Source organism: Henriciella litoralis (assembly GCF_002088935.1).
Taxonomy (GTDB): domain Bacteria; phylum Pseudomonadota; class Alphaproteobacteria; order Caulobacterales; family Hyphomonadaceae; genus Henriciella; species Henriciella litoralis.
In genome coordinates, this window is the sequence record NZ_NCSS01000006.1 from 278,464 (window position 1) to 334,532 (window position 56,069).

Annotated in this window: 55 protein-coding genes and 5 tRNA genes (2 of these 60 only partly in view); 46 read left to right on the forward strand and 14 right to left on the reverse strand. The window is 56.8% G+C overall.

Going from position 1 to position 56,069, the window contains the following annotated elements; translation table 11 throughout:
• The 3 genes in view from lpxK to B8783_RS05030 are tightly spaced (at most 43 nt apart) and all read right to left on the reverse strand, a layout consistent with a single transcriptional unit that may run on beyond the window.
• Positions 1-640 carry the 5' portion of a tetraacyldisaccharide 4'-kinase gene (gene lpxK / locus B8783_RS05020; RefSeq protein ID WP_084418706.1) on the reverse strand. 365 nt of this gene lie to the left of the window's left edge, so 640 of the gene's 1,005 nt are visible here — the first part of the coding sequence; its start codon is at positions 638-640; its stop codon lies off the left edge, out of view.
• Entirely contained in the window at positions 637-1,908 is a 1,272-nt protein-coding gene (locus tag B8783_RS05025; protein WP_084418708.1) for a 3-deoxy-D-manno-octulosonic acid transferase, read from the reverse strand. The genes lpxK and B8783_RS05025 overlap by 4 nt, the downstream gene beginning before the upstream one ends.
• Positions 1,909-1,951: 43 nt before the next feature.
• A complete protein-coding gene (locus tag B8783_RS05030) occupies positions 1,952-2,659 on the reverse strand; it encodes a lysophospholipid acyltransferase family protein (protein ID WP_084418711.1) in 708 nt (235 codons plus the stop codon).
• Positions 2,660-2,894: 235 nt separating this feature from the next.
• Here B8783_RS05030 and B8783_RS05035 point away from each other — a divergent pair, with 235 nt between their 5' ends.
• The 3 genes from B8783_RS05035 to B8783_RS05045 all read left to right on the forward strand — a co-directional run bounded on the left by B8783_RS05035 (position 2,895) and on the right by B8783_RS05045 (position 6,846).
• Positions 2,895-5,231 (forward strand): serine/threonine-protein kinase, encoded by a 2,337-nt coding sequence (locus B8783_RS05035; protein ID WP_084418713.1) that lies wholly within the window; start codon positions 2,895-2,897, stop codon positions 5,229-5,231.
• Between the two features lie 131 nt (positions 5,232-5,362).
• Positions 5,363-5,920 carry a hypothetical protein gene (locus tag B8783_RS05040; protein ID WP_084418715.1) on the forward strand — a complete coding sequence of 186 codons (558 nt, stop codon included), beginning with the start codon at positions 5,363-5,365 and terminating at the stop codon, positions 5,918-5,920.
• Positions 5,917-6,846 (forward strand): FAD-dependent oxidoreductase, encoded by a 930-nt coding sequence (locus tag B8783_RS05045; protein ID WP_139792251.1) that lies wholly within the window; start codon positions 5,917-5,919, stop codon positions 6,844-6,846. The genes B8783_RS05040 and B8783_RS05045 overlap by 4 nt, the downstream gene beginning before the upstream one ends.
• Positions 6,847-6,882: 36 nt before the next feature.
• On the opposite strand, the gene B8783_RS05050 is transcribed toward B8783_RS05045, so the two are convergent.
• The 3 genes from B8783_RS05050 to B8783_RS05060 all read right to left on the reverse strand — a co-directional run bounded on the left by B8783_RS05050 (position 6,883) and on the right by B8783_RS05060 (position 8,715).
• Positions 6,883-7,869: a hypothetical protein gene (locus B8783_RS05050; protein WP_084418719.1), complete on the reverse strand. Its 987-nt coding sequence runs from the start codon at positions 7,867-7,869 to the stop codon at positions 6,883-6,885.
• A 31-nt stretch (positions 7,870-7,900) separates the two neighbouring features.
• Positions 7,901-8,338 carry a hypothetical protein gene (locus B8783_RS05055; RefSeq protein WP_084418720.1) on the reverse strand — a complete coding sequence of 146 codons (438 nt, stop codon included), beginning with the start codon at positions 8,336-8,338 and terminating at the stop codon, positions 7,901-7,903.
• Between the two features lie 302 nt (positions 8,339-8,640).
• Positions 8,641-8,715, reverse strand: a tRNA-Val gene (locus B8783_RS05060).
• Between the two features lie 502 nt (positions 8,716-9,217).
• Between B8783_RS05060 and B8783_RS05065 the strand changes: the two genes are divergently transcribed.
• Positions 9,218-9,466 (forward strand): hypothetical protein, encoded by a 249-nt coding sequence (locus B8783_RS05065; RefSeq protein WP_084418722.1) that lies wholly within the window; start codon positions 9,218-9,220, stop codon positions 9,464-9,466.
• Here the strand turns inward: B8783_RS05065 and B8783_RS05070 are convergent.
• Positions 9,438-10,139: an HAD hydrolase-like protein gene (locus tag B8783_RS05070; RefSeq protein WP_084418724.1), complete on the reverse strand. Its 702-nt coding sequence runs from the start codon at positions 10,137-10,139 to the stop codon at positions 9,438-9,440. The two genes, B8783_RS05065 and B8783_RS05070, sit on opposite strands and share 29 nt — an antisense overlap.
• A gap of 76 nt (positions 10,140-10,215) precedes the next feature.
• Here B8783_RS05070 and glmU point away from each other — a divergent pair, with 76 nt between their 5' ends.
• The 5 genes from glmU to B8783_RS05095 all read left to right on the forward strand — a co-directional run bounded on the left by glmU (position 10,216) and on the right by B8783_RS05095 (position 16,627).
• On the forward strand, positions 10,216-11,568 hold the full coding sequence (gene glmU / locus B8783_RS05075; RefSeq protein ID WP_084421904.1) for a bifunctional UDP-N-acetylglucosamine diphosphorylase/glucosamine-1-phosphate N-acetyltransferase GlmU: 1,353 nt from the start codon (positions 10,216-10,218) through the stop codon (positions 11,566-11,568).
• 13 nt (positions 11,569-11,581) lie between these two features.
• Positions 11,582-12,280, forward strand: coding sequence for a ribose-5-phosphate isomerase RpiA (gene rpiA, locus B8783_RS05080; protein WP_084418727.1), 699 nt, complete (start codon positions 11,582-11,584; stop codon positions 12,278-12,280).
• A gap of 53 nt (positions 12,281-12,333) precedes the next feature.
• Positions 12,334-13,734 carry a glutathione-disulfide reductase gene (gene gor, locus B8783_RS05085; RefSeq protein WP_084418729.1) on the forward strand — a complete coding sequence of 467 codons (1,401 nt, stop codon included), beginning with the start codon at positions 12,334-12,336 and terminating at the stop codon, positions 13,732-13,734.
• 116 nt (positions 13,735-13,850) lie between these two features.
• Positions 13,851-15,230: a class II 3-deoxy-7-phosphoheptulonate synthase gene (locus B8783_RS05090; RefSeq protein WP_084421906.1), complete on the forward strand. Its 1,380-nt coding sequence runs from the start codon at positions 13,851-13,853 to the stop codon at positions 15,228-15,230.
• Between the two features lie 14 nt (positions 15,231-15,244).
• Positions 15,245-16,627, forward strand: coding sequence for an MATE family efflux transporter (locus B8783_RS05095; RefSeq protein WP_084418731.1), 1,383 nt, complete (start codon positions 15,245-15,247; stop codon positions 16,625-16,627).
• 16 nt (positions 16,628-16,643) lie between these two features.
• Here the strand turns inward: B8783_RS05095 and B8783_RS05100 are convergent, their stop codons facing one another.
• The 3 genes from B8783_RS05100 to B8783_RS05110 form a co-directional block, all read right to left on the reverse strand.
• Complete coding sequence (locus tag B8783_RS05100) at positions 16,644-16,910, reverse strand: HU family DNA-binding protein (protein ID WP_084418733.1); 267 nt, start codon at positions 16,908-16,910, stop codon at positions 16,644-16,646.
• Positions 16,911-17,005: 95 nt separating this feature from the next.
• Positions 17,006-17,914 carry a hypothetical protein gene (locus B8783_RS05105; RefSeq protein ID WP_084418735.1) on the reverse strand — a complete coding sequence of 303 codons (909 nt, stop codon included), beginning with the start codon at positions 17,912-17,914 and terminating at the stop codon, positions 17,006-17,008.
• 28 nt (positions 17,915-17,942) lie between these two features.
• A complete protein-coding gene (locus B8783_RS05110) occupies positions 17,943-18,965 on the reverse strand; it encodes an NADP-dependent oxidoreductase (RefSeq protein WP_084418736.1) in 1,023 nt (340 codons plus the stop codon).
• A 167-nt stretch (positions 18,966-19,132) separates the two neighbouring features.
• Here B8783_RS05110 and B8783_RS05115 point away from each other — a divergent pair, with 167 nt between their 5' ends.
• Genes B8783_RS05115 through gltX form a run of 4 tightly spaced genes read left to right on the forward strand, consistent with a single transcriptional unit; the run spans position 19,133 to position 24,241 of the window.
• The gene (locus B8783_RS05115; protein WP_084418738.1) at positions 19,133-20,053 is read left to right on the forward strand and encodes a Gfo/Idh/MocA family protein; all 921 of its coding nucleotides are present in this window, start codon (positions 19,133-19,135) and stop codon (positions 20,051-20,053) included.
• A 3-nt stretch (positions 20,054-20,056) separates the two neighbouring features.
• The gene (locus B8783_RS05120; protein WP_084418740.1) at positions 20,057-21,217 is read left to right on the forward strand and encodes a DegT/DnrJ/EryC1/StrS family aminotransferase; all 1,161 of its coding nucleotides are present in this window, start codon (positions 20,057-20,059) and stop codon (positions 21,215-21,217) included.
• A 22-nt stretch (positions 21,218-21,239) separates the two neighbouring features.
• Positions 21,240-22,898, forward strand: coding sequence for an NAD+ synthase (locus B8783_RS05125; RefSeq protein WP_084418742.1), 1,659 nt, complete (start codon positions 21,240-21,242; stop codon positions 22,896-22,898).
• The gene (gltX, locus tag B8783_RS05130) at positions 22,898-24,241 is read left to right on the forward strand and encodes a glutamate--tRNA ligase (RefSeq protein WP_084418744.1); all 1,344 of its coding nucleotides are present in this window, start codon (positions 22,898-22,900) and stop codon (positions 24,239-24,241) included. Before B8783_RS05125 ends, gltX begins: the two co-directional genes overlap by 1 nt.
• Here gltX and B8783_RS05135 read toward each other — a convergent pair whose 3' ends face one another.
• Positions 24,242-24,805 (reverse strand): LOG family protein, encoded by a 564-nt coding sequence (locus B8783_RS05135; RefSeq protein ID WP_084418745.1) that lies wholly within the window; start codon positions 24,803-24,805, stop codon positions 24,242-24,244.
• A gap of 115 nt (positions 24,806-24,920) precedes the next feature.
• Between B8783_RS05135 and B8783_RS05140 the strand changes: the two genes are divergently transcribed.
• Together B8783_RS05140 and B8783_RS05145 are read left to right on the forward strand one after the other, a co-directional pair.
• Positions 24,921-26,747, forward strand: coding sequence for an ABCB family ABC transporter ATP-binding protein/permease (locus B8783_RS05140; RefSeq protein WP_233355675.1), 1,827 nt, complete (start codon positions 24,921-24,923; stop codon positions 26,745-26,747).
• Between the two features lie 11 nt (positions 26,748-26,758).
• Positions 26,759-27,742 carry a phosphatidylserine decarboxylase gene (locus tag B8783_RS05145; protein ID WP_084418749.1) on the forward strand — a complete coding sequence of 328 codons (984 nt, stop codon included), beginning with the start codon at positions 26,759-26,761 and terminating at the stop codon, positions 27,740-27,742.
• On the opposite strand, the gene B8783_RS05150 is transcribed toward B8783_RS05145, so the two are convergent.
• Positions 27,743-27,946, reverse strand: a complete 204-nt coding sequence (locus B8783_RS05150; RefSeq protein ID WP_084418751.1) for a DUF2842 domain-containing protein — start codon at positions 27,944-27,946, stop codon at positions 27,743-27,745.
• A gap of 93 nt (positions 27,947-28,039) precedes the next feature.
• On the opposite strand from B8783_RS05150, the gene B8783_RS05155 reads away from it, so the two are divergent.
• On the forward strand, positions 28,040-29,080 hold the full coding sequence (locus B8783_RS05155) for a COX15/CtaA family protein (protein WP_084418753.1): 1,041 nt from the start codon (positions 28,040-28,042) through the stop codon (positions 29,078-29,080).
• Here B8783_RS05155 and B8783_RS05160 read toward each other — a convergent pair.
• Entirely contained in the window at positions 29,040-30,062 is a 1,023-nt protein-coding gene (locus tag B8783_RS05160; RefSeq protein WP_084418755.1) for a hypothetical protein, read from the reverse strand. The genes B8783_RS05155 and B8783_RS05160 overlap by 41 nt on opposite strands.
• Before the next feature lie 36 nt (positions 30,063-30,098).
• Between B8783_RS05160 and rplM the strand changes: the two genes are divergently transcribed.
• The 3 genes from rplM (at position 30,099) to argC (ending at position 32,183) form a co-directional block, all read left to right on the forward strand.
• Positions 30,099-30,563 carry a 50S ribosomal protein L13 gene (gene rplM / locus B8783_RS05165; protein ID WP_084418756.1) on the forward strand — a complete coding sequence of 155 codons (465 nt, stop codon included), beginning with the start codon at positions 30,099-30,101 and terminating at the stop codon, positions 30,561-30,563.
• 5 nt (positions 30,564-30,568) lie between these two features.
• Complete coding sequence (gene rpsI / locus B8783_RS05170; RefSeq protein ID WP_084418758.1) at positions 30,569-31,054, forward strand: 30S ribosomal protein S9; 486 nt, start codon at positions 30,569-30,571, stop codon at positions 31,052-31,054.
• Between the two features lie 85 nt (positions 31,055-31,139).
• A complete protein-coding gene (gene argC / locus B8783_RS05175; RefSeq protein ID WP_084418760.1) occupies positions 31,140-32,183 on the forward strand; it encodes an N-acetyl-gamma-glutamyl-phosphate reductase in 1,044 nt (347 codons plus the stop codon).
• Here the strand turns inward: argC and B8783_RS05180 are convergent.
• A complete protein-coding gene (locus B8783_RS05180; protein ID WP_233355676.1) occupies positions 32,141-33,943 on the reverse strand; it encodes a PHA/PHB synthase family protein in 1,803 nt (600 codons plus the stop codon). The two genes, argC and B8783_RS05180, sit on opposite strands and share 43 nt — an antisense overlap.
• Before the next feature lie 344 nt (positions 33,944-34,287).
• Between B8783_RS05180 and B8783_RS05185 the strand changes: the two genes are divergently transcribed.
• From B8783_RS05185 to nuoL, 27 genes are all read left to right on the forward strand, one after another.
• Positions 34,288-34,629 (forward strand): hypothetical protein, encoded by a 342-nt coding sequence (locus tag B8783_RS05185; RefSeq protein WP_139792252.1) that lies wholly within the window; start codon positions 34,288-34,290, stop codon positions 34,627-34,629.
• 49 nt (positions 34,630-34,678) lie between these two features.
• Positions 34,679-35,899 (forward strand): LL-diaminopimelate aminotransferase, encoded by a 1,221-nt coding sequence (locus B8783_RS05190; RefSeq protein ID WP_084418765.1) that lies wholly within the window; start codon positions 34,679-34,681, stop codon positions 35,897-35,899.
• Between the two features lie 5 nt (positions 35,900-35,904).
• A complete protein-coding gene (locus B8783_RS05195; RefSeq protein WP_084418767.1) occupies positions 35,905-37,191 on the forward strand; it encodes a homoserine dehydrogenase in 1,287 nt (428 codons plus the stop codon).
• A gap of 48 nt (positions 37,192-37,239) precedes the next feature.
• Positions 37,240-38,196, forward strand: a complete 957-nt coding sequence (gene glpX, locus B8783_RS05200; RefSeq protein WP_084418769.1) for a class II fructose-bisphosphatase — start codon at positions 37,240-37,242, stop codon at positions 38,194-38,196.
• 115 nt (positions 38,197-38,311) lie between these two features.
• Positions 38,312-39,988, forward strand: coding sequence for a single-stranded-DNA-specific exonuclease RecJ (gene recJ, locus B8783_RS05205; RefSeq protein ID WP_233355677.1), 1,677 nt, complete (start codon positions 38,312-38,314; stop codon positions 39,986-39,988).
• A 77-nt stretch (positions 39,989-40,065) separates the two neighbouring features.
• A tRNA-Glu gene (locus B8783_RS05210) sits at positions 40,066-40,140 on the forward strand.
• Between the two features lie 101 nt (positions 40,141-40,241).
• Entirely contained in the window at positions 40,242-40,760 is a 519-nt protein-coding gene (locus B8783_RS05215; protein WP_084418773.1) for a cold-shock protein, read from the forward strand.
• A 62-nt stretch (positions 40,761-40,822) separates the two neighbouring features.
• Complete coding sequence (locus B8783_RS05220; protein ID WP_084418775.1) at positions 40,823-41,287, forward strand: DUF192 domain-containing protein; 465 nt, start codon at positions 40,823-40,825, stop codon at positions 41,285-41,287.
• A complete protein-coding gene (locus tag B8783_RS05225; protein WP_084418777.1) occupies positions 41,277-41,708 on the forward strand; it encodes a PaaI family thioesterase in 432 nt (143 codons plus the stop codon). Before B8783_RS05220 ends, B8783_RS05225 begins: the two co-directional genes overlap by 11 nt.
• Positions 41,709-41,752: 44 nt before the next feature.
• Positions 41,753-41,829 (forward strand) — tRNA-Pro (locus B8783_RS05230).
• Between the two features lie 20 nt (positions 41,830-41,849).
• Positions 41,850-42,155 (forward strand): ETC complex I subunit, encoded by a 306-nt coding sequence (locus B8783_RS05235; RefSeq protein WP_084418779.1) that lies wholly within the window; start codon positions 41,850-41,852, stop codon positions 42,153-42,155.
• Positions 42,156-42,165: 10 nt separating this feature from the next.
• A tRNA-Arg gene (locus B8783_RS05240) sits at positions 42,166-42,242 on the forward strand.
• Positions 42,243-42,270: 28 nt separating this feature from the next.
• Entirely contained in the window at positions 42,271-43,524 is a 1,254-nt protein-coding gene (locus B8783_RS05245) for a pyridoxal phosphate-dependent decarboxylase family protein (RefSeq protein ID WP_233355678.1), read from the forward strand.
• An 87-nt stretch (positions 43,525-43,611) separates the two neighbouring features.
• Positions 43,612-43,686: transfer RNA gene (locus tag B8783_RS05250), tRNA-Phe, on the forward strand.
• A 190-nt stretch (positions 43,687-43,876) separates the two neighbouring features.
• Positions 43,877-44,251 (forward strand): NADH-quinone oxidoreductase subunit A, encoded by a 375-nt coding sequence (locus B8783_RS05255; RefSeq protein WP_139792253.1) that lies wholly within the window; start codon positions 43,877-43,879, stop codon positions 44,249-44,251.
• Entirely contained in the window at positions 44,221-44,820 is a 600-nt protein-coding gene (locus B8783_RS05260) for a NuoB/complex I 20 kDa subunit family protein (RefSeq protein ID WP_139792254.1), read from the forward strand. Before B8783_RS05255 ends, B8783_RS05260 begins: the two co-directional genes overlap by 31 nt.
• A gap of 18 nt (positions 44,821-44,838) precedes the next feature.
• Complete coding sequence (locus tag B8783_RS05265) at positions 44,839-45,456, forward strand: NADH-quinone oxidoreductase subunit C (protein WP_084418782.1); 618 nt, start codon at positions 44,839-44,841, stop codon at positions 45,454-45,456.
• A complete protein-coding gene (locus B8783_RS05270; RefSeq protein WP_084418784.1) occupies positions 45,449-46,648 on the forward strand; it encodes an NADH-quinone oxidoreductase subunit D in 1,200 nt (399 codons plus the stop codon). The genes B8783_RS05265 and B8783_RS05270 overlap by 8 nt, the downstream gene beginning before the upstream one ends.
• On the forward strand, positions 46,648-47,691 hold the full coding sequence (gene nuoE / locus B8783_RS05275) for an NADH-quinone oxidoreductase subunit NuoE (RefSeq protein WP_084418786.1): 1,044 nt from the start codon (positions 46,648-46,650) through the stop codon (positions 47,689-47,691). The genes B8783_RS05270 and nuoE overlap by 1 nt, the downstream gene beginning before the upstream one ends.
• A complete protein-coding gene (gene nuoF, locus B8783_RS05280) occupies positions 47,691-48,995 on the forward strand; it encodes an NADH-quinone oxidoreductase subunit NuoF (protein WP_084418788.1) in 1,305 nt (434 codons plus the stop codon). The genes nuoE and nuoF overlap by 1 nt, the downstream gene beginning before the upstream one ends.
• 13 nt (positions 48,996-49,008) lie before the next feature.
• Entirely contained in the window at positions 49,009-49,389 is a 381-nt protein-coding gene (locus B8783_RS05285) for a hypothetical protein (protein WP_084418789.1), read from the forward strand.
• A gap of 3 nt (positions 49,390-49,392) precedes the next feature.
• A complete protein-coding gene (gene nuoG / locus B8783_RS05290; protein ID WP_084418792.1) occupies positions 49,393-51,492 on the forward strand; it encodes an NADH-quinone oxidoreductase subunit NuoG in 2,100 nt (699 codons plus the stop codon).
• A 9-nt stretch (positions 51,493-51,501) separates the two neighbouring features.
• Complete coding sequence (gene nuoH, locus B8783_RS05295; protein ID WP_084418793.1) at positions 51,502-52,578, forward strand: NADH-quinone oxidoreductase subunit NuoH; 1,077 nt, start codon at positions 51,502-51,504, stop codon at positions 52,576-52,578.
• Positions 52,575-53,060: an NADH-quinone oxidoreductase subunit NuoI gene (gene nuoI / locus B8783_RS05300; protein WP_084418794.1), complete on the forward strand. Its 486-nt coding sequence runs from the start codon at positions 52,575-52,577 to the stop codon at positions 53,058-53,060. Before nuoH ends, nuoI begins: the two co-directional genes overlap by 4 nt.
• Before the next feature lie 61 nt (positions 53,061-53,121).
• A complete protein-coding gene (locus B8783_RS05305) occupies positions 53,122-53,712 on the forward strand; it encodes an NADH-quinone oxidoreductase subunit J (RefSeq protein WP_084418796.1) in 591 nt (196 codons plus the stop codon).
• Between the two features lie 3 nt (positions 53,713-53,715).
• Positions 53,716-54,024 (forward strand): NADH-quinone oxidoreductase subunit NuoK, encoded by a 309-nt coding sequence (nuoK, locus tag B8783_RS05310; protein ID WP_084418798.1) that lies wholly within the window; start codon positions 53,716-53,718, stop codon positions 54,022-54,024.
• A gap of 8 nt (positions 54,025-54,032) precedes the next feature.
• A protein-coding gene (gene nuoL / locus B8783_RS05315) for an NADH-quinone oxidoreductase subunit L (RefSeq protein WP_084421912.1) crosses the window boundary here: on the forward strand, positions 54,033-56,069 show its 5' portion. 99 nt of this gene lie beyond the right edge of the window; 2,037 of the gene's 2,136 nt are visible here — the first part of the coding sequence; the start codon lies at positions 54,033-54,035; its stop codon lies beyond the right edge, outside the window.

Here is a 56,069-nt window from a genome sequence, read left to right on the forward strand (position 1 = left end):
AATTACCAAGTTCCGAAGGTGGTTCGGACGTGCCCATGACGATGACGGCATCTGCCCGCGCCAGACCCGCTTCGACGGGTTCGCGCAAAGGGCCTTTGGGAATCACATAGCCATTGCCGAAACCGGCAACACTGTCGACCACCACGAATGATAGATCTTTTGCAAGGCCGGGATTCTGGTGACCATCGTCCATAATTATGAGGTCGACGCCGTCATCCTGCATAGCTTGACCGGCCAACGCACGATCCGGACCGATCCATGCTTCGCCGCCGCGTGAGAGCATGATGGCTTCGTCGCCCACATCGGCTGCGACATGGCGATCCAGGTCAACTTTGAGCGGGCCTTTCAGCTTTCCGCCATACCCACGCGAGAGGGTGGCGATACGTATTCCCGGGTAGAGGTCCGAGAGTCTCGAGCGCAAGGCCGCGGCGACGGGGCTCTTACCTGTGCCGCCTGCCGATATGTTCCCGACGCAGATAACCGGGATGCGAAGTCTCAGCGGTTCGGCTTTGCGTATGCGATTGGCTGTGACACCGGCATAGATGGCGGCGAGCGGGGTTAGCATGAGCCTTGTGAGGGGGGCGCCCTCACGAGACTTTGGATCGACATCACGATCCCAGAAGCGCGGGGACCTTATCATCGTGAGATGGCCGGAAGGAGAGGGGCGAGCGCTTCGAGGGTTATGTTCATAGGCGTTTGGGCCTTTTCCTCCAGCATTATACGCGTGGCTTCCTTGGGCGGTGTGGCAGGAAAGCTGCGGGCGATATCCTGTGCGCCTGAGACAAACTGAAAGCCGGTCTGCTTCGCAAGGTCTGCCATGAGGTCCTCAAAGTTGAAGACGTCGGGGCCGGACAAAATCGGGCGCCCCAGTCTCAATATCTCCAGAGGGTTATGACCACCGACACCTGGCGTGTGACCTCCGCCAAGATAGACAGTGTCGGCTGCCGACGCAAACAGACCGACTTCACCTAGCGTGTCTGCGAGCAAGACATCGTCCTCAGGTGTCGGCGTCTCTCCTTTGGACCGGGTGGAGAAAGTCATCTGCTTCGCGTGAAGTGCATTGGCGATATCATTCGCCCGTTCGGGATGACGCGGAACGATGATCAGCGCCGGTCTCGGCGACATCTGGCTGATCGCCTCGATGACGAGTTCTTCTTCCCCTTCATGCGTTGAGACCGCGGTTAGGCAGCCGCGCGATCCGATAAACTGGTCACGCAAGAGGTTGAGTTGCTCACCGTTTACTGCCGGAGGCGGAAGCGCGGATTTCAGATTGCCTACAGAAGAGACCTGTCGGTGGGCGAGTGAGGTTAGCCCGTCAGCTGTTCTTGCATCAGCGGCCAATATCAAATCGAAGCAGGAAAAGACGCGCTTGGCAAAGTCAGGCCACTTTCCCCATCCAGTTATGCTGGAGCGGGTCATACGGGCATTGATCAGCGCCAGTTTAACGCCGCGGGCATGAGCTTCAGAAATGAGATTTGGCCAGATATCGCCTTCGGCAAAAATAGCGGTCGCTGGTTGCCATGTATCGATGAAACGGGCCGCCACGGCAGGCGTGTCTATCGGGGCAAATTGATGCGTGCTGCGGTCTTGAAGCTCTGGCGACGCTGAGATGGCGTCGGCGATTAGCTGAGCCGATGTTGTTGTCTGGCTGGTGAAGAGGAAATGAAGGTCAGCCCGCTCACCGCCAATCTGTTTGGCGAGTTCGAGCAGCAGGGCTGTTTCACCAATACTGGCGCCGTGTAGCCAGATCAGATTGGCGGGTGTGGCGTCGGGGACGTTTCGTGCGAACCGCTCTTCGGTCCGGCCAGCAATTTCCTTGCCCTTCGATAGTCGCTGTTTGACCAGCAGACCTAAAAAAGGTTCGGCTGCACGTGTTGCTGTGCGGTAGAGGCGTTGTCCGAGACTCATTGAAAAGAGATAGTGCGTGTTGGCGCTATGCTGCAATCACGTATCAGTTTCGCTGCGTCAGCATTTTGGCAGCCAGGCCATATGCTTCCTGAATTTCCGCATTCAGTCGGGCCGTACATTCAGCTGTGTCCTGACCCTTTCTAAACTCGAGAGGCTGACCCAGCACGATCGTGCCTTTTGCAAACGGGATCGGGACCATGAAGCGATCCCAGGTCTTGAGGCGGAATGCGGGTTTGCAGTCCAGTGCGTAAGGTATGATCAAAGCATTCGAGCGCTGGGCCAGGATGACAGGTCCGGCTTGGGCCTGCTCCGCGGGGCCGCGAGGGCCGTCCGGTGTCAAACATACGACGCTGCCAGCTCTCAAGCGCTTGGTTGTCTCCATGATGGCCGCCGAGCCACCTTTGTCTTTCTTTTTTTTCTTATGCGTGGATGAGCCCCTCACCACGTCGATACCGAGGTGTGAGACCGCCTGGGCAACGAACTCTCCATCTCGTGATAATGAGATCATCATCGCGGTCGGGTGCGCCTTTGCGGGCATCTTCCTGACAAAGCGAGTCCAGATTGATGGAAGCAGGAGGATGCGTGAGTGCCAGGCGGCAACGATCAGGCCCCGGTCACCGCTCCAGGCTTCGCGGAACTGTTCTTCACCTTCGGTCGACCAGCGCATGGTGCGCGCGCACAGCACCATATAGGCCCATATCAGGTACCCCAGCGCAGATGAAAAAATCGGATTGCGAAAAAGCCATTTCATATGCTGCGTCGGTTTAATGCGCGCCGTTTCAAATCGCAAAGACCAAATGAAGTACGCTCAGTAACATCAAACTTGCGAACTTGTCTGCCTCGGCAGATGCGGCCCAAGCGGGCGTCTTGGCGCCAGCTATTCACCGCGAGGTGATCGAAGCGCTTATCATAAAGACTTAAACCTAACTTGCTTTTGCTTTCGAAGACTTGGAATATTGCGTGCTTATTTCGGGGCAGGGGGCTGCATGAGAAACGGGAACTGGAGAAAGATCACTGATCTCTACCTGCAACTTCTGGAGGTGCCAGAATCAGATCGCGCAGCCCACCTCGACCGCCTGGCTCTTGCCGAAGAAGAGAAGACAGCGCTGAGCCGCCTGCTTGTCGCAAATACGCAGGATGCAGATTTTTTCGCCACCGGCGGGGCCATCGAACATCACCTTCAATTTCTCAATGCAGGCGAGACGCTCGGCAGCTGGCGCATTCTAGAGATGATCGGTGCCGGTGGAATGGGCGAGGTGTACCGTGTTGAGCGGGCCGACGGGCATTACAATCAGATCGCTGCACTCAAGCGCATCACTCTCTCGGATGAGGCCGCCTTCGCGCGCTTTGAACGTGAGCGCCAGATCCTCGCCCGGCTGGAGCATCCGAATATCGGCCGTCTGATCGATGGCGGGGTAGATGACAAGGGCGCTCCCTATTTTGTGATGGAGCTCATCGAAGGTCAGACCCTGCTTGACTATGCGAAGGGCCGCAGGCTGAACCGGGAGCAGATTCTTCAACTCTTTCTGAAAGTCTGTAGCGCACTTTCCCATGCTCATGGGCGCTTTGTGCTGCACCGGGACCTGAAGCCCACCAACATCATGGTCAACACCAGCGGAGAGGTGAAGGTCATCGATTTTGGCGTTGCCGGTCTGGTCGAGCAAGGCGATCAGGACCTTCGTGCGCCGATGACCCTTCAATATGCCGCCCCTGAACAGCTTGATGGTCGCGAGTCTTCTGTTCAGACGGATATTTTCAGCCTCGGCCTGACCCTCGCGGAGTTATTGACGGCCGATGCGCCAGCCGCCCTTGATCCCGGCAACCGAGTCAGGCTGGACGGGCTGCCCGCAGATCTCGCGGCCATCCTGAAAAAGGCGACCGACCCGGATGTGTCCGAACGCTATGAGAGTGTCGATGCGCTGGCATCCGATATTCGGAACTTCCGTACACATCGTCCCGTCATGGCCAGACACCCGAACACGCTTTACAAAGGCGTCCTGTTCATGCGCCGCAACGTGATGGCGGTCGGCTTGGTTTGCGTATTGTGTGCAGGCTTTGTCGGCGTCAGCTGGCAATATGTGAAGGCTGAGCGCGAGCGGGATGTTGCCCTACACGAACGCGAACGGCTGAGGACAATGCAGGCTGCGACCTTCCTCATGTTCTCCGAGGCAGGGAATGGCGGTGGCGAGAAGACGGCCGGGTCCCTGATCCTGAAGGCGGCCGAGCAGGCCAAAGCCGACTTTGAATCGGACCCTGAAAAGGCGGCCCCTGTGCTTCAGATGTTCGGGGAAATGCTCTTTCTGATCAATGATTACACCTCGGCTGAGCCATTGCTTCGGTTGGTTTCGGACCTCCCGGTCAAATCCGGCAATGAAGACATGATCGCTCGGGCCTCGCATGATCTCGCGAATGTCTACTTGCGGTCCGGCAAGGTGGAGCAGGCAGGAGGGGCGCTTGAGCGCGCGCTGGAGATCTGGAAATCCGATCCGGCACAGTATCATGATCAGATTCTGGGGGCCGCGCTGATCGAGTCGCAGCTGATGGCCGAAACTGGGGATCTTGAACAGGCCGAAGCCCTTTTGTCCGAAAGCCTTCCCCGACGTATCGCCTTTTCGGGCGAAACATCGCTGGAGACGGCCATACTCCTCACAAATATCGGTGTTGCCCGGATGCGGCTCGGCAATATTGAGGGGGCGCTCAGAAGTTCTGAGCGGGCCCGTGATGTTTTTAACGCGATCGAGCGCCTCGATACTCCTGATGGCCTTAATGCGATGAACAATCTCGCAACTCTCTATCATATCAGTGGCCGACTGGAGGAGGCTGAAGCGGCCTATCTGGCGACGCTGGATATCCGCCAGAAGCTCTACGGCCCGTCCACGGCGCTCGCTGTGCTTATGTCCAACTATGGAAAGCTGAAACTGCAGCAGGAAAAAACTGCTGAAGCTGCTCTCCTGCTGTCCAACGCCGTCGAAATGGCGGACGAGTTCAGCGGAGCGTCTAGCCCGGCGGCTCTTGCGGCACGTTTCGGCCTGATCGAAGCACTCGCCAATTCCGAGCAGATCGAAGAGGCGGAGGCCGTACTGACCGATGTCAGCATCAGCCTCAATGATGCCGGCATAACCAGCGGCGCTTATATGGGCCTTTTTTATGTGGCCAGCGCACAGGTTGCAGCTGCGAAGGGCGACCCTTCGGCAGCGCTTGCGTCACTCGATGCTGCGGATCAGTTTTTTGCGGAGATGGGAGCGCCTGCAGCGCGGTATGCCGCCAAGGCACAACAGGTGCGCGACAGTCTCAATCAGGATGTGGCTGGTACACCCCTCTGAGCGGGGCCGGAGGGCAGGTGTCCGCTTTTCCCCTGATCTCGCGTGGTCAGTGATGGGAACGGGACGTGACTGACCGGTTTTAGCGACACTCGCTCCCGTCGTTACATCCAACTCTGAAGGTTACACACATCATGAAAAAACACATCCGTAAGAGCCTTGTTGTCGGCAGTGCCATGATGGCTCTCGGTGCCGCGCACGCGCACGCGCAGGTACAGGTCGAACAGATCGGCACAGTGTCGATTAGTCTGTGCGATGCAGGGGTCCTCACGAAACTCAGCGGAGATGACCTTCGTGCCGCACTGATCAAAAATCTCCGGATCAAGCCCGGCAGGGGCGTTGAGGAAGGCCGACTTTACATGGCCAGGATCGAGGACGGTAAGGTCAGGGATATTTTTGTTTCCGAGACTTTTTCGGCCGCTCCCAAAAAAGGTAGCGAGGCCGGTTTCTTCCCCGGCGACATGTACTTTCCGGGCGATATGTATTTCCCTGGCGATATGTATTTTCCCGGGGACGTCTACTTTCCGGGCGACATGTATTATCCGGAAAAAGAGCGTAAAAGCGCTGTTAAAAAGGCAGCGGAGGCATCCTTCGTTCGAGCGTCCCAAAAAGATGGCTGGTTCTTTATCGTCATCGCGGAGAAGGGGATGGCGCAAGCCTCCGGTATGACCGTGGCTTCAAAGGGAAAGTGACCCTGCACGCTGTTATCATGGGCGCGGGGCTTGCCGGACTTTCGGTGGCCCTGCGCCTAAGGCAGATCGGTCTTGACCTGACAGTGCTGGACCGGCGTGAGCGGACCACATCGCCGGTCTCTCACTCTTTCGCGCATCGCCTCTCACGCGATACGTTGCGGGGCATCCTCTCCGACCCTCTCGTTGATCTGGCCATTCCGGTCTTTCCGCATCGCCTGTCCGTCCTCTTGCTGGAGAAGCTGGCAGCTGAGGGGATCTCGCCGCAGTATCAGGCCCCGGTCCAACATGTCGACTGGTCCCGCAGAGCGCTCATGGTTGGCGGCGAGGAACAGACATTTGATCTTCTCATCGACGCCACGGGGGCCGCCCGCGCCGGTCTGCGCCGTCTTCCCGGCGATACAGAAGTGACAATCGAAGCGATCGATCAGGCGTCGATCACTTATGCCATCGAGCTGCAACGCTCTGGCAATCTGCATCCGAAATCAGGCCTGTCCCGCGTCGGCGATGTGGGCCTGGCATGCCTCTTCGATGAGAGCGACGCCTGCCTGACGGCCGGCATGAGAGGGCGTACGGCACGGACGCCCGAGGCGCTTTGCCAGATTGCAGATATGGTGTTCGGGGCGCGCCTTGTGCCAGTAAGCCCTGAAACCGTCAGGACATATGCGTTTCGTGAAATGACTCGGCTCATTCTCGATGGCCCTGACGATCTGTCTTTCGTCTCCATAGGCGATGCGCTTCTGCAGACCGATCCGGTCTTCGGCATGGGTCTGCAATCCCTGGCGATGCAGCTTGATGTTATCGAAGCCTATTTCTCAGGAGCCGATACGCCGTGCGAGTCCTGGCAAGTGCTCCGCGAGGAGATGGAGTCCGCTGTTCTACCCATCTGGCAGGGCCAAGTTTTTGCCGGAGCGCTCCAGGCCGGGTGAGCCAGCCATGAGCGCTCCGGCGCCGGTTTACGGTGTTCAGACCGTTTGTGGTGTTTGAGCCTCTGGCGCGGGTTTCTTTCCTGCCCAGCTGGCTGCTTTCTGCTGAAGTTTCGAGAACTTGCCCGACAGGTTCTCCAGCCGTGCCTGCCATTCAGGGTCCGGTGTCTGACCTTCGATAGCCTTGAAGTAGACCTGCATCATGCATGTAATCGCCAGCGGCTCTATCAGGGCGGCCTTGATGGCCCAGGCAAATATGAACGCAAAGATCACGCCGCCAGCAGACCATGCGCCGGGCAGGAACCATACAAGGGCTGCTGCAGGCGCAAGCAGCAGAAGAAAGATCAGGAATGACAGGACGTAGACGAAGAACGCCAGCCAGGCCGCGTTCTTGAGCATCAGCTTGTGATTCTGACCATAATAGACGAGGGCTTCCTTTGCCGAGCCCCATGGATTGTCGCTTTGCGTACGGATGGCAAAAGCAAGAATGATTTCATCTGCAAAGCCGACGGCGATCTTCAGAAAGGCCCGGATGACACCAACAACATTCCGGATGCCGGGAATGGGCAGGAAGGATGCAATGCCTTCGATCAATCCGGTAATCGCGGACAGCACGCCCTTGACCAGCTGGTCGATGCCAAAAAGGACCGACGACTGCACGAACCGCTCCTTCACGATGCTCGCCCCATAGGTGATCTGGTTCTTGCCGGTCGGGATCTCCTCTCCGTCCATCAGCTTGATAAGAACGGCAATATGCGCGGCCTTGACCTGGTAGAGGATAAACTCACGGGCAAGATAGATTGCCCCGCCGGTTAAGCCGAGACCGATCAGCGAGCCCCACATGGCGCCCGCGGGGCGGCCATCCGGACCGGAAAATCCACCAATGCCCCATCCAACTCCGCCGGATATCCCGGTGATCAGAACAGTTGCAACGGCGATTCCGCCATAGATAGCGGCGCGAAGTAAAAGGTATGGTGCGGTTCGAGCCATAAGGCCGAAAGCACCGGAAAGACTGAAATTCCACACGGGCAGCTCCTGTATTTCGGGATTTGGAAGGTCAGGGTTTCCAGCCGGTGACGGTGCGGAAAGGGGTGCTTATGTCGCCGGACTGGCCGCGCAAATCGAGCGCATAATTCATCATCTTGCGCACATCCGTGCCCGATACGCATGAGTAGGTGAGGGCATCTCCTTCCCCCAGCGGGTAGTAGGTGCGGTCAAGCGATTCCACCTTCGTCTTGAAGGCTGCTGCCATCTCTTCATTCGTGCGAGGCTCAGTCATCTCGATGAGCTCGGAAAGATAATTCACCCTGTCGCTTGTCATCTGGCAGACGAAAAAGACGCTCTGCCCACGCGTTTTCTTCGTGGCCGGTTTCGACGTTTCTGCCGTGGACGCGGCCGGTGCATCTTGCGCCGCCTGGCTGCCGGTTTCTTCGTCCTTGCATCCGGCGAATGCCAGAATGGCGAGGGATAGGGGGAGTAGAAGAAACTTGTTCATGAGCTTGTCCTTTTTCCGTTGGGTTCTGTTCCTTCCACGCAGAAGCGGGCAAAAGCCGGACAAGCCAATCAAGCTTTTTTGAATTTTTTCATTCTGCTTGGGGTAGATTGCTCTGCGCAGACGGGAGGCAGGACGTGACGAAACACTGCTCAAGTGGCCTCGCGTCAATCTGGCCGCGACTGGAGAAATGAGTCGCAGGCGGAGGAGGCCGTGCAAGAGGTTGCTTAATTCTCTTGGAGTTTGCTCGCCTATATCCCCCGTCAGTGTGACGGAGGAGGGGGCTACTATTCAATTTGCATGAATGGTGGGCGATACTGGGATTGAACCAGTGACCCCTGCCGTGTGAAGGCAGTGCTCTACCGCTGAGCTAATCGCCCGAGATTCGGGAAAACGGGTCTTACTTAGCCTATCGATTGGGGTCAATCACCGACTGCACTGTCAAATATCTGGCGGCTGATCCATGATTTATCAGTATGGGAGCCATGTCTTTTTGCGGGCACTATTTCTTTTGCAAATTTTGGTGCGACACATCGAAACACGGCGATGGTTTCTATTGCAACTAAATCAAATCACCGGTGGGCACTCAAATAGTGCATTAAAAACAACGCATATTGTGGCATTTTCATGCTTTTTGGCAGTTGCTTATGCTAAAAACAGCGAATGATGAACAACCATTCATCCTGAACATCTGTTCATATTCAAACCTTACTCGAATTTCACATGGGAAAAGGGTTGTGAAGGCGGTCGAGAGGCGTCATTTAAGCGTCACGAACGGAGCACGGACCCACAGTGTCTGCCCGTTACAAAAAGAAGCAAACGAAGGACAGGCAGGCTGGAGGACAACCTCCATGCATTGCTATTTAGCCTGGAGAGATTGAAATGAAAGACTGGTGTAACACAGAAGGCGCACGTCGCCTTCGCGAGAAAATTCGTGAGTATTGGGCCGAACGTGGCTTCGAAGTTGACGTCGACCTGGTCGACGCAGGCTTCGTCCCTGCCATGCGCAGCGCACGTACCGATCTGCGTAGCAACATGGTGAACGGCATGCCCCGCCGCCGCATTGCAAAAACGCAAGAAGAAGTGCGTACGTCCTACCGTCCTAACGACGCGATGGTTGAGGCGGCCTAAGCGCCAACTCCCGGATCAGGGCCGGAAGCTCGGCAAATGACGCAGCAGTTTTATCTGCTGACATTTCCGGGGCGGGCCCATATCCAAAACTGACAAATATGAAGGGCAGTCCGGCATTCCGGGCTGCCCTTTCGTCTGTCTGGCTGTCGCCAATCATGATGCTCTTTTCGAGATGACCGCCTGCGGCATCGAGCGTCTCGAGGATATGCCCGCCGTCGGGTTTTTTCTGTGCGACGGCATCGGCGCCACGAACCGCTTCAAACCACCGACTTAGTTCAAGGCCATCCAGGACCCTGATGGCCAGATCCTGCGTCTTGTTCGTGCAGACAGCGAATTGGGCGCCGCGTTCCGACAAGTTCTGCAGTGCTTTTTCGACGCCATCATATGGCCGGCTGAGGTCGCAGATATGCTGTCTGTAAAAGTCTAGAAACGAGCTCCAGACAGGCTCGATTTCGGCCTCATCCAGCGTAATGCCTTGTGATGCGAGCCCTTCAACAATCATCGCTTTGGCCCCGTGCCCGATGAGGGAATCAATCACATCAAACGGGACTTCTGCGTAGCCGGCCTTAACAAGGCAGTGGTTGAGGGCCCGGTGTAAATCCGGAGCGGTGTCGACCAGGGTTCCGTCGAGATCAAAGATGATCGTCCAGCCTTTCAGGTCACTGTCTGTCATTTCGCATCCTCTACCATCTCGCTTCGACTCGTCTGATGGTTTACGTCAGATGTCAAAGCAGAATGAGACCGAACGCATGAAAGAACGGGCAGCAATCATCCTGGCGGCCGGGCAGGGCACGCGCATGAAATCGGCGCTTCCAAAGGTGCTCCACAAGATCGGTGGCCGTCCCATGCTCGACTGGTCAATTGCGCTCGCGCGGAAAGTTGGCTGCACGCGTATCGTCACCGTGGTGAGTAAGGATTCGGATGCACTGTCTGCGCACGTCCTCAAAGCACTCGGGGATGGATCGGTTGCTGTACAAGATCCTCCGATGGGCACCGGACATGCGGTGCAGGCGGCGCATTCCAATATTCAAGGCTTCGATGGCCATGTGATCGTGCTCTACGGCGATACACCGCTAATCTCTCCCGCTTCGGTCGAGGCTCTCTTCGAAAGCCTTGATGCGGGCGCGAAGGTTGGTGTGCTTGGTTTTGAGGCGGCTACGCCTGGCGCGTACGGCCGGCTTGTGACCAATGACGAGGGTGACCTTGAAAAGATTGTGGAGGCCAAGGAAGCCACGCCGGAAGAGCTGGCCATTCAGCTCTGCAATTCCGGCGTGATGGCTGTCAGGTCCGGCGACCTCTTCCAGCTATTGGACGACGTCACAAATGATAATGCGAAAGGCGAGTATTATCTAACTGACATTGTTGGTCTGGCGCGCAAGAGCGGGGGAAGGTGTGCGGTTGTCAGGTGCCCCGAGAATGAAGTGATGGGGGTGAACTCCAAAGCTGAGCTGGCGCGCGCAGAGGCCGTGTTTCAGGCAGGCCGCCGGCAGGACATGCTGGACGCCGGCGTCACGCTAACGGGGCCGGAGACCGTGTTCTTCAGCTTCGATACCGAGATCGAGCCAGACGTTATTGTCGAGCCGAACGTGGTCTTTGCGCCAAATGTACACGTCATGAAAGGCGCAACGATCCGGGCGTTCTCACATCTTGAGGGCGCGATCGTTCGCGAAGATGCTGAGGTCGGGCCTTATGCGCGGCTTCGACCCGGCGCAGACATCGGGCGGGGCGCGAGGATTGGAAATTTTGTTGAAGTCAAAAAAACGCGGGTGGGTGATGGTGCAAAAGCCAATCACCTAGCCTATCTCGGCGATGGTTTCATTGGTGCGAACGCGAATATTGGTGCAGGTACCATCTTCTGTAATTATGATGGTTTTCTGAAGTACGAAACACGCATTGGAGAAGGCGCCTTTGTAGGCTCGAACAGCGCTCTGGTTGCGCCAGTTTCGGTAGGTGATGGCGCAATTGTGGGGTCCGGCTCCGTGATTACGGACGATGTCACGGCAGGCGCTCTTGCCGTCGGCAGGGGGCGTCAGATCGAGAAACAGGGTTGGGCCGAAGCATTCCGTTCGCGCAAGCGTGCAGAGAAAAAAGCCAAAGGCTAAAGGAGGCGCGAGAATGGCGTTCGAACGAGAAAAAGAAAATGCCGCAGTCGCGGCGCTCGAATTTGTCGAAGACGGCATGACGATCGGGCTTGGCACAGGCTCCACAGCAAAATTCTTTGTGGAAGCGCTGGCCGAAGAGGTCGCTGATGGCCTGATGGTCAAAGGTGTACCGACCAGCGAGGAAACACGGCGTCTGGCCGAGTCGCTGGGCATAACGCTGCTTCCGGTTGAGCAGGTCGATAGAATTCACGTCACGGTCGATGGCGCGGACGAAGTCGATGGAGATGCGCAGCTGATCAAAGGCGGTGGGGCGGCGTTGCTGCGCGAGAAGATTATCGCAAATGCCAGCGACCTGATGATTGTCATCGCAGATCCGTCAAAGCAGGTTGAAGTGCTTGGTGCCTTTCCGCTGCCTGTGGAAGTGACCCCATTTGGTTTCACGATCACAGCGAAGAAAGTTTACGACGCGCTTCAGGCGGCAGGCGTCAATCGCCCGAGGATTGAAGTGCGGACAGGTGGTGGCAACAAACCTGTGATCACCGATGGCGGAAATTTCATCCTGGATTGTCGCTGCTCTGTTATTCCGGATGTGCCCAAAGCGGCAGCGTTGCTGTCGACGATACCGGGTGTCGTAGAACATGGGCTTTTCATCGGACTGGCAAGAACAGTGATCATCGGCAGCGATGATGGGGCATCGATATTTGAATACTGAGCCCCGTAGGGCCATATGGCCGACCTCAAACAAGATTATAGAGGTAAGCCTGCATGTCCGACACAAGCTATGACTACGACCTATTTGTTATCGGTGCTGGATCGGGTGGTGTAAGGGCCGCACGTATCGCGGCGCAGGCCGGCGCCAGGGTCGCGGTCGCAGAAGAGTACCGGATCGGCGGAACCTGCGTCATTCGCGGATGTGTGCCCAAGAAGTTCATGGTCTATGCAAGCGACTATGGCACCAAGATCGATGAAGCCAAAAAGTATGGCTGGAAGGTCGAGAAGGGTGGTTTTGATTTTCCGGAATTCATGTCGAACATGAATGCTGAGGTCGATCGCCTTTCCGGCATTTATCTCCGCAATCTTGCGAATGCCGGCGTCGACGTTTTTGAAGAGCGCGCTGAGTTTGAGGACGCAAATACGATTGTGTTGTCCAATAGCGGCAAGCGCTTCAAAGCGGAAAAAATCCTTATCGCGACCGGCGGAACGCCTTGGCGGCCGTCCCCCGACGAACTTCCGGGGGTTGAGCACACCATTACATCGAATGAGATCTTCCAACTCGAAACCTTGCCCAAGCACATTGTGATTGCTGGCGGAGGCTACATCGCCTGTGAGTTTGCGCACATCTTCGCGGGGCTGGGCGTTGAAACATGCCTCGTCTACCGCGGAGACACCGTGCTGAATGGATTTGACTGGGACGTTCGCACAGCAGTGCATGAAGGCCTGAAAGACGCAGGCGTACGCGTCATCACATCTACCGTTTTTGAAGAGATCAAAGAAGTTGATGGAGAGGCATGTCCCTATTGCATCACCTTGTCGAACGGCATGGAGTTGAATGCCGACGTGATCATGATGGCGACGGGGCGCCGGGCTGCGACCGATGGTCTTGGTTGCGATAAGGCAGGCGTGAGCCTCGATAGCCGAGGTGGCGTGATTGTTGACGAAGCATCTCGCTCGAGCGTTCCGAACATCTTTGCTGTTGGCGACGTGACCAATCGAATCGAACTGACGCCGGTTGCCATTCGTGAAGGACACGCATTCGCCGACACGATGTTCGGCGGCAAGGATTGGTCATTCGATCATGACAATGTTGCGTCTGCCGTTTTCACGCAGCCTGAAGTCGGAACTGTCGGCATGACAGAGGCTGAAGCGCGCAAGGCATTCGACGAGGTTGATATCTACAAGACGCGCTTCAAGCCAATGAAGACGGCGCTTCACGGCGGAAGTGAACGTGTTCTCATCAAGCTGGTCGTCAACGCGGCTGACCAGAAAGTCGTTGGCGTTCACATCGTCAGCCCCGATGCCGGCGAGATGATCCAGATGATTGGTGTAGCCATCAAGATGGGCGCCACGAAGGAAGACTTTGACAGGACGTGTGCTGTGCATCCGACGATCGCTGAGGAGATCGTGACGTTGCGCCAGAAATGGGTGCCGGAAACCAGTCCCGCCTAGCCGTTCGAGCACTCAATTTTTGCACTGCTGGAAACCCGCAATGTAAGTGCAGGCCATGCTAGAACTTGTCTGCCATCCGCCATTGTGTTTAAGACGCGCGGTTCAGGAGACCGATGATGACGTGGAAACCAGATAGCTGGAGAACCAAACCAGCCAAACATATTCCGGAAGACTATCCGGACGTTGCCGCTCTGGCAGATGTCGAGAAGCGCCTGAAAGCGTTTCCTCCGCTTGTGTTTGCAGGTGAAGTGCGCCGTCTGAAGCAGAGCCTTGCAAACGTTTCGGCTGGCGAAGCTTTCCTTTTGCAGGGCGGCGACTGCGCTGAGAGCTTCAAGGAGTTCAGCGCGGACAATATCCGCGACACGCTGCGCGTGATGTTGCAGATGGCTGTGGTTCTGACGTTCGCGGCCTCCAAGCCAGTTGTGAAAGTTGGTCGACTTGCGGGTCAGTTCGGCAAGCCTCGCTCCTCACCCGTTGAAACCATTGATGGTGTCACGCTGCCATCTTATCGCGGCGATAATATCAACGGGATGGATTTCACGCCGGAGTCGCGTACGCCGGATCCGGATCGACTGATTACAAGCTATTCCCAATCGGCATCGACGCTGAACCTGGTTCGCGCCTTCTCACAAGGCGGCTATGCGGACCTCGCGAACGTGCACCGCTGGATGCTCGGCTTCGTGGATCGCTCGCCTCAGGGGGAGCGCTACAGCGCCCTGGCAGACCGCATCAGCGACGCCCTTTCATTCATGAATGCCTGCGGTGTGAACTCACAAAGCGTTCCGCAAATGGCGCAAGTGGATGTCTATACGTCCCATGAGGCCCTTTTGCTGGGCTTTGAAGAGGCCATGACGCGTGTCGATTCGACCTCCGGCGACTGGTACGACACCTCGGCTCACATGCTGTGGATTGGTCACCGGACGCGCCAGATTGATCATGCGCATGTCGAGTTCTGCAAAGGCGTCCGCAATCCGCTTGGCATTAAATGTGGCCCAGGCCTCGAAACCGATGAACTGCTGCGTCTGATCGATACGCTGAACCCGAATGATGAAGCTGGACGAATTACGCTGATTTCGCGCTTTGGGTCTGATGGCGTTGCTGAAGGGATGCCGCCACTTGTCCGGGCGATCAAGAAGAGCGGGCGCAATGTTGTCTGGTCATGTGACCCGATGCACGGAAACGTTCTAAAAACGGCAAGTGGCTTCAAAACCCGGCCAGTTGACCGGATCCTGTCCGAAGTCAGCCAGTTTATCGATATCGTGTCGGCCGAAGGATGTTATCCGGGCGGCGTGCATTTCGAGATGACGGGGCAGGATGTCACCGAGTGTATTGGCGGCGCCCAGGCCATCTCAGAAGCTGACTTGTCATCGCGATACCACACGCATTGCGATCCGCGTCTCAATGGCGAGCAAGCGCTTGAACTGGCCTTCCTGATCGCTGAGAAGCTGCAGCACATGAAAGAAGCCGTTAGCGCAGAAGCCCGCGCAACAGGCTGATAGGAGACACTGCCATGCACCGGAGGCGGGTCTGGCCCGCCTGGGCAAGGCCAAGTGACATCACAGATCTGTTGCGGCTCTCAGGGCCGATCGCTGTCTCACGCGCGGCGATGATGCTTATGGGCCTGACGGACGTTATTGTCCTGGGCCAGAATGCGCCGTCAGAGCTTCCTTTTGTTCTGAACTCGTGGCTGCCCATTGGCGTCTCGCTCGGGCTAACCATGGGATTGCTGCTCGGCGTGTCCGTGCTGACGGCGGAGCTTTCTGGCATCGGGAGAGGGGCCGAGACTGGACGCATTTTCAGGCGCGGCATGAAGTTCTCACTATGGTTTGGCGCGCTATTGACTGTAGGCGTCGTGCTGCTGGTTGGGCCGATGTTCACGCTGCTCGGCTTCGAGGCCGATATCGCTTCTGGAACGACAGCTGTTTCGCGCATTCTCGCCTATGGTCTGATCGGCCATATGATTACGCATGTGGCGGGCTCGTATCTCGAAGCGCTCCGTAGGCCGCTTGTTGTGACCGCGATGATGTATTTCGGCGTTGTCGTGAACCTCATCATCGATCTTGCCGTTGTCGCAGGCTGGTGGGGCATGCCGAAAATGGGGGCAGAGGGGGTTGCCATTGCGACGACCGGGACGCGCTGGTTCCTGGTTATTCTGTTCCTGATTGCGGTCTGGAAGTTCACGCCCGCTTTCAGGTCATCGCCGGATGGGCCGCCGGGTGAAGCACGCCGCCAGTTCTCCGTTGGCTACGGCATGGCCGTGTCGAATGTGGCGGAGTGGGGCGGCTTCAATTTTACTTTCGTCGTTGCGACATGGATCAGTACCGCAGCCACGACCGTTTACGGCATGGCTGTGCACGTGATCGGTTTCTGCTTCATGGCATTTCTTGGCCTTGGCACAGCGACAAGCGTGCGTGTCGCGGAGGCTTATGGGCGAAAGAACAGCGAGCAAGTCCGCGAGGCTTCGCGGCTGGGCGTTGTTGCGACCGTCCTGATAGGGCTAGTGCTGGGACTCGTCGTATGGGTTTTCCGGGCGCCGATCGCTGGCGTGCTGGTGAAGTCGGATGCCGTCGTGGACGGCGTCACGATCCGGCCAGAACTCTTACCTATTATCGGGTTCACGGCGTTTGTTCTTGTCTTTGATGGCCTGCAGAACGTCGCTTCGATGGCGCTCAGAGCCCAAAACGTTATCTGGCCGCCGACGACCGTCCACCTCATGTCTTATTTTCTGATCATGATCCCGGCGACATATTATTTCGGTCTCGTTCGGGGCGGTGGCGCAATTGGGATGATGCAGGGCGTGCTGCTAGCTTCGGTTATTGCTGGCGCGCTGCAATTAGTTCTGCTCGAACGCAAAGCGGCGCGCCGGTTAAAACCAACGCGCCGCCCGGCATAGATATTCAAAGAATGATCTAGATGTCTTTCAGAGCCGAAGCTGGCTTGAAAGCACCTGAGGTCTTCTCGGCAATCTGGATCGTTTCGCCCGTTGCCGGGTTGCGTCCTTCGCGTGCGCCGCGCGTTTTCGCGTGGAACGTGCCGAAGCCTGCAATTGCCACCTGCTTACGGCTTTTGACCGCGCCGGAGATGGTGTCGAAAACTGCGTCTACCGCCTTGCCGGCGTCTGCTTGAGACATGCCAGCAGATTCTGCGACGGCTTTTGTAAGTTCACCCTTGTTCATCGGGGCCTCCTTTTAGCTAACGGCGATACGGTGCCGCCTATGTTTTCTACATGATTCGAAAGGGGTAGATATCCTGAAAACCCAATAACGACGGGCTATTTCAGCAGAATCCAACCTTCTTCAGCGATTATCTGGGGAATTTCTGTTTCTTCGAGGCCTTCTGGAGGCCCAAAAAGTGCGCCCAGACGGCCTTTCTCGTCTAGACTGCAATAGTGACGGGCAAGAGCTTCGACCTGAGCGCGGTCGGTCACCTGGCCGTCTACGGGCTTCACATCGACAAGCGATGGGTAGACTTCGGCGAACACGATGTCGGTTTCAGCCAACGTCTCATCGTCGAATGTCGCGAACCCGGTTTCAAATGGCCAGATCTTTGATTTCGGCAGCGCCTTGCGAAGTTTCTGTACGGCGGGAATGCCGAGTAGAGACTGGCTGCCAACAGAGCCAGCGCCATAGAGCTGCCATCCAGATTTTGGCTTGGACTTGTAGTTTTTTCGCACCCAGTGTTCGGCCACCCGAAATTCATCCACGACACTGTCGCTGAAGTCGCCCTTGGTTGCGCTCAAGGTCGATATCCGGTCGCGGGGCGGGGCGCCCCAGAATGGGTGTGGCCCCTTGGTCATGGCGTAGTTAAGCCCGGCAGCGATTGCGAAACGCGTGTTCGAGTTGTCGGACTTCTCTTTTACCTTGGCGGCGAGGTGATCATGCATGGCCTGCCAGGCTGGCTTGTCTTGCGGAAGCCCTGCAGCTTTTGCCGTGCCAGCCGGATAGCCAAGACTGAAATCAACGCCGATCAGAACCTTGTCACCGCGTGAGGTAAAACGTTCTGCGAGTTCCTGGATCATCTCTGTCGCTGCCATGCGCGTAGATGGATTGGCGGCGCTGAATTGAAACTTCAGCCGGGCATCGCGGGCCAGGGCGCCAATCCAAACCGAATTGGCGCCCTGCGCAGGTTTGCTCGCAGCGCTCCAGTCAACGATGATGTATGCGTCGAACAGGCGCGCCATGGAGTTCTCCTTTTAGAATGCCTGACAATCAGGCCAGCTTCACAAGCATTTTGCCTCTGTTACGGCCCTGGAAGAGACCAAGAAAGGCCTCGGGTGCAGACTCGATGCCCTCCATGACAGTTTCCTCGAACTGCATCTGGCCAGATTTGATCCACTTCGCCATATCGGCCATGAAATCGGGCTGCATGTCAGCATGCGTTGAAACAATGAAGCCGCGGATCGAAAGCTGTTTGCCGACGATCTGGATCATATTGCGAGGGCCGGGCACCGGCTCGGTTGCATTATATTGGCTGATCATCCCGCAGACTGCGAAGCGCGCCATAGGCCGGGCACACTCAATTGCCGCTTCCAGATGATCACCGCCCACATTGTCGAAATAGACGTCGATGCCTTTTGGGGCGGCCTTCTGCAGGGCGCCCAATAGCGATTCATAGGTGTCGTGGGCCTTGTAATCGATCACTTCATCGACGCCGAGTTCTTTCAGAAGATCGCATTTTTCCTTACCGCCTGCCGAGCCGATGACTTTGCAGTTCTTGATCTTGGCGATTTGCGCGACGGTTGAGCCGACAGCGCCGGCAGCACCTGATACGAAGACGGTATCGCCTTCTTTCAACGCAGCGACACGAAGCAGACCTGCATAGGCCGTGAGGCCCGGCATACCGGCAACGCCGAGCAGGGCCGAATCAGGAAGCTCTGTGGATGGCATCTTTGTCGCGCCAACCGCTTCAGGCTTGGCTGTCCAGGCTTCCCGCCAACCGGCCATGGAGGTCACAAGATCACCTTCCGAGAAGTCAGGATGGGCTGAGGCGGTGACCCGTCCAACAGCGCCGCCCTGGAGCAGTTCGCCGATCTGGAAAGGGGGCACATAGCTCTCGCGATCATACATCCGTCCACGCATGTAAGGGTCGACAGACATCCAGCTATTCTGAACCTGAATTTCGCCGTTTGCAGGCGCAGCGGCCTCACCGTCAATCATCTGAAAATCGTCGCTCTTGGGCATGCCGACGGGACGTTTGGCCAGAGCCCAACCCTTTGAATTCAATGCTGTCATGATATCCTCCTTTGGTATTTTCTTAGCGCAGAGATGGCGCTTCTGAGAGAGACTGTGAAGGTGCTGCGGTAAGAATTAGCAAGACTCTTTGACCAGCAGGTCTGAAGCTTGATGTTGCGTGTCTGCCCAAACGGGTGCGAAGGGAAGGCGCAATTGTGGAGCAGATAATGCCATTACTGAAAACAGGTCTGGTAGGCGCTGGCGTCTTTGGCGGCTATCATGCCGGGAAAATCGCCGCCTCAAACCGCACTGAATTCATGGGGGTTTTTGACCCTGATATGGCGCGTTGCAAGACATTGGCGGACAAGCATGACGTTCCTGCGTTCAAGTCGCTGGGTGATCTTCTCAAAGCCTGCGACGCTGTCCTTGTTGCATGCCCTGCCGTCTATCACGGCGAGACGGTCGCCGCGGCATTAGAGGCCGGCGTACATGTGCTTGTTGAGAAGCCTCTGGCGCTGAATGCGCAAGCTGCCGACAGCCTGGCCGCCTTAGCCGAAGACAAGAACCTTGTTCTGCAGGTCGGACATCAGGAGCGACTGGTGCTTGATGAAATGGGCTTCTTCTCGATTGATGAACCTGTGCTGGCGATAGAAGCTGTACGCGAGGGTCCACCAGCGCCGGACGGCCGGGCCGGTGACGTATCGGTGATCTGGGATCTGATGATCCATGATCTTGATATGGTCGCGAAGCTGATGGGACGAGCCGTGTCTGCCACCGGAGAAGGCTCAATCAGGCATTCTGACCATATCGACGAGGCCCGCGCAGAACTCTCCTTTGATGGTGGTCGCAGCGCTGTCGTAAGCGCAAGCCGAGCCGCAGCTGAGCGTAACCGCCGCATGAAAGTCGTGTACGCATCGGGCGAGATCGAAATTGATTTTCTGACGCGTGCCGTCGTGAATTCGACCAAGCATCGCATCAAAGCAGATGTCTCAGCCGAATTACCTGACCCGCTGGGCGCCGCCGATGAAGCGTTTTTCGCTTCCTGTCTCGGTGAGAGAGAAACCCCTATACCTGGCAAGGAAGCCGCCGAGGCTGTTCGACTTGCCGAATCGATTGAAACTTCAGCCCTGAAAAAGATCGGAGCCTAGACCATGGCCGCAGATGGAAAACTTGTTGAATTGCCAGACGATGCGCCGATCCAGTTCTTTGACCTGAAAGCGCAACAGGCCTCAATCCGGCCAGCTCTTGAGCAACGCTGGACGACCATTCTGGATCATGGACGATATATCGGCGGGCCAGAAGTCGATGAATGTGAGCAGAAGCTTTGTGAGTTTACTGGCGCAGCCGATGCTGTTGCTGTGGGCTCAGGCACACAAGCGCTCGTGATGCCGCTCATCGCGCTTGGTTACGGACATGGCGACGCGGTCTTCATTCCCGGCTTTACGTATAATGCGACGGCAAACGCCGTTCTCCTTGCTGGCGCAACGCCGGTGCTGGTCGATATCGATCCGAAGACATTCAATATGGATGCCGAGGATCTCGAGCGGAAAGTTCAGCGCGTCAAAGGCACGCGGAATTTGCGGGCGCGAGCTGTCATCCCTGTCGATCTTTACGGTCTGGCAGCGGACTACAAAGCCATCAGCGAAGTCGCCGATGCGCATGGTCTTGTTATCGTCGGAGACGGAGCGCAGGCCTTTGGCGCGAAGCAGGATGGTCAGTGGCTCGGTACGCTCGCAGAGATTACCGCAACCAGCTTTTATCCAACCAAGACGCTGGGCGGCTATGGCGACGGCGGTGCGATCCTCGTCCGCGACAAGGAAATGGGCGATCTGCTTCGCTCGATCCGCTGGCATGGCACCGGCGACAATCGTAAGGAATCGATCCGCGTCGGCATCAACGGACGTTGCGACTCGATCCAGTGCGCTGTGGTCGCTGAGAAGCTCGGCATTTTCGAAGCTGAGCGTCAGCGCCGGAAGCTTGCCGCAGGCATCTATGATCAACGCCTTGGTGGTAAGGTCGAGGGGCAGGTGGCCGGACAGTCGGATGAGCATGCCTACGGGCTCTACACGATCCGCGTGCAGGACCGGGACAGTGTTCGTTCCAAATTGCAGGACGCAGGGGTTCCGACGGCGATCTATTACGACACACCGATCCATCAGATGCCGGCTTTCGAACAGTTCGCGCCAGCACGTGGTCTGCCTGAATGCGAGAAGGCTTCACGAGAGGTGCTGAGCCTGCCAATGCACCCATACTTGTCGGAAAGTCAGGTTCATCGGGTCTGCGACGCGCTTCTTGGGGCTTTGCAGAGCTGAAAACGCGGCTTAAGTCACCGCCATGTCTGACAGTTTAAAGATCCTTGTTGCGCAACTGAACCCGATTGTCGGCGATATCGACGGCAATCTCGAAATGGCGCGCAAGACATTGAAAGAAGGCGCCTCACGCGGGGCTGATCTCGTCGTCTTTGCCGAGATGTTTCTGCTTGGGTACCCTCCAGAGGACCTCGTGCTGAAACCAAGCGCGGTCGATGACTGCATGCATGCCGCACGTGAGCTGGCGCGAGAAAGCGTCGACCTTCCGGCCTTCGTCATCGGCTCACCATGGGCCGAAGAGGGCGCGCTCTATAATTCTGCCGTCTATTGCGCGGGCGGAAAGGTTGAAGCGCGCTATGACAAGCAGCAACTGCCAAATTACGGTGTGTTCGATGAGCAGCGTCTGTTTGACAAAGGCACGTCGCCAGCCGTCATCGTTGAGCTTAAAGGCGTTAAAATCGGCCTCGCCATCTGTGAAGACGTCTGGTTCGAACGCGTGCCGCGGGCAACGCGGGCAGCAGGCGCAGAGCTCTTCATTATTCCGAACGGGTCGCCGTGGCGGCGTAGCATTCACCAAGAGCGCGCCGAGGCGTTTGATCGCTGGAGCGGGCTTGGCATGCCCTACATCTTCGTCAACCAGGTAGGCGGACAGGATGAATTGGTTTTTGACGGCGGCTCCTACGTGACGAACACGACCCATGGCGAACGCTGCGGACTCATTGGCCAGTTTGTGTCGGGGACAGAGCTCGTCGAGTTCGATCTGGAGAGCCGCAAACTGGTCCTGAAAGATGAAGGTTGCAGGCTGGACCATGACGGTTGGCACATGGAGTACCGGGCAGCGACGCTGGCGCTTGGTGATTACGTCAACAAGAACAAGTTTCCAGGCGTCGTGCTTGGCATGTCAGGGGGAATCGACAGTGCGCTCACCGCGGCGATTGCCGTCGATGCGCTGGGCGCTGATCGCGTCTGGTGTGTGATGCTGCCGTCGAAATATACCTCGTCAGACAGTCTTGAGGACGCCAAGGCTTGCGCTGAAGCATTGGGCGCGCGGTATGACATCATCAATATCCGGCCGGGCGTGAACGCACTGGATGAGATGCTAGCCGAGCAATTTGAAGGCCTTGAGGCTAACACGACGGAAGAAAACATTCAGTCGCGTCTGCGGGCTGTCACGCTGATGGCGCTGTCGAACAAGTTTGGCCATATGGTGGTCACGACCGGCAATAAGTCTGAAATGGCCGTTGGATATGCGACGCTCTATGGCGACATGTGCGGCGGTTACAATGCGCTGAAAGATTTCTACAAGACTGAAGTCTTCGAGCTTTGCAAATGGCGCAACCTCAACCATCCGGATGGCGCGCTCGGGCCAACAGGTGAGGTGATTCCAGAGCGGATCATCACCAAGCCGCCATCGGCCGAGCTACGCGAAGATCAGAAAGATGAAGACTCGCTGCCTCCTTATGATCAACTGGACGACATTTTGCGCGGTCTTGTCGATGAGGAAGAAGACATTCGCGAGATCATGGCGCGCGGGCATGATGAGGCGACTGTTAAGCGGATCGAGCATCTCTTGTATCTTGCCGAATACAAGCGTAGGCAGGCGCCGCCCGGCGTGAAGGTCGGTGGCAAGAATTTCGGGCGCGACCGTCGCTATCCGATTACCAACCGTTTCAGGGATGATTGATGACGTCTCCAACCGTTAGATTCGCTCCATCGCCGACTGGCAAGCTGCATGTCGGCAATGTCCGCACCGCGCTGATCAACTGGCTCTTTGCGAAGGGGCAGGGCGGCAGGTTTATCCTGCGCGTCGACGACACCGATACGGAACGCTCGACCAAAGAGAATGAAGACCAGATCAAGGCCGATCTCAAATGGCTCGGTCTGGACTGGGACGACACGTTCAATCAGTCCGACAAGTTCGCACAATATGATGCCGCCGCTGACAAGCTTCGTGACATGGGGCTGCTCTACGCCGCGTATGAGACCGCTGACGAACTAGATCGCAAACGCAAGATCGCGCTCTCGCGTGGCCGTCCGCCGGTTTATGATAGAGCTGCCCTTAACCTCACAGATGAAGACAAGGCGAAGCTCGAAGCCGAAGGCCGCAAGCCACACTGGCGCTTCAAGCTGTCCGGCGATCGCGTTGAATGGAATGACCTTGTTCGCGGACAGCAGAGCATTGATACGTCCAGCGTGTCCGACCCGGTGCTGATCCGCGAGGATGGCTCCTACCTCTATACGCTGCCATCTGTTGTCGATGATATCGACGCGAAGATTACCCACGTCGTGCGCGGTGAAGATCACGTCACCAATTCAGGCGCGCAGATTGAAATCTTCAAGGCGCTCGGCGGCACGGCGCCGGACATGGCGCACACGCCGCTTCTGGTCGATGCCGAAGGCGGCGCGTTTTCCAAACGCCTCGGTTCGCTGAGCATGGACACGCTGGAAGCGCGGGGCATCCTGCCGATGGCGATCCTGTCGCTGCTCGCAAAACTTGGGACGAGCGACAATATCGATGTGCGTGAAACGCATGAGGCGCTTGCGGCAGACTTCGATTTTTCCAAGATCGGCCGCGCGCCAGCAAAGTTCGACGAGAAGGATTTGCTCGCTCTGAACGCGACGCTCTTGCATTCAATGCCATTCGCGGCGGTTGAAGAGCAGCTGAAGGCAATTTCTCCAGAAGCAGCGAACGAGACGTTCTGGCTTGCGGTCCGCGAAAATTGCCAGACCGTTCATGATGCCAAGCCCTTTGCCGATATTGCCTATGGGCGCATTGAGCCAGTGGTCGATGATGAGGATGCCGATTTCATTTCCCAGGCTGGAGACCTCCTGCCTGATGGTGAGATCACAGCTGAGACGTGGAAGACCTGGACGTCTTCTCTGAAAGAGCAAACTGGTCGCAAGGGGCGCGGACTGTTCATGCCGCTCCGCAAGGCGCTGACCGGACAGGAGCATGGGCCCGACATGGGCGTGCTGTTGCCACTCATCGGCCGCGAAGCGGTCGTGCGCCGATTGGCGAACGCCTAGCTAGCTGCTCAGCGTAACCAACCTGTCCTTAAGCGCCGCGATTGCCGCCTCAGGCGTATTCTCGTGCACGAGCGTGGCGCGGAACTCTTCGGGTGTGAATTTGCCGTCGATGATGTGGTTCATCAGTTCGAAGAAGGGTGCCCAGAAGCCGTCCTCATCGAGGAAGGCCATTGGCTTGGCATGCAGGCCAAGACGCGCCCAGCTCAGCATTTCGACAGCCTCTTCGAGCGTGCCGATGCCGCCTGGCAATACAATGAAGGCGTCGCTTTCATCGAACATCATCTGCTTACGCGTGTGCATGTCATCAACAATGACGTGCTCAACGTCTTCAAAAATGCGCTCTTTCTGCAGCAGGAATTTCGGCATGATGCCGAGCACTTCGCCGCCCGCCTCGTGAACGGCACGTGCACAAGCGCCCATAAGGCCAACGCCGCCGCCGCCATAGACAAGCCGAAGATCCTTCTCGGCAAGGGCGCGGCCAAGATCCTTGGCGAGTTGGATATAGGCTGGCTTCACGTCATTCGATGAGCCGCAGTAAACACAGACAGATTTCAGTTTTGGCATTCGGGTATAATTCCTGTTTCAGTCCGCCATTTAGTTGAATGTCTGTGCCGAGGCCAGACAAACCCTGTTCTCCGGACTGTTTATCGCCCATATGGCGACGATGAGACATGGAAACGTGCACGACGCAAATCCCGACAAGATCGAATCGGCGGACGGGGGACTAAACGCCTCTATCGTTCGAATCATCCATCTGTTGAAACGGCCAGAACTGTCGAAGTGGCGGCCGATCATGTTCATCGCCATTATTCTGACCCTGGCAGCTGCCGTGCTCGAAGTGGTTTCACCGATCGTTTTGGGTGATGCGATTAACAAGGTTGCTGGCGAGAACGGGCACGCACCTGCTTTGGGAATCGCCATTGTCTGGATCGCGTGGGCGATCGGGTTGAGGTTTCTGGCAGCCGTCTTGCCGCAAATCCGCGATGCACTTTTCAGTCCGGTTAGTCAGGATGCGCAGCGCGTGGCCTGTGTGGATGCATTTGGCCACGCGCAATCGCTGTCGCTCGCTTTCCACCAGACGCGCCGGTCGGGCGCTTTGAACCGCGTGATTGAGCGCGGCGCCAGCGCGATTGATTATCTCATCCGGTTTCTGGCTTTCAACATTGGCCCCACATTTGTGCGCCTCGCGCTTGCGTCAATTGCGCTCGGGGCAGCGTATGACTATCGGCTGTCGCTGATCGCGATCTTCACGATCATTGTCTACGTCATCGCGACGGTCATTATTACCGAGTGGCGGGTGCGCCAACGACGGCGCATGAATGTCGCCGATACCGAACTGCGTGCGGTCTCAATTGATACGCTGACGAATTTTGAGACTGTGAAGGCGTTCGCCGCCGAGACCCGCGAAACCAACCGCTATGATGCGGCGATGAGCCGTTATAACCGCCGATATGTCGAGGCGGTTCGTAGCATGTATCTACTTAACGGCGTGCAGGCATTTGTCATGAATGCTGGGCTTCTTGCCGTGCTGGCTTTGTCCGCCTGGAACTACAATCAAGGCACGATGCAGGTCGGCGATCTGACAGCGGTCATGCTCGTTCTTCTAAGTCTTTACGCGCCGCTGAACATTCTCGGCTGGGCCTGGAGAGAGATCAAGCAGGGCGCGGTCGATCTTGAGAAACTGCACGGGCTTCTGGCGATGGTGCCAGAGGTTCAGGATGCGCCTGATGCGATGTCGCTCGAGAAGCCAAAAGGACGGGTCGAGTTTGAAAATGTGAGCTTCACCCATGATGCGCGGACAGTTGGTATTGCCGACATCAGCTTCCATGTGGAGCCGGGCAGGAAGATCGCGTTTGTCGGGACATCGGGGGCCGGCAAGTCGACGTTGCTGAAATTGTTGTTCCGGTTCTACGACGTCGATCAGGGAGCCGTTCGCGTAGACGACATTGACGTTCGCAAGCTGACCCAGACGTCGCTGCGCAACGCGTTAGGCCTGGTGCCGCAGGATGTCGTTCTGTTCAACGATACAATACGAGCAAACATCGCATATGCGCGCCCCGACGCGACACTTGATGATTTGCGTGATGCGGCACGCCGAGCCCAATTGCTGGATTTCATCGAGGCCTTGCCCGATGCCTGGGATACGCCGGTTGGTGAACGTGGTCTGAAACTATCGGGCGGTGAGAAGCAGCGTGTCGGGATTGCGCGCGTTATTCTGGCCGACCCGGCGATTCTTGTTCTCGACGAAGCCACATCGGCGCTGGATAGTGCAACCGAGGCGGCCGTTCAGGGCGCTCTGGACGAAGCATCCAAGGGCCGCACCACGCTGATGGTGGCGCACAGACTGTCGACCGTTCAGAATGCAGATGAGATTGTCGTGCTTGAGGCAGGCCGGATTGTTGAGCGCGGATCGCACGCGAAACTTTTGCAGGCCGATGGCAAATATGCACAGATGTGGCAGAGGCAGGTCGCGCGCGATCAGCTCGCGGCCGTTATAGACGCATAGGATTGGATAACATGGCAGGACCCGGCAAATCACTGGCTCACAAAACGTTTCCATGGCGCCAGAGCGGATTCGATCTCGAAGGCGTGGTCGGCTTCCTGCTCGGCTGGCTACTAGCACTTCTGCTCGGTACGATCTGGTCTCCGCTTTTCTGGTTGGCGTTTGTGCCGGGCGTAATGTTTCTTTTTGCGACCCGCACCGCCGAGCGTGTAACGCCGGACGATCCTGATGTAATGGTCGCGCCGTGTGATGGCGTGGTTGTCTCGATTGAAGAGGTCGATCCGCCGGAAGAGATCAAATTCGCCGAATCGTCGCACCGTATCCGCATTTCGACGTCCCCGTTTTCGGCCAACAATATCCATGCACCGGTCGGCGGGCTGATTGATGCTATTTTCGAGAAAGAGGGTGAAGCCAAAGCTGTTGCGGCCCTCAATCCGGATGATGAGGATCTAAGTCAGCTGTTCATGACGCTGGCCGGCGAACACAGCCGGGTCGGCATAAAGGTGATCACCGGCGGACTTGGTCCGCGGCTGGATGTTAAGTCCGATGCTGGAGACCGTGTGACGGCTGGCAAGACGATCGCCATCCGCCGGCTCGGTGGATGGTGCGATGTGTTCGTTCCTTCCGATGCCGCCGGAAGCATACTGGTTGAGCCCGGTCGCACGCTCATCGGGGGCGAGACGTTTCTCTGGTCAATAGTCAGTTCAGCAAGCGAAAGCTTGAACGCGCCTGATGATACCGCGGACAGCGACCCCGTCGCTGTTTCACCGGCTCCCGAAGTCATTCCTGCTGAGGTGGTTGAAGAAGATGTGCCTGAAGCGCCGTTGCTCCCGTCGAAAACAGACGCAACCGATCCTGTCAGCCCGGAAACTGTGCCGCCAACAATTGCAGAAGAGGCACCGAAAGAGCCGCGCTCGGGCGATGAAGAAACCGCATCTGTTTTCGCCAGATTGAGGCGCGAAGCGCGTAAACTCTCTGGTGATCCGCAGAAAGACTGACTAGTCGGCGCTGCGTTCGTCGGGGCGGTTCATCCATGCCAGGATGGGCTTCAGCGGCAACACCCAGGCGACGCCCGCGATGACGTAGAAGACCAGCTGCACCCATTGCGGCGCCGAGGTGAGCTTCGAGCCGATTGTGCCAGCGAGGAATATCCAGAACGCAATAAAAAGTAGAATGACGACGCCTGTGGTGATTTTCTTCATTTCTGCGTCTCCAGTTTGCCGATGCGGACATGTGCGACGGCGTGGCGTCTTGCTCTTTGCTACTAGACCGTCAGATAGGGCGCTATGAGACAGATGGCAAAGACTGAAACAGGGCGCGTTTGGATCCGCAGGTGGCTGATCCTGATTGCGGTCATGGTTTATGCGATGATCCTGATCGGCGGTATGACCCGGCTCACGGATTCCGGATTGTCGATTACGGAATGGGACCCGATCAGCGGAGCCTTGCCGCCGATCGGCCATGAAGCCTGGCTGGCCGAGTTTGATAAGTACAAGCAGACCGCAGAATTCCAGCAGCAGAACTACAATATGACGCTCGGCGAGTTCGAGTACATCTATTGGTGGGAATGGGGACACCGGCTTTTCGGCCGTCTCATCGGACTGGTCGCTATCGGTGGGTTCATTGTCTTTGCGGCACGCAAATGGATGGGGCGCAACCTGTCTCTGCGCTTGCTTGTGTTGATTGCGCTTGGCGGTCTTCAAGGCGCTATTGGCTGGTGGATGGTGTCGAGCGGGATTGGTGAAACAGATCGTCTTGATGTTGCGCCGTACCGACTGATGACGCATTTCGTACTGGCGCTGATCATTATCGGCTACACGGCGTGGCTGTGGCTTGATCTTGGACGGCGATCAGCGGTTCAAGTGAAGCCGCTTCTGCGTAAATTCGCCATCATCCTCGCGATTCTCATCACAGTGCAGATGGCGAGCGGCGCATTGGTGGCAGGCCTGGATGCTGGGCGTACCTATACGGACTGGCCTCTGATGAATGGCGAGTTTGTTCCGTCAAACTATGTTGAGACCCAGCTTGGCGTGCGCAGCCTGTTCGAGGGCAGGGCCGCGACGCAGTTCAACCATCGTATTCTGGCTTACATTATCTGGGCGCTCGCTATGGCGTCCGCTTGGCTTAGCTGGCGAACAGCGGCGCGAAGCCAATTTGTCTGGCTTGGCGGGCTGGTGACGCTGCAAGCAGTGTGGGGAATCGGCACGCTACTCAGTGGCGCGCCGCTCCAGCTTGCAATCGTTCACCAGGCCCTTGGCGTTATTGTTTTTGTCGCAGCAATCCGACTGATGTGGATCAGTCGGACGCCGACGGAACTTCGATCGCCGTCATCGTGACCTTGCTAGGGTCTACGAGCACGACGCGGTGATCGCCGGGCGCAACTGCGCCACCGATGACAACGATTCCGCCTGGGTACCCTCCGCCTCGTGCATCGCCGGTTGCGGCGAGGGCGGTTGGTTCGTCGGGAACGACAACCGTTATCCCATTCAGAATTTCGTATTCAACAGGATCGCCATCGCCGATCTTTAGTGAGATGTCTCCGCTACGGTCGACCAGAATGGATGTCTGGCGTCCGCGCCGTTCAAGGCTTGCAGCGCCAACAATTGGTGCCGAGTAGGGTGTGGCTTGATCGCCCGAGACGGTACAGGCGGTGATTGGCGAATCAGATGCCACGCTGCCGGTTGTCTCAAGCACCAGCTCGTCGCCGGATTGGCTAACCGATGCCAAGACAAGCGTCTCGGGGGCCTCTTCGGTCCAATAGGCGAGATTGCTGAGGGCGCCGGCGTCTGAGCTTGTCGGTGACGAGCACAATCCTATGGCTGAACCGCTCTGGTCACTGACGAGGTCATATTGAATGGCCTCGGCCAGGCTCCCGCCATGGATCCAAATTTTTATTTGGCCATCGGCAGCGATACCGGGAAATACCGTTACCGGTGTCCCTGAAAGCATGGCATATCGCCCGTCGCTGAGGGCGAGGACATCATGATCCGACACTTCTGTTATACGGTCGCCATCGAAGTCGAATATCTGCAGTCCACCGCCATCATAAGCGACAGCAAAGGTCGAACCAGCGCCGCCAGCGATTCCGATGCTACGGACGGGGGCGTCCAGCTCACGCGTGGACCAGACGGCCGGCAGCGAGTTGGCGGGAGCAGGGGGACGGGCTTCTGTTGCCACCGTTTCGGTTTCAGCAGGCTCCGCCGGTGCTTCTGTCGGCTCTTGCGGCCCGGAACAAGATGCAGCATAGAAAAGCAGGAAACCCGCTATACCTGCGTTGACAGGGAAGGTCTGCGCGCTTAAACGCGGGCGCTTGAACATATTCCAACACTCCGATTGAGAGGCTCCCGAGGAGCAATGAAGACTTATAACGCACCAGCTGACGTAGAGAACAAGTGGATCGTTATCGACGCAACAGACGTTGTCGTCGGTCGCCTTGCTTCATATGTCGCAAAACGGCTTCGCGGCAAGCATCGCGCTGATTTCACTCCACACATCGATACTGGCGACCATGTCGTTGTTATCAATGCAGAAAAGGCTCGTTTCACGGGCAATAAACTGCGTGATAAGACGTATTATCGCCACACCGGATATCCGGGCGGCATCAAGTCGACCACGGCCGAGAAGATCCTCGGTGGCCGCTTTCCAGAGCGCGCTATCGAACTGGCTGTGAAGCGCATGATGCCGGGCGAAAGCCCACTGGCGAAGCAGCAGTTCTCAAAACTGCGCGTCTATGCCGGCACCGAGCATCCACATGAGGCTCAGAAGCCTGAAACCGTCGACTACGCGTCGATGAACACCAAGAATCAGAGAGACGACTAAGCAATATGTCCGACACTGCAAATTCGCTTGAAGACCTGAAGTCCGTCACCGGCGGAGAAACTGCAGCCGCAGAGGTTGTTGTCGCTGAGCCAAAGATTGACGATCTGGGCCGTGCCTATGGTACTGGCCGTCGTAAATCGGCAACTGCTCGCGTCTGGATCAAGCCAGGCTCTGGCAAGATCACCGTGAACGGCAAGGATCAGGAGCAGTATTTTGCCCGTCCAGTACTGCGTATGGTTATTGAGCAGCCGCTGATTGAAACTGATCGCCGCACGCAGTTTGATGTCATCTGTACGGTGAAGGGCTCCGGCCTTTCCGGTCAGGCTGGCGCTGTGCGCCACGGCATTGCTCGCGCGCTCGTCAATTATGAGCCAGGTCTTCGCGCCGTTCTGAAGCCATTCGGCTTCATGACCCGTGACCCGCGTACCGTTGAGCGTAAGAAGTACGGCCGTGCGAAAGCGCGTCGTAGCTTCCAGTTCTCGAAGCGCTAGGCCTCGAAACTATTCTGGTCTTGAAAGGGCGCTTCGAAAGAGGCGCCCTTTTTCTTTTTGGATCCTATGTGCAAAGAAGGCGGACATGAGCGATAAACCAATGCAAGCAGCGGTACTTGGCGCGTCTGGTTATACAGGCGCTGAGACTGTTCGGCTGTTAAAGAATCACCCTCACGTCAATGCGGTAGCGGCGACTGGCAACGCGCTGGCTGGCCAACGACTGTCCGATATCTTTCCTCATCTGCGCGGCTCGCAGGACCTCGATGTTGTCAAAGCCGATGATGTTGAATGGGAGTCGATCGATGTCGCCTTTGGATGCCTACCACATGGGACGAGCCAGGATCTGATCGAGACCCTGCCAGAGCATGTGAAAATCGTAGACCTTTCATCCGATTACAGGTTCAGAGACCCTGTTGCTTATGCGGCGGCCTATGGTCGTGAGCACATCGCGCCTGAGCGCGCGCGGGCGGCTATTTACGGGCTAAGTGAACAGTATGCCGACAAGATTGCGGGCTCGAATCTGGTTGCATGTCCGGGCTGCTATCCAACGGCCGTATTGATGGTTCTTCTGCCGCTGATGAATCCTCTGATTGTCGACCGTGATGCGATCATTATTGACGCAAAGTCAGGGGCTTCGGGTGCGGGCCGCGGACTGAAAGAGGGTAATCTCTTCTGTGAAGTTGGTGAGGGTACGCACGCTTATGGTGTTGGTACGCACCGCCATACGCCTGAGATCGAGCAGGAGCTCAATTTGAGAGCAGGGCTCGACGATATCGAGGTGACGTTTACGCCTCACCTTCTGCCAATGACGCGCGGCGAACATGTGACCTGTCATCTGCGCGGCGACGTGGATGCGATTCACGCTGCGCTTGCGACCGCATATGCGCACCAGCCATTCGTTTCGGTGCTGCCGCTGGGTTCTCCGCCGCCTGATACGCGTCACGTTCGCGGGACAAATGACTGCCGAATCGCTGTTTTTCCAGACCGGGCAAAAGGGCGCGTGATTGTTATCGCGGTTATCGACAACCTCGTTAAAGGCTCAAGCGGTCAGGCAATCCAGAATCTGAATTTGATGATGGGCTGGGATCAGGCTTTAGGGCTGGACGTGCTCTTGCCGCTCTTTCCCTGAGGTTTCGATTTCGTCGTCTTCTTCGTGGTCTTGGGCGACGTCTTGGCTTTTCCAGCTGTCGAAGCTGCCGCCCCATTTGAGGCAGGCTTTGTCTTAGACTTTTGGGCGGCTTTTGCAGAGGCGTACTCAGTCGCAGGTTTCTTGCCGGCGCGAATGTCTTCGAGACGCATTTTGACGTACGTGCCGGGCGCGGCACCAAGTCCAGCATCCTTGACCGGTTTGGCGTCGACGAGGTCGCCAGATTTTGGTTCCAGCCACTCCCACCAGGTTGGCCACCAGGATCCTTTTTCTTCGTCTGCGCTCGCGACCCAGCTTTCCGGCGATCCCTTCAGGCCGTCATTCGTCCAATGCTGATATTTTCCGCTATTGGGATGATTGACCACGCCCGCGATATGGCCTGAGCCAGCAAGGACAAAATTGACGTCGCCGCCATAGCACTGAGCGCCGCGATAAATGGAATGCCACGGGCAGATATGGTCTTCGCGGCTCGCCTGGATCGTTACCGGGATGGTGATGTCCCGCATGCTGACCGTCTCGCCAAGAACCTCAAACTTGGCGCGTGCCAAAAGGTTCTCGCCATAGAGGTCATTTAGATAGGTCATGTGCGTGTGACCGGGAATGTTGGTCTGGTCTGCGTTCCAGAACAGCAGGTCGAACGGCCGAGGTTTCTTGCCGAGCATGTAATTGTCGACGACATACCGCCAGACAAGATCAACGGGCCGGAGCCAATTAAACGTCTCTCCCATCATTTCACCGGGCATGATGTTGTCGTGAGAATCGATGACGCCCTGAATGCTTGCTCGGGATTCCGGATCGGTGAAGACCATAAGGTCACCGGCATCGCTAAAATCGGACTGGGACGCGAAGAAGGTGGCTGACGAAATGCGTTTGTCACCGGTCTTTGCCATATAGGCGAGACCACTCGTCAGCATCGTGCCGCCAATGCAATACCCGACCGTGTTGATGTCTGTTGCGCCCGTCAGATCAATTGCTGTCTGAACCGCCGGGAACAGGCCTGACTGGACATAATCGTTCCAGGTAAGGTCTCGCAGCTCGTCATCCGCCGATCGCCAGGAGACGACGAAGACAGTGAGCCCCTGGCCAACCAGCCAGCGGATCATCGAGTTTTCCTCCCGAAGATCCAGGATGTAGAACTTATTGATCCATGGTGGGAAGATCAGCAGCGGCTTGGCGTACACCTTTTCGGTAGTCGGCTCGAATTGCAGAAGCTCTATAAGCTTGTTTCGAAAGACGACTTTTCCGGGCGCAGTTGCGACGTTCTTGCCGACTTCAAATGGCGTTTCGTCAGACTGGCTGATTGACAGACGGCCCTGGCCTTTAGCGATGTCGGCGCGGGCGTTGCGAAGGCCGCTGACAAGGCTTTGGCCGCCAGATTGCAGCATTGCGCGCAGGGCCGTCGGATTCGTGGCGAAGAAATTGTTAGGCGAAAGGGCATCGATCGTCTGGCGCGTATAGAATTGCGCCTTGCGTTTTTCCGACGCTGACAGGTCCGTCGCTGACTCAAGAAGCGACATCATCCATTTGGAGTTCAGCTCATAGGCTTTCCGCATGAACTCAAATGCTGGGTTGGAGGACCATTCGGGATCACTAAACCGGCGGTCACTGGCGTCCTCAATTTCGCCGCTCGTGAAGTCTTTCCAGAGGTTTACCCATCCGGTCCACAAATCGAGATTGGCACTTAGCAGCGCCTGGGGATTGGTTGCGAGTGACTGACCCAGCTTGCCGTAGGTGCTTGACATGCCAAACGGATCCGACTGCGACGACATATCGTCGGCTGGCCGACTTGTCGCCAAAACGTCCCGCAAGAGGGCCTGGGATTCAGCGGCGGCTTCGGCAAGTGCGAGTCCAATAGCTTGAAGCTGTTCCGGAGTTTGTTCGGCCAAAATAGCATTCAGTGTTTGGTCATCGGTTTCTTGCATGTCTTTTGAGCTTTTCATCACCTTATTCTCGCCATTCTACACGAACACATATAGGAGTGAAATGTTGCAGGAATGATGACGGCACCCAAGAAATGAAAAGAATTCAGTTATTTCCTTTACTAGGCGTGGTTTTGTGCACCGGTTGCACCGGCGCATTTGATCAGATGTCTGATGTGAGAAGTTCCACGCCGGGCTGGTTTGAGGCGCGTCAGACGGAACTTGCAGGAGATGGCTATCCCGATCTTGGCCGCGTGCCGGTCAATTCCACCTATCGGGAGTCGAAATTTGAATTGTCCGGCACTCGCAAGGTCAATCAGTCGCTCCTTGTCAGCGTGCTTCAGAGCCCGCGTTCGGCGCCGACTTATCTGACACCCGAAGCCATTTCGCAGTGGGGCGACGTGAAGCGCGCCAGTGTTGAGAAAATGAATGTGCGAGCGGATTTCCTGACCGATGAAGAAGTTGCCGCGCTGAAGGCAAAGTTCAATCGATCCCGAGCGCGACGCTAGATATCATTTATCAAGCGCAATCGTTTCCTCTAGCACCGGGAGAGCCCTAATGGCCGGTGAATTCTATAAAATCAGACGTCTTCCACCCTATGTTTTCGAACAGGTGAATCGCAAGAAGGCAGCGCTGCGTGCGCAAGGTGCCGACATCATTGACCTTGGTATGGGCAACCCGGATCTGCCTACGCCCAAGCATATTGTCGACAAACTTTGTGAAACGGCTCGCAAACCGGACGTGAACGGCTATTCGGCCTCGCGCGGCATACCCGGACTTCGGCGTTCGCTCGTGAACTATTACAAACGCCGGTTTGACGTTGAGCTCGACAAGGACCGGGAAGTCATTGTGACGCTCGGCTCAAAAGAAGGTTTTGCAAACCTCGCTCAGGCTATTTCCGCACCTGGCGATGTGATCCTGGCGCCGGACCCATCCTATCCACTGCATTCGTTTGGCTTCATTATTGCGGGCGCATCTATCCGGGGTGTGCCGGCTCATACGCCTGAGCAATACCTTGCTAATGTCGAGAATGCGATACGTTACAGCGTGCCGCCGCCAACTGCGATGGTCGTATGTTATCCCTCCAATCCGACGGCGGCCGTTGCTGACCTGGACTTCTACAAAGAAGCTGTCCGGATCGCGAAGAAGCACAACCTCTATATTCTCTCGGACCTTGCCTACAACGAAATCTATTTCGACGATCCTCCGCCATCGATCCTGCAAGTGAACGGGGCTCGAGATATCGCTGTTGAAACGACGACGATGTCCAAGACCTATTCGATGGCGGGATGGAGAATCGGGTTTGCCGCAGGCAATGAGCGCCTCATTGGCGCGCTTGGCCGCGTGAAGTCATATCTCGACTATGGCGCCTTCACACCGATCCAGGTCGCGGCCTGCGCGGCACTGGACGGTCCGCAGGACTGTGTTGTTGAGATGCGTGAAACCTACCGCTCCAGACGCGATACGCTGATCGAGAGCTTTTCAAGGGCAGGCTGGGACATCCCGGTGCCGGCCGCATCTATGTTCTGCTGGGCGCCGATACCGCCCCAGTGCAAGGACATGGGAAGCCTCGACTTTTCATTGGCCCTGATCAACGAGGCGAGCGTTGCGGTCGCGCCGGGTGCAGGCTTCGGTGAGCGTGGGGATGGTTTTGTGCGGATTGCGCTGGTTGAGAACGAGCAGCGGATTCGTCAGGCCGCACGCAACATCAAGAGGTTTCTTCAATCCAGGGAAGCTGATAGCAGGAACACCTTTGCTGAAGCTGACACCGGAGGGTAGCCGCCTTGAAGACTTTGAAACTGGGAATTGCTGGATTGGGCCATGTCGGATGTGGTCTGGTAGACTTGGTGCAACGCCAGGACAGCCTGCGTTTGCCTGGCAAAGTCGAAATTGCTGGCATTACGGCTCGCAATCGCAGCCGAAATCGTCCCGTCAATGTCGAGGACTACAAATGGTTTGATGACGCTGCACGCCTTGCTGCAGATGATTCCGTCAACGTGTTTGTGGAATTGATTGGCGGCTCTGATGGGCCGGCGAAAGTCGCGGTTGAAACCGCCCTGAAATCCGGAAAAGCGGTTATCACGGCCAATAAGGCCCTTATCGCGATGCATGGTCAGGAACTCGCTGAGCTCGCACGTGAGCAGGGCGTTGACCTTCTTTTTGAAGCGGCGGTCGCTGGCGGTGTGCCTGTTGTTCGTGTGTTGAGAGACTCTCTGGCTGGCGTCGACGTGCGGCGCGTCACGGGCATTCTGAACGGGACCTGTAACTTCCTGACGACTGAGATGCTTGCGACGCGGCGAACCTATGAGTCGGTTCTCGCTGAAGCTCAGCGTCTCGGCTATGCGGAATCTGATCCGACGCTGGATGTGTCTGGTATGGATGCCGCTCACAAGGCCGCAATTCTGGCAGCAATCGCCTTCTCCGCAGATCTCGATTTCTCGAAAGTCTCCGTCCGCGGTGTTGAGGGTGTCGAGTTACTCGACCTCGACCTCGCCGATCGTCTTGGCCTTCGGATCAAACTGATTGCAGAAGGCAAGATCACGTCGGACGGAGTGGTCTGCCGCGTTGAGCCATATGCGCTGCCCGTTAATCATCCGCTCGCGCGCGTAAATGGCAGCCTGAATACGATCCGTATTGAAGGGGATCCTCTTGGCGCGGTGACGCTTACAGGCCCTGGCGCAGGACCGGGGCCGACGGCCAGCGCCGTGATGGGGGACGTCGCGAAGCTGTTTAATCCGATCGCTCGTCCGGCCTTCGGCCGCGCGGATCATCATGATGTGCGCAAATTCGTGATGGCGGAACCTGACGAGAAATCTGCCTATTTTGTACGGGTCCGTCTGCGGGACCGGGCTGGTTCTTTGGCTGAGTTGACTGAAGCGCTGGCGGATGCTGGCGTGTCGGTCGACAAGCTGCTTCAGGATTCAGCCGATGATGACGGTGCAGCTCCAATCGCCATCGTGACGCATATTTGCTCGCGGCGGGAAATCGGGATTGCGCGGGAACGGCTCGAGTCGCTGGAGTCAAATATCGGAACGCCTCAGATCATGGCGATTGAAGCGTCCGCAGACTAAAACAACTAGGGTAGGGGAGCAGGCGGTTTTACCGTCTGGAGTGTTTGTATGACGCGTAGTGTATTGGTACCTCATCTGGCCGATGCGATGGTTCGGGTCACTGAACTCGCTGCCATCGCTGCGCAAAAGCTGGCCGGACTCGGAGACGAGAAATCAGCTGATCAAGCTGCCGTCGACGCCATGCGAACGGCTTTCAACGGCGTCGACTTCAAGGGCCGTATCGTTATTGGCGAAGGTGAGCGGGACGAAGCGCCAATGCTCTATATTGGCGAAGAGGTCGGCACGGGGAACGGCCCCGAAATCGATATCGCACTCGACCCGCTTGAGGGAACGACCCTGACTGCGAAAGCAATGTCTAACGCTTTGGCCGTGCTTGCGATCTCCCCAAAAGGCGGACTGCTGCACGCCCCTGATACTTATATGGACAAGATCGCAATTGGTCCGGGATATGCCTCTGATGTGATCGACCTTGATGCGACACCGGCTGAGAATGTTTCAGAACTCGCGAAGGCCGCAGGCCGACCTGTCTCGTCAATGACCGCGTGTGTACTGGACCGGCCACGGCATGGTGACATCATCGAGAGCCTGCGAAGTGTCGGCGCTCGGATCCGGCTCATATCTGACGGCGATGTTGCCGGCGTCATCGATACAACGAATGCTGATACGGGGATTGATCTCTATATTGGCCAGGGCGGTGCGCCGGAAGGTGTGCTCGCGGCAGCAGCGCTCAAATGCGTAGGTGGTCAGATGCATGGACGTTTGGTGTTCCGCAATGACGACGAAAAGGCGCGCGCGCGCCGCGTTGGGCTGACCGATTTCGATCGCAAATATAAACTTGATGAGTTGGCGAGCGACGAAACCGTCTTTTGCGCAACGGGCGTCACGAAAGGCGGCCTGGTCGATGGCGTCATTGTCCGGAATGGTTGGACGATCACTGATACGCTTGTGATGAGTTCTGCGGACGGCATGGTCCGGAAAATCAACTCTCGACATCGTACGTCCTGAACCCGTGGCGCCGGAGACTTATCTCTACGGGGTCGAGCGTTCTCTCACTGGGCGGTTCTGGACGCTTACGCCTTCAGATGAGGAGGCGATCAGAAAGCTGTCTCTGGCTACATCCTTGCCAGATGTCATCGCCCGCATTCTGGATCAGCGCGGAGTCGGCCCTGATTCGGCAGATGGCTACCTAAATCCAACGCTGAAAGAGACCTTTCCTGACCCGTCCTCGTTTCAGGATATGGAAAAAGCTGCCGGCCTCATGCTGGATGCGATCCTCGATGGGCGCGATGTCACCGTCTTTGCCGATTATGATGTTGATGGCGGAACGTCATCTGCTCTGCTAGCGCGCTACTTCAGGGCGTGGGGGCGCGAGCTTGGCCTTTATGTGCCGGACCGTCTCACAGAAGGCTATGGGCCGTCCCCTGAAGCCTTTCGGCACCTCAAGAAGTCCGGGGCGGAACTTGTAATCACTGTAGATTGCGGCGCAGCGGCGACCTCAGCGCTTGACGCGGCACGTGACATCGACTTGCCGGTGATCGTGATTGATCACCACCTTATGGGCGCGCAGCTGCCTCATACCGCGGCTCTGGTAAATCCGAATCGACCCGATGATACGTCGGGATACGGCCATCTCGCCGCTGCTGGCGTGGTGTTCGTGATGTTGGTGGCGATGAATGCGGAAGCACGCAGGCGCAATGTGGCGCCGCCTGAAGGCTTGCCTGACGTGCTTCAGTGGCTCGACCTGTGCGCTCTGGGCACACTTTGCGACATGTCGCCCCTGCGCGATGCTAATCGCGCATTTGTGCGCCAGGGGCTGCGTATCATGACGCGTAGTGGCAATCCGGGCCTTCGGGCGCTGGCTGATGTCGCCGGCATCGGTGTGATGGACAGCGTTTATCATGCAACCTTTGTGCTTGGACCGAGGCTGAATGCCGGCGGGCGAATCGGTGATCCCTGGCTCGCAGCGAAGCTGCTGGCGACAGATGATCGCCAGGAGGCGCTCGAACTCGCTGAGCGGCTTCATGGCCTGAATGATGAGCGTAAGGCCGTCGAGGCGCACATATTGGAGATTGCAACGACTGAAGCCGAGCGCCAGCTAGAGGCGAATCCGGAACGAGGCGTGCTGATCGTCTCTGGAGAAGGATGGCATCCGGGCGTGATCGGGATCGTTGCCGGCCGGATCAAGGACCGGTTCCATTTGCCGACAATTGTTATTGGGTGGGGAGATGATCTCGGTCCGGTTGCGAAGGGATCTGCCCGCTCAGTGCGTGGTGTGAATATTGGCGGGGCGATTTCACAGGCGGCGAGCGAAGGCATCATCCTGTCAGGCGGCGGCCATGCGATGGCTGGCGGTCTGAGTGTGGCGCCTGATCGGATCGCTGCGCTGGACGCCTGGATGTGTGAGCACATGGCGGCGTTCAAGAGCGAGCGTGAAGAAGCCAAGCGGCTCGAGGTGGATGGTATCCTGTCGCCAAGCGCAGCCAGCATTGAGCTTTGCGACATGCTGGACAAGCTTGGGCCTTTTGGTCAGGGCGCGCCGCAGCCTGTCTTTGCGATGAAAGATATCAAAGTGATCGCGCCGCGTCGTATCGGACAGAATCATCTGAAGTTCCAGGCTTCGGATGGCGGGACGACAATTGAATGTCTGGCCTGGCGTTTTGCCGATACGCCCTTGGGCGACGCAGCATTCGCTGGCGGCAATCTCAGCTTGGTTGGGCGCCTGAAAGCGGATGAGTGGAACGGGCGCCGTAGAGTTCAGTTCGAAGTGCTTGATGCAGCTGTCACGGATGCCAACTGACAAAAAGTGGCAGGCATGCTGATTGCTGACTTGAACCTCCAGAAATCTACAGCTATACGCACGCCCTCGAGCAGAGCGCTCCCTTCGTCTATCGGTTAGGACGCCAGGTTTTCAACCTGGAAAGAGGGGTTCGATTCCCCTAGGGAGTGCCACTTTCGACACCATCTTCCATAAATTTGAAAATAGTTTCCCCAATCGGGGATGACTTTGCCGAATCAATTTGTCTATCATCACCCACAGGGACGGGCGGTAGATGAATGCTTTCAATTCTCCAATTGAAGACAATGGATCAAATCCTGCTGTAAGGGTTATTGGCGCGGTCAAATGGTTTGATGTCGCCAAGGGGTACGGCTTTGTCGTTCCCGATTCAGTGTCATCCGAAGATCTGACGGGCGATGTCATGCTGCATGTGTCCGTCCTGCGGACATATGGCGAAAGCTATGCCGACGAGGGCGCGCGAATCATTTGCGACGCCGTCAAAGGCCAAAGAGGCTGGCAAGTTGAGCACATCATCGAAATGGATCGTCCGAAGGCGATAATCGCCAAGGAGCGCGGAGAGGCACCTGAGCCCGAATTGGTGATAGTGAAGTGGTTCAATGACGAAAAAGGCTTCGGCTTCGTCAATAGAACGGGCAGCGAGGCCGACATCTTTGTGCACATTTCCGTTTTGAGGCGAGGCGGTGTCGATTCAATCGAAGCCGGAAAGGAAATTCGGGTCTCGATCAGTGATGGCGCAAAAGGTGAATTTGTTTCGAGTATCCATACGGACTGAGGCAGCCAGATGAGTTGCGCTTCGCAGTTGTGCGCGTCTCGCACTGACGCTACACAATCGGCATGAAAACCGCATTTCTCTCCCTGATCGCCAGTGTCGTTCTCGCGACGGCAGGCGCTGCCGCAACAGCTCAAACGCTGGAAACATCGGATCTCACGATCGAGTCAGCCAATGGAGCTCACGAGTTCACCGTTGAGCTTGCGGATGAACCAAGTGAAATCTCTTTCGGGCTGATGGATCGGGAGACGCTCGGCGAAGATGCCGGCATGCTGTTTGATTTCGGCAGTCCAAGAGAGCCGGCCATGTGGATGAAGAACACACTTATTCCTCTCGACATGCTGTTCATCACGTCTGATGGTTCAGTCCAGATGATTGCGCGCAATACCGTCCCGGGCTCGCTCCGGACCATCTCTCCAGGCATGCCTGTCAAAGCCGTTCTGGAAATCAACGGAGGCCGCGCTGCGGAGCTTGGCATTGAGCCAGGTGATACGGTCCTGCATCCGGTCTTCGGAAACGATGCCCACTGATCAATTTGAGAATCGGCCGCCGCCCGAAGGGTTTGAAGCTTCAAAATCGCGCGGTCCATTCACGACCCGCAACGGCCCTGTTTGTCGCGCATCGGCAAAAGGTGATCTGAGAAGTGGCATCTGGGTTCTTGAGCGCCACTGCAACAGCATGGGCTTCATGCACGGTGGAATGGTAAGCTCGTTCGCGGATGGCGCGCTTGCCTATGCAGTCTGGCATGCCACCAGGAAAATGTCCGTTACCCTCAAACTGACCACCAGCTTCTTCGGAACGATTCGTCCCGGGAACTGGCTGGAGGGCACACCTGTTATCAAATCCGTCGATAATGGCATCGTTCATGTGTCGGCAGACCTAACAGTGAAGGGCGGATTGGTGGCCCGAGCTGACGCAACTTTCAGAACACTGCGCAGAACAGCCAAATAGGGCTTGCCTGCAGCGACGTGTCTGCATAGAAGGGCCTCCGATGTCGGAGCGTGGCGCAGCCTGGTAGCGCACCTGATTTGGGATCAGGGGGTCGGAGGTTCGAATCCTCTCGCTCCGACCATCGAAAAACGGAGGCCCCCAATGGATGCACGTATCTATAAGCCCCGGAAAACTGCTATGCAGTCCGGTCGCGGGAAGACACGTGAATGGGTCCTGGAGTTCCGCTCTGGTGATGACCGGTTTTCAGACCCTCTGATGGGCTGGACAAGTATCAACGATACAACCGGACAGGTTCGCCTGCACTTTGATACACGCGAGCAGGCGATTGATTTTGCCAAGCGCGAAAAGCTCACCTTCACAGTAGATGAGCCAAGAGAGCCGAAACGACTCGTAAAGTCCTACTCAGAAAATTTTGCGCCAGATCGCAAACAGCCCTGGACGCACTGAGATCAATCCCGGCCCCTTAGCTCAACTGGATAGAGCACCGGACTTCTAATCCGACGGTTACAGGTTCAAGTCCTGTAGGGGTCGCCATTGCGGCTGATATTGCTATTCTCCAGCCATGGAGAAACGCATCAGATTACCCGAACAGGGAATGACGCAGGACCAGCTTGAGGCTGAACTTGTTGAGCGCGGCGCTAATGACGCCAAATGGCGAGATGGCAAAACGGCGGTCTACGTCTTTAATGCCGGACTGGAGATCGAACGTCTCCAGAAGTTGGCCTACACCTCATTCATGTCAGAAAACGGTCTTGGACCGCTCGCTTTTCCGTCTTTGGCGCAGATGGAAAGGGAGGTCGTGTCGATGGCGCTCGACCTGCTGCACGCGCCTTCTGGCGCCGCAGGTGCAATCACCTCCGGCGGTACTGATTCGATTACGATGGCGATCAAAACTGCTCGAGATTTTGCGCGATCTAAAGGCAGAGCCTTGTCAGTTGGCAATATTGTGCTGCCGCAGTCAGCGCATCTGGCGTTCGACAAGGCGGCTCATCTCATGGACATCGAGGTCCGCCGTGTCCCGCTGAAGACTGATGGATCCTATGAGGCCGACTGCACGGGCATGGAGGCTGCCTGTGACGACGACACCATCATGATTGTCGGGTCTGCGCCTAATTTCCCGCATGGCATCATTGATCCAATACCGGCATTGTCTGATCTCGCGACCCAAAAAGACCTCTGGCTTCACGTGGACGCGTGTGTCGGTGGATATTTCGCGCCCTTCGCCAAGATGAATGGTGAGCCAGTTCCGTCGTTCGACATCGAGAATGAGGGCGTTCATTCGATGAGCGCCGATCTTCACAAGTATGGATATGCGGCCAAAGGCGCCTCAACCGTCTTGTTCAGGTCAGAAGAGCTTTACAGCTTCATGCCATTCGACATGGCGGGTTGGTCTGGCGCGCCGATGAAAACGCCAACGCTGGCTGGGACCCGGCCGGGTGGTGCAATTTCAGCGGCCTGGGCCATCATGCGGTTTCTCGGGCAAGACGGTTATTGTTGGCTACAGGGCAAGGTGTGTGACACGCGCAAGCGCGTCGAACGCGGCGTAAAACGGCTTGGGTTCGAAATTCTTGGCTCGCCTGTGCTTGGCCTGATCGCATTCCGGCATCCTGATCTTCATGCCTATGCATTGTACGGGGAGATGTATGCCCGAGGATGGTTCACTTCGGTGACGAAGGAGCCACCGAGTCTTCACCTTATGCTGTCGCCAGCGCACGCCGATTTTATTGACGACTACCTGTCCGATCTGGCCGAAGTCTGTGAACTTGTTCGCAGAGGAGAGGGTGGAAAACAGGCGGTAAAGCCGCGTTACAGCTAGCTGAAATGACCGGGGCTGCAAAAACTTCAGACAGAGTATTGGACAACCTGCATGAGCAGCGTTATGACGCCGTTTCCCAAGCGGCCTGCCCGGGTAGCTCAGGGGTAGAGCAGCGGATTGAAAATCCGCGTGTCGGTGGTTCAAATCCGCCCCCGGGCACCATTCTTTCCAACAATCAGGTCAGTGCGGGTTCGCCGTTGACGATGCTGGCAAGGCGCGTCGCCTCGCCGCACGCATGCGCAGCAATTTTTGCTGCGAAGGGCCTATCAATCGTGAAGCTGACATGTTGCTATTGTTACGAAAGCGTCCTAACCCGACGCTTCGATGACACGCTCTCGAGGAGTTGACCTCAATGACCGAAATTGAAGCCTTTGCCCTCGATTATCTTCCGGTAATCCTGTTCCTGGCGCTTGGCGTTATTATTTCGCTGCTATTCATCATTGGATCGGCAGTGTTGGCGCCATCCAATCCTGACCCGGAAAAGAATTCCGCCTATGAGTGCGGCTTCAATGCTTTTGACGATGCGCGCATGAAATTCGACGTGCGATTCTACCTCGTCGCGATTCTGTTCATCATCTTCGATCTCGAAGTCGCCTTCCTGTTTCCGTGGGCCGTATCGCTTGGTGCGATCGGCGTGTTCGGTTTCTGGTCAATGGTCGCCTTTCTGGGCGTGCTGACCGTAGGCTTCATCTATGAATGGCGCAGTGGCGCGCTGGAGTGGGAATAATGGCCGACGATTTCAAGCCATACGCATTAGGCGCTGGACGCAGCGGCGTTGAAGGCGGGCACGATGTGCGCGCCGACGATCCGTTTTTCGCCGGACTGTCCGATCACCTTGCTGATAAGGGCTTCTTCACCGCGAAGGCAGATGACCTCATCGCCTGGGCCAGAACTGGCTCTCTGATGTGGATGACGTTCGGGCTTGCCTGCTGCGCCGTCGAAATGATGCAGGCGGGCAATCCGCGTTACGATCTGGAGCGGTTCGGCATGGCGCCGCGGGGGTCACCTCGTCAGTCTGACGTCATGATCGTTGCCGGCACGCTCACCAACAAGATGGCGCCCGCGCTTCGCAAGGTTTACGACCAGATGCCAGAGCCGCGTTATGTTGTGTCTATGGGCTCGTGCGCGAATGGCGGTGGTTATTATCACTACAGCTATTCCGTCGTGCGGGGTTGTGACCGGATTGTGCCGGTTGATATTTACGTTCCTGGGTGCCCACCAACGGCAGAGGCGCTCGTATATGGCATGCTGCAGCTTCAGAAGAAGATCCGCCGCGAAGGCTCGATTGAGCGCTAGGCGAAAGGGTAGATCGACATGACGGAAGCCTTGAGAGAGCTTGGCGCTCATATCAGCGAAAGCTGTTCTGACGCGGTAAAAAGTTTTGACGTTCGCCATGGCGAGCTGACGGTTACGGCTGAACGCGATTCCATCGTCAAGCTGGCGAAATTCCTGAAGGACGACAATCAGTGCGTCTTTGAGACGCTTATCGATATTTGTGGCGTAGACTGGCCGGAGCGCGGGCAGCGTTTCGAGGTTGTCTATCATTTTCTGTCGATGCGGTTGAACCAGCGCGTACGTATCAAGGTGTCGACAGATGAGGCGACGGCCGTACCGAGCCTCGTTGATCTTCACCCAAGCGCAAACTGGTTCGAGCGCGAAGCTTTCGACATGTATGGTATCCGGTTTGCTGGACACCCGGACCTTCGCAGGCTGCTCACTGATTATGGGTTTGAGGGCTATCCGCTTCGGAAGGATTTCCCGCTGACTGGCTTCACCGAAGTTCGGTATGACGACCTCGAAAAGCGCGTCGTGAATGAGCCGGTCCGGCTGGTGCAGGAATATCGAAATTTTGACTTCCTGTCTCCGTGGGAAGGCATGACGAAAGAGCTGCCTGGAGACGAGAAAGCCGAGAAGGAGCCAAGCAATGGCTGATGGCACACCGGCGATGGATGAGCGCAAGTTTACGCTGAACTTCGGCCCGCAGCATCCTGCGGCGCACGGCGTTCTGCGGATGATCATGGACCTTGATGGCGAAGTCGTCGAACGGATCGACAGCCATGTCGGCCTGCTTCACCGCGGCACCGAGAAACTGCTCGAGTACAAGACCTATCTTCAAGGTCTGCCGTATTTTGACCGGCTCGATTATGTTGCGCCGATGAATCAGGAGCATGCTTGGTGTCTTGCGATCGAGCGTCTGCTCGGCCTGGAAGTGCCACGGCGCGCCAAGTTTATTCGCGTTCTTTATTCCGAGATGGGCCGTATCCTGTCTCACATGCTGAATATCACGACGCAGGCCATGGACTGCGGCGCGCTCGCGCCAATCACATGGGGCTTCGAGGAGCGCGAAAAGCTGATGGGCTTTTATGAGCGCGCGTCAGGTTCACGCATGCACTCGGCCTATTTCCGTCCGGGCGGTGTTCACCAGGATCTACCGCAAGCGCTGATCGATGACATCATGACCTTCTGTGAGGAGTTTCCGGCCGCGCTGGAGCAAATCGAAGGGCTCATCACAGAGAATCGGATCTTCAAGCAGCGCAACGCCGATATCGGCGTCGTTGATGAGAAGACCATCATGGAATGGGGTTTTTCTGGCGTCATGGTCCGTGGGTCTGGTCTGGCTTGGGACCTTCGCCGGTCTCAGCCATATGAAATTTACGACGAGATTCCAGGTGACGTGCTGAAGATCGTCGTTGGGAATAATGGCGACAATTACGACCGGTATGTCTGCCGGATGGATGAGATGCTCGTCGCCAATGACATCATGAAATGGTGCATCGAAAACATGCCCGAGGGCGAAGTGCTTCTGGCGGGTTCAAAGGTGTCTCCGCCGCGCCGCGGTGACATGAAGCGCTCAATGGAAGCGCTGATCCACCACTTCAAGCTTTACACCGAGGGCTTCCACGTGCCCGAGGGTGAAGTTTACGCGTGCGTCGAAGCGCCAAAGGGCGAGTTCGGTGTGTATCTGGTCAGCGACGGGACGAACCGGCCATATCGCGCGAAGATCCGCGCGCCGGGCTACCCGCACCTCGCGGCTATGGATCATTTATGTAAGGGCCACATGTTGGCCGACGTGTCGGCTATTCTTGGGTCGCTTGATATCGTGTTTGGGGAGATCGACCGGTAATGGCTTTTCGTCGATTTGATCTGGATGCCGGCGGCGACAGTTTCGCCTTCAAGGCTGAGACAGAGCCAACGATTGCTTTCTGGCTGGGGAAATACCCGGAAGAGAAGAAGCGGTCCGCGGTGATCCCGCTGCTCTGGCTGGCGCAGAAAGATAATAATGGCTGGCTGTCTGAGCCAGCGATGCGCACCGTCGCGGACCGGCTGGAAATGCCTTATATCCGCGTCTACGAAGTCGCGACCTTCTATACGATGTTCCGGCTACAGCCTGTCGGCAAGCATCACGTTCAGCTTTGCGGCACGACGCCGTGTGCGCTGCGCGGCGCCAATGATCTCAAAAAGGTCTGCGAGAAGCGGATCGGCAAGAAGATGGGCGTTACGGATGATGGCCGTCTTTCCTGGGAAGAAGTTGAGTGCCTTGGGGCCTGCGTGAATGCGCCAATGGTTCAGATCAACGACTATTATTATGAAGATCTGACGCCTGAGACGTTTGACGAAATTCTCGACAAGCTCGGGAATGGCGTTGATGTCGAGCCGGGTACATTCGTCGACCGCCTGAACAGTGCGCCGCAAGGTGGCCTGACCAGCCTTGAAGATGAGGCCCTTTTTGACGGTAGCCGAAATGGCGTGAAAGGTCTTCCGAACCTGCCCGAGGCTCAGAACACCGAGGCGCCCAAGGCAGAAGCAAAGGCCAAGCCTGCTCGTAAGGATCCAACTAATGTTGATCGCGAAGAGGCGACCAAGAAGGATGTTGAGGCGGCCGACGCAGAGATTGAGGACGAAAACGCGATTGAAGGCCAAAAGCCTGAAGTTGCTGACATTTCGTCAGACCAGGCGGACAACCTGAAAACAATCAAGGGCATCGGCCCGAAGATTGAAGGCCAGCTTCATGGTCTTGGGATTTACACATTCGAGCAGATTGCTGCCTGGACCGATGACAACATCAAATGGGTCGATAGTTATCTTTCGTTCCGCGGACGCATTGAGCGCGAGAACTGGATAAGCCAGGCGAAAGAGTTTGCAGCTTCCAAGAAGGGGCAAAACTGATGCTTCAGGATAAGGACCGGATTTTCACCAATCTCTACGGCGCACATTCGCCGGGGCTGGAAGAAGCAAAGAAGCGCGGTGCATGGCACCTGACGCGCGAAATGCTACAGCAGACCCCGGAATGGATCTGCGATCAGATCAAAGCATCCGGACTGCGTGGACGCGGCGGTGCTGGCTTCCCGACTGGCCTGAAGTGGACCTTCATGCCGAAGGAAGTTCGTGAACGTCCGCATTATCTCGTGGTCAACGCCGACGAGTCCGAGCCTGGTACGTGTAAGGACCGTGAAATTATGCGGCACGATCCGCACCTTCTGATCGAAGGTTGCATGATCGCGTCCTATGCGATGCGCGCGCACGCCTGCTACGTCTATATTCGCGGCGAGTACATTGCTGAACGCGAAGCGCTCGAAAAAGCCGTCAAGGAAGCCTATGAGGCCAAACTGATCGGCAAGAACAACAAGAACGGTTGGGACTTTGATCTCTATGTTCACCACGGGGCTGGCGCCTACATTTGCGGCGAAGAAACAGCCTTGCTCGAAAGCCTTGAAGGCAAGAAAGGCCAGCCGCGCCTTAAGCCTCCATTCCCGGCGAATGCGGGTCTCTATGGTTGCCCGACGACCGTGAACAATGTTGAGTCTATTGCGGTGGCGCCTACTATTTTGCGCCGCGGCGCCGAATGGTTTGCTGGTTTCGGCCGTCCAAACAATACCGGAACCAAGCTGTTCTGCGTGTCAGGTCATGTGAACAAGCCGTGCAATGTCGAAGAAGAAATGTCGATCACTTTCAGGGATCTGATCGATACCCATTGCGGCGGCATTCGTGGCGGCTGGGATAACCTCAAGGCGGTCATTCCTGGTGGTTCATCGGTGCCTATGGTGCCGGCTGAGCAAATCATGGACGCATACATGGATTTCGATACGCTGCGTGATCTCCGCTCGGGTCTTGGAACGGCTGCTGTGATCGTGATGGACAAGTCGACTGACCTCATCAAAGCCATCGCACGTATTTCCTACTTCTACCGCCATGAGAGCTGCGGCCAGTGTACGCCATGCCGCGAAGGCACCGGCTGGATGTGGCGCGTGCTGGAGCGTATGGCCAAAGGTGATGCGGAATCAGCAGATATCGACATGCTGCTGGACGTTTCCCAGCAGGTCGAGGGTCACACGATCTGCGCGCTCGGCGATGCGGCGGCCTGGCCGGTCCAGGGCCTCATCCGTCACTTCCGCCATGAGATCGAAGACCGTATCTCTCAGTATCGCAAGCCTTACACTCAGGTGCAGGGCGCGACGGTAGCCGCAGAGTAGGGGAAGAGGGGCGATGAAGCAGCTGAGAAACATTCTAACGGCGATCTGGTGCGCCATCATTATCGGGGCGAACGCGTTCGGCCTGATCGTGGTGCTACAAGCTGTTGGGCTCAGCGTTTTTGCCCGCTCGGACATGGCTCTGCCTGTTCTGCAAATGATTCTGCTGAGCGGATTTGGCGTGCTGTCGCTGATTTCCACCAAATTTCTCTGGGTGATCCTTGCGGTATCTGTTGTCTCGATGCTTCTGGGGTTCGGCTACGAAGTCCTGATGCAGCGTGTATGGCGTCCAGCCAGCATGCTGACGGGGCTTGTCCTGATTATCCCGACCTATCTTCTGGCGCGCTGGAATACGCTGTCGCGCCAAACTGAATTTAATCCCGTGAAAGAGTTCTAAGTCATGGCTGACGATCTTTTCAAACTGAACATCGACGGCAAGGACATTGAGGTCCCGAAGGGCTACACGCTGATGCAGGCGTGCGAGGCAGCAGGCGCTGAAATTCCGCGTTTCTGCTACCATGAGCGCCTGTCTGTCGCTGGCAATTGCCGGATGTGTCTTGTGCAATGGAAGGGCGCTCCGAAGCCGATTGCTTCTTGCGCACAAACCGTTGGCGATATGCGGATGAACCCGGATGGCACGCCGCCGAATATTCTCACCAGCGGTGAGTATGTGGAAAAGGCGCGCAATGGGGTGATGGAATTCCTCCTGATCAACCATCCGCTGGATTGTCCGATTTGTGACCAGGGTGGCGAGTGTGACCTGCAGGACCAGGCCATGGCCTATGGCCGGTCAGGGTCACGTTACGAGCTCAATAAGCGCGCGGTTGAAAACAAGAATATGGGGCCGCTGGTCAAGACGATCATGACGCGCTGTATTCAGTGTACGCGCTGCGTGCGCTTTGCGGCTGAAGTTGCCGGTGTCGAAGAGATCGGCATGATCTCTCGCGGCGAAGACGCTGAAATCACGACATATCTTGAAGAATCACTGTCGTCCGAACTTTCAGGCAATGTGATCGACCTTTGCCCTGTCGGTGCGCTGACGTCGAAGCCGTATGCCTATAATGCGCGGCCATGGGAGCTGCGCAAAACAGAGTCGATCGACATCATGGATGCGATGGGCGCGGCCATTCGCGTCGATGCAAAGGGCGATGCCGTGATGCGGATCATGCCTGTTGTGAATGAAGAAGTGAACGAAGAGTGGTTGTCGGATAAGTCACGTTTCATCTGGGATGGTCTCGCCCGCCAACGCCTCGACAAACCTTACATCCGCGTCAACGGAAAGCTTCAACCCGCGAGCTGGTCTGATGCCCTCGCGAAGACGGCCGAGCTGCTCAAAGCCTCCGGTGAAAAGACAGGTTTTGTCGCTGGGGATCTTGTTGAGGTCGAACAGTTGAAAGCTGCGCTCGATGTTGCTGGTTCGCTTGGGACGAAATCAACTGATTGCCGTCCAGCAGGCTGGCAAATCCCCGTCATCGCCGATCGCGAAAAGTACATTCTCAATCCGACCCTGATGGGGGTCGAAGAAGCCGATGCGCTTGTCCTTATTGGCACCAATCCACGCGTTGAGGCCGCTGTCTGGAACGCTCGCATCCGCAAGTCCTGGCTCTGGAATGATCTCAAAGTCGCGGTGATCGGCGATGCCGTCGACCTGACCTATGACTATGAGCATCTCGGCACAGGCGCTGGTGCCATCGCATCAGCCATGAAGGGCGACGGTCCTTTTGCCGACATTCTGAAAAACGCAAAGCGGCCAATGATTGTGGTCGGTGAGACTGCATTGCTGGGCGATAGCGGAGAGGATGTGCTGAACGCTGCGCATCAGCTGGCCCTGGACGCTGGTGGTATCACCGAGGAGTGGGTCGGATTTGGTGTGCTGCACAACGCCGCTGCACGTGTTGGCGCGCTCGATGTTGGCTTTGTGCCCGGCGACGAAGGCCTCAGCACACATGAGATGCTGAATGGCGGCGTAGAAACGCTGGTTTTGCTCGGCGCGGATGAGGTAGACCTCAGCAATACTGGCGACACCAAGATCGTTTACGTTGGTCATCATGGTGACGCAGGCGCAGCCAAGGCGGACATCATCCTTCCTTGCACGGCCTATACCGAGATGGAAGCGACCTATGTGAACACCGAAGGCCGTGTTCAGATGACCCGCAAAGCGGTGCAGCCTAAGGGCGACGCACGTGAAGGATGGGCCATATTCCGGGCTCTGTCGGCTTCGCTAGGCAAACCGCTTGGATATGATTCGGCGTCTGAGCTGCGCGAGCAGCTTCGCGAGGCAAACAGCCTGTTTGCGGGACTGGGCTTTGCGCCTGGAAAAGGCGGCTTCGAGGTTCTTTCGAAAGTGCCGGCCAAAGCAAAAAGTCTTGCGAAAGCGCGTCCTTTTGAAGCGCCATTTGAAGATTTCTACCTGACGAACCCGATCGCACGGGCGTCAAAGACAATGGCGGAGTGCTCGCTTATGAAGCGTGGCCTTGAAACACCAGTAGCAGCAGAGTAGGCGAGCGCCATGAGTGCATTCATTCAGGAACATGGACTGCTGTTTGGCTGGCTGACCGTTATTGGTCAGATCCTGCTGTTCACGATTGTCCTGCTACTGTCTCTAGCATTCCTGCTGCTTATGGACCGGAAGGTCTGGGCCGCTGTGATGATGCGCAAAGGCCCGAACGTTGTTGGACCGTGGGGGCTGATGCAGAGCTTTGCCGACTTCGGGAAGTTCCTGCTCAAGGAAATTATTATACCGGCAGGCGCGAACAAGACCGTGTTCCTGCTCGCTCCAATCCTTTCCTTGACGCTCGCATTTGCAGCCTGGGCCGTTATTCCAGTCGCGCCGGGCTGGGTCATATCTGACCTCAATGTCGGTATCCTTTATCTGTTCGCTGTCTCGTCGCTTGGTGTCTATGGCATCATCATGGGCGGCTGGGCCTCGAACTCGAAATATCCGTTCCTCGGCTCGCTTCGGTCAGCCGCGCAGATGGTGTCCTATGAAGTCTCTATCGGCTTCATCATCATCACAGTCATTCTGCTGGTCGGCTCGATGAACCTGTCGGATATTGCAAATAACCAGTCGGGTGGTTTCTGGACCTGGCATTTGTTCAGCTTCAATCACATCCTGATGTTTCCAGTGATGGTTGTGATGTTCGTGATGTTCTTCATCTCGGCACTGGCAGAAACGAACCGGCCACCATTTGACCTTCCCGAGGCTGAATCGGAACTCGTCGCTGGCTATCAGGTGGAGTACTCCTCAACGCCTTATCTGCTCTTCATGATCGGTGAATATCTCAACATCGTTCTGATGTGTTCGATGATGACGCTGCTCTTCCTTGGCGGCTGGCATGGTCCCATTCCTTTCGGAGAGGACTTCGTTGCCAATTTCCCGACCTGGCTGGTCAATCTCGGCCATGTTGCCTGGTTTATGGCGAAGACCGTTTTCTTCTTCTTCCTTTTCGCGCTGGTGAAGGCGGTCGTCCCACGTTACCGCTATGACCAGCTGATGCGCCTCGGCTGGAAAATCTTCCTTCCAACATCGCTTGGGGCCGTCATCATCGTTGCCGGCTATGTTGTTTACGCTGGAGTGCAATCATGAGCCTTGTGCAAACCCTCCGCGGCGCCTTGCTGACCGACTTTTTCGGAGCGTTCGGATTGGGCATCCGCGAGATGTTCCGGCGGAAAGCGACGAACAATTACCCGTTCGAGAAAAATCCGCTAAGCCCGCGTTTCCGCGGCGAGCATGCGCTTCGCCGGTATCCGAACGGCGAAGAGCGTTGCATCGCCTGCAAACTGTGCGAAGCAATCTGTCCCGCGCAAGCCATCACGATTGAGGCTGAACCGCGCGAAGATGGATCGCGCCGGACGACCAGATACGACATCGACATGGTGAAATGCATCTATTGCGGTTTCTGCCAGGAAGCCTGCCCGGTCGATGCGATTGTCGAGGGACCGAATTTTGAATTCGCGACCGAGACCCGCGAAGAACTCTACTACGATAAGGACCGACTGCTTGCGAATGGTGATCGCTGGGAACGGCTGATTGCGCGCAACCTTGAACTCGATGCGCCATACCGCTAGGGCGGGGCGCTTTTTGGATTAACGACGGGCTTGCCGTCATCTATGGACTGGGGCTGAACCGGTGGAACTCATCGCCTTCTACATATTAGCCGCGATCGTAACATTCTCGGCGATTGCCGTGATTGCGGCAAAGAACCCGGTGCACTCGGTGCTCTGGCTGATTCTCGCCTTCTTCACCTCGGCGGGACTTCTCGTTCTGATTGGTGCTGAATTCCTCGCGATGCTTCTGGTTGTCGTATACGTTGGCGCTGTCGCGGTCTTGTTCCTGTTCGTCGTGATGATGCTGGATGTTGACTTTGTTGAGCTAAAACAGGGCTTTTTGAGCTATCTTCCATTTGGCGCGCTTATGGGCATTGCCTTTATTGCCGAAATTGCGCTGGCGACGTTCGCGCGCGGCGGTGAGGGCAACAATTTCAATCCTTATCCGGGCGCTGAGACGAATGCTGAAGCGATCGGGCAGGTCATGTACACCGAGTATCTTCTGCTGTTTCAAATGTCGGGCCTTGTACTACTGGTCGCGATGATTGGCGCAATTGTGCTTACGCTGCGCCACAAGCCTCACGTCAAACGCCAGAATATCGCGAAGCAAACGCAACGTACGCGCGGCGATGCCACTCGGATGGTTGACGTCAAATCGGGCGAGGGACTTTAGGTCATGGATATTACGATCAACCATTTCCTTGCGGTATCTGCCGTCCTGTTCACAACCGGCGTCGTGGGCATTTTCGTCAATCGCAAGAACATCATTGTGATCCTGATGGCGATCGAATTGATCCTGCTCTCGGTCAATTTGAACCTTGTTGCGTTTTCGGTCTTCTCCGGAACGATCGCAGGACAGGTTTTTGCGATGCTCGTGCTGACTGTCGCGGCCGCTGAGGCTGCAGTAGGGCTGGCCATTCTGGTCGTTTACTTCCGTAATCGCGGCGACATCGCCGTCGAAAACGTCGATCTGATGAAGGGTTAGTGACAGACATGCTACCTGACTACGCACTCCTTTTCATCGTTCTGGCACCCGGCCTCGCGGCGCTCGTGGCTGGCTTGTTCCAGAAGTACATCACAGACCGCGGGTCGATGATCATCACGACCGCGACGGTCGGCCTTGCGGGCATTCTCTCCGTAATACAGCTCTTCACGTTTGCTTTCGGTGGCCATGAAGCCGCTACTGGCGACCATGGCGAAGCGGTCCATCATGCGAGCGCGCACATCATCACCCTGATGACCTGGATGGATGTTGGCCAGTTCCAGGCTGACTGGGCCATTCGCGTCGATGCCATGTCGATTGTGATGATGGCCGTTATCACGGGCGTCTCTGGCCTCGTGCACCTCTATTCCTGGGGCTATATGAGCGAGGATCCGCACCGGGCCCGCTTCTTCTCCTATCTCTCGCTCTTCACCTTCATGATGCTGATGCTGGTGACGGCGGACAATTTCATCCAGCTCTTCTTCGGCTGGGAAGGCGTGGGGCTGGCCTCATATCTTCTGATTGGCTTCTGGTACACGAAAGACGCGCCAAACAGCGCGGCGATCAAAGCGTTCGTGACCAACCGGGTAGGGGATTTCGGTCTGGCGCTCGGTATCATGGCGGTGTTCGTTGTGTTCGGCTCAGTTGAATTCGAACCGGTCCTCAGTGCGATCCGTGAAAACGCGACGGTCACGCCATTGGCGCTTGCCGGTGAAGCTCCGATCCGGGATCTGGTGCTGCCGTTCATGGCGTGGGATGTGCGTGCGTTGGATCTGATCGGTATCCTATTGTTCATCGGTGCGATGGGTAAATCAGCGCAGTTCTTCCTGCACGTCTGGCTGCCGGATGCGATGGAAGGCCCAACACCTGTATCTGCGCTCATTCACGCGGCAACCATGGTGACGGCCGGCGTCTATCTCGTCTGTCTGGTGTCTCCGATTTACGAATATGCGCCGATTGCAGCAGCTATGGTGACGCTAATTGGCGCCGTTACTGCGCTCTATGCTGCCACGGTTGGTCTTGCCCAAAACGACATCAAACGCGTGATTGCTTACTCGACCTGTTCGCAACTGGGCTACATGTTCTTCGCTGCCGGCATTGGCGCCTACCAGGCCGCCATGTTCCACCTGTTCACGCACGCCTTCTTCAAGGCATTGCTGTTCCTCGGCGCTGGCTCGGTCATTCACGGAATGCATCATGAGCAAGACATGCGCCGCATGGGCGGCGTCGCGAAATATATGCCGCTGACCTATGGCGCTATGATGATCGGGACAATTGCGATTATCGGCCTTGGCGTGCCGCACACGCAGCTTGGTTTCGCTGGCTTCTTCTCAAAGGACGCGATCATCGAGACCGCTTTTGCTGCGGGCGAACAGGGCATCACATTCGCGCAACTGGCTTTCTGGTTCGGCATTCTCGCCGCGCTACTCACAAGCTTCTATTCCTGGCGCCTCATCTACATGACGTTCCACGGACCTCGTGAAGATAGCATTCCGCCTGAAACCCACGAAGTCGACAGCCACGCTGATGATCATCTGGCTGATGATGCGCATGGTCATCACGACCATCATGAAGACCCGCATGAGTCCCCATGGGTGATGTTGGTACCTCTTGGCCTGTTGTCGCTCGGTGCGATTTTTGCCGGTTTCGTCTTCTATGACTCCTTTGTGGGGCACCATCAGAAAGAGTTCTGGAATGGTGCAATCTATTCTGCGGAAGCCAACACGCTGCTGAAAGACAAGTACAACATCCCGGGATGGGTGTTCTGGGCGCCGCTGTTCGTCACAGTAACAGGCTTCCTGATTGCGACGTTCACCTATCTTTTCAATCGTGGCTTCGGTGCCAGGATTGCGAAGTCCGGAGGTCCACTGCACAGCCTGTTCGAGAACAAGTGGTATTTTGACGAAATCTACAACGCCACGATCATTCGCTGGACTCGTGTGCTGGGTGACTTCTTCTGGAAAACAGGTGACAAGAAAATCATCGATGGCCTCGGGCCGGATGGCGTGACGTCGCTCGTTCAGTGGGGGTCGCGACGTCTTTCGGCG

What these genes read in the sequence shown, in the direction of transcription:
- B8783_RS05025 (WP_084418708.1), bottom strand. Translation starts at nt 1,908, where the DNA reads ATGAGTCTCGGACAACGCCTCTACCGCACAGCAACACGTGCAGCCGAA.
- B8783_RS05030 (WP_084418711.1), bottom strand. Translation starts at nt 2,659, where the DNA reads ATGAAATGGCTTTTTCGCAATCCGATTTTTTCATCTGCGCTGGGGTAC.
- B8783_RS05035 (WP_084418713.1), top strand. Translation starts at nt 2,895, where the DNA reads ATGAGAAACGGGAACTGGAGAAAGATCACTGATCTCTACCTGCAACTT.
- B8783_RS05040 (WP_084418715.1), top strand. Translation starts at nt 5,363, where the DNA reads ATGAAAAAACACATCCGTAAGAGCCTTGTTGTCGGCAGTGCCATGATG.
- B8783_RS05055 (WP_084418720.1), bottom strand. Translation starts at nt 8,338, where the DNA reads ATGAACAAGTTTCTTCTACTCCCCCTATCCCTCGCCATTCTGGCATTC.
- B8783_RS05065 (WP_084418722.1), top strand. Translation starts at nt 9,218, where the DNA reads ATGAAAGACTGGTGTAACACAGAAGGCGCACGTCGCCTTCGCGAGAAA.
- B8783_RS05070 (WP_084418724.1), bottom strand. Translation starts at nt 10,139, where the DNA reads ATGACAGACAGTGACCTGAAAGGCTGGACGATCATCTTTGATCTCGAC.
- glmU (WP_084421904.1), top strand. Translation starts at nt 10,216, where the DNA reads ATGAAAGAACGGGCAGCAATCATCCTGGCGGCCGGGCAGGGCACGCGC.
- rpiA (WP_084418727.1), top strand. Translation starts at nt 11,582, where the DNA reads ATGGCGTTCGAACGAGAAAAAGAAAATGCCGCAGTCGCGGCGCTCGAA.
- gor (WP_084418729.1), top strand. Translation starts at nt 12,334, where the DNA reads ATGTCCGACACAAGCTATGACTACGACCTATTTGTTATCGGTGCTGGA.
- B8783_RS05090 (WP_084421906.1), top strand. Translation starts at nt 13,851, where the DNA reads ATGACGTGGAAACCAGATAGCTGGAGAACCAAACCAGCCAAACATATT.
- B8783_RS05095 (WP_084418731.1), top strand. Translation starts at nt 15,245, where the DNA reads ATGCACCGGAGGCGGGTCTGGCCCGCCTGGGCAAGGCCAAGTGACATC.
- B8783_RS05100 (WP_084418733.1), bottom strand. Translation starts at nt 16,910, where the DNA reads ATGAACAAGGGTGAACTTACAAAAGCCGTCGCAGAATCTGCTGGCATG.
- B8783_RS05105 (WP_084418735.1), bottom strand. Translation starts at nt 17,914, where the DNA reads ATGGCGCGCCTGTTCGACGCATACATCATCGTTGACTGGAGCGCTGCG.
- B8783_RS05110 (WP_084418736.1), bottom strand. Translation starts at nt 18,965, where the DNA reads ATGACAGCATTGAATTCAAAGGGTTGGGCTCTGGCCAAACGTCCCGTC.
- B8783_RS05115 (WP_084418738.1), top strand. Translation starts at nt 19,133, where the DNA reads ATGCCATTACTGAAAACAGGTCTGGTAGGCGCTGGCGTCTTTGGCGGC.
- B8783_RS05120 (WP_084418740.1), top strand. Translation starts at nt 20,057, where the DNA reads ATGGCCGCAGATGGAAAACTTGTTGAATTGCCAGACGATGCGCCGATC.
- B8783_RS05125 (WP_084418742.1), top strand. Translation starts at nt 21,240, where the DNA reads ATGTCTGACAGTTTAAAGATCCTTGTTGCGCAACTGAACCCGATTGTC.
- gltX (WP_084418744.1), top strand. Translation starts at nt 22,898, where the DNA reads ATGACGTCTCCAACCGTTAGATTCGCTCCATCGCCGACTGGCAAGCTG.
- B8783_RS05135 (WP_084418745.1), bottom strand. Translation starts at nt 24,805, where the DNA reads ATGCCAAAACTGAAATCTGTCTGTGTTTACTGCGGCTCATCGAATGAC.
- B8783_RS05145 (WP_084418749.1), top strand. Translation starts at nt 26,759, where the DNA reads ATGGCAGGACCCGGCAAATCACTGGCTCACAAAACGTTTCCATGGCGC.
- B8783_RS05150 (WP_084418751.1), bottom strand. Translation starts at nt 27,946, where the DNA reads ATGAAGAAAATCACCACAGGCGTCGTCATTCTACTTTTTATTGCGTTC.
- B8783_RS05155 (WP_084418753.1), top strand. Translation starts at nt 28,040, where the DNA reads ATGGCAAAGACTGAAACAGGGCGCGTTTGGATCCGCAGGTGGCTGATC.
- B8783_RS05160 (WP_084418755.1), bottom strand. Translation starts at nt 30,062, where the DNA reads ATGTTCAAGCGCCCGCGTTTAAGCGCGCAGACCTTCCCTGTCAACGCA.
- rplM (WP_084418756.1), top strand. Translation starts at nt 30,099, where the DNA reads ATGAAGACTTATAACGCACCAGCTGACGTAGAGAACAAGTGGATCGTT.
- rpsI (WP_084418758.1), top strand. Translation starts at nt 30,569, where the DNA reads ATGTCCGACACTGCAAATTCGCTTGAAGACCTGAAGTCCGTCACCGGC.
- argC (WP_084418760.1), top strand. Translation starts at nt 31,140, where the DNA reads ATGAGCGATAAACCAATGCAAGCAGCGGTACTTGGCGCGTCTGGTTAT.
- B8783_RS05180 (WP_233355676.1), bottom strand. Translation starts at nt 33,943, where the DNA reads ATGTCAAGCACCTACGGCAAGCTGGGTCAGTCACTCGCAACCAATCCC.
- B8783_RS05185 (WP_139792252.1), top strand. Translation starts at nt 34,288, where the DNA reads ATGTCTGATGTGAGAAGTTCCACGCCGGGCTGGTTTGAGGCGCGTCAG.
- B8783_RS05190 (WP_084418765.1), top strand. Translation starts at nt 34,679, where the DNA reads ATGGCCGGTGAATTCTATAAAATCAGACGTCTTCCACCCTATGTTTTC.
- glpX (WP_084418769.1), top strand. Translation starts at nt 37,240, where the DNA reads ATGACGCGTAGTGTATTGGTACCTCATCTGGCCGATGCGATGGTTCGG.
- B8783_RS05215 (WP_084418773.1), top strand. Translation starts at nt 40,242, where the DNA reads ATGAATGCTTTCAATTCTCCAATTGAAGACAATGGATCAAATCCTGCT.
- B8783_RS05220 (WP_084418775.1), top strand. Translation starts at nt 40,823, where the DNA reads ATGAAAACCGCATTTCTCTCCCTGATCGCCAGTGTCGTTCTCGCGACG.
- B8783_RS05225 (WP_084418777.1), top strand. Translation starts at nt 41,277, where the DNA reads ATGCCCACTGATCAATTTGAGAATCGGCCGCCGCCCGAAGGGTTTGAA.
- B8783_RS05235 (WP_084418779.1), top strand. Translation starts at nt 41,850, where the DNA reads ATGGATGCACGTATCTATAAGCCCCGGAAAACTGCTATGCAGTCCGGT.
- B8783_RS05245 (WP_233355678.1), top strand. Translation starts at nt 42,271, where the DNA reads ATGGAGAAACGCATCAGATTACCCGAACAGGGAATGACGCAGGACCAG.
- B8783_RS05255 (WP_139792253.1), top strand. Translation starts at nt 43,877, where the DNA reads ATGACCGAAATTGAAGCCTTTGCCCTCGATTATCTTCCGGTAATCCTG.
- B8783_RS05260 (WP_139792254.1), top strand. Translation starts at nt 44,221, where the DNA reads ATGGCGCAGTGGCGCGCTGGAGTGGGAATAATGGCCGACGATTTCAAG.
- B8783_RS05265 (WP_084418782.1), top strand. Translation starts at nt 44,839, where the DNA reads ATGACGGAAGCCTTGAGAGAGCTTGGCGCTCATATCAGCGAAAGCTGT.
- B8783_RS05270 (WP_084418784.1), top strand. Translation starts at nt 45,449, where the DNA reads ATGGCTGATGGCACACCGGCGATGGATGAGCGCAAGTTTACGCTGAAC.
- nuoE (WP_084418786.1), top strand. Translation starts at nt 46,648, where the DNA reads ATGGCTTTTCGTCGATTTGATCTGGATGCCGGCGGCGACAGTTTCGCC.
- nuoF (WP_084418788.1), top strand. Translation starts at nt 47,691, where the DNA reads ATGCTTCAGGATAAGGACCGGATTTTCACCAATCTCTACGGCGCACAT.
- B8783_RS05285 (WP_084418789.1), top strand. Translation starts at nt 49,009, where the DNA reads ATGAAGCAGCTGAGAAACATTCTAACGGCGATCTGGTGCGCCATCATT.
- nuoG (WP_084418792.1), top strand. Translation starts at nt 49,393, where the DNA reads ATGGCTGACGATCTTTTCAAACTGAACATCGACGGCAAGGACATTGAG.
- nuoH (WP_084418793.1), top strand. Translation starts at nt 51,502, where the DNA reads ATGAGTGCATTCATTCAGGAACATGGACTGCTGTTTGGCTGGCTGACC.
- nuoI (WP_084418794.1), top strand. Translation starts at nt 52,575, where the DNA reads ATGAGCCTTGTGCAAACCCTCCGCGGCGCCTTGCTGACCGACTTTTTC.
- nuoK (WP_084418798.1), top strand. Translation starts at nt 53,716, where the DNA reads ATGGATATTACGATCAACCATTTCCTTGCGGTATCTGCCGTCCTGTTC.